At 71.7% G+C, this 57,671-nt stretch carries 42 protein-coding genes (1 of these 42 running past the window's edge); 29 read left to right on the top strand and 13 right to left on the bottom strand.

Features of this window, described 5'->3' with window-relative positions; translation table 11 throughout:
- The 13 genes from IF09_RS0134195 to IF09_RS0134135 form a co-directional block, all read left to right on the top strand.
- Window positions 1-1,401: the 3' portion of a CTP synthase gene (locus IF09_RS0134195; protein WP_030302549.1), read on the top strand. Its footprint begins 237 nt before the window's first position; 1,401 of the gene's 1,638 nt are visible here — the last part of the coding sequence; its start codon lies off the left edge, out of view; it ends in the stop codon at window positions 1,399-1,401.
- 89 nt (window positions 1,402-1,490) lie between these two features.
- Entirely contained in the window at window positions 1,491-2,120 is a 630-nt protein-coding gene (locus IF09_RS0134190; RefSeq protein ID WP_030302547.1) for an NUDIX domain-containing protein, read from the top strand.
- 466 nt (window positions 2,121-2,586) lie between these two features.
- Window positions 2,587-4,656: an AAA family ATPase gene (locus IF09_RS0134185; protein ID WP_078613630.1), complete on the top strand. Its 2,070-nt coding sequence runs from the start codon at window positions 2,587-2,589 to the stop codon at window positions 4,654-4,656.
- Window positions 4,657-4,807: 151 nt separating this feature from the next.
- Window positions 4,808-5,923: an alanine dehydrogenase gene (ald, locus tag IF09_RS0134180; RefSeq protein WP_030302544.1), complete on the top strand. Its 1,116-nt coding sequence runs from the start codon at window positions 4,808-4,810 to the stop codon at window positions 5,921-5,923.
- Window positions 5,924-6,415: 492 nt separating this feature from the next.
- Window positions 6,416-7,453, top strand: a complete 1,038-nt coding sequence (locus tag IF09_RS46565; protein WP_234321255.1) for a ParA family protein — start codon at window positions 6,416-6,418, stop codon at window positions 7,451-7,453.
- The gene (locus tag IF09_RS0134170; RefSeq protein WP_078613628.1) at window positions 7,438-7,929 is read left to right on the top strand and encodes a hypothetical protein; all 492 of its coding nucleotides are present in this window, start codon (window positions 7,438-7,440) and stop codon (window positions 7,927-7,929) included. Before IF09_RS46565 ends, IF09_RS0134170 begins: the two co-directional genes overlap by 16 nt.
- 924 nt (window positions 7,930-8,853) lie before the next feature.
- On the top strand, window positions 8,854-9,870 hold the full coding sequence (locus IF09_RS41080) for a segregation and condensation protein A (protein ID WP_030302539.1): 1,017 nt from the start codon (window positions 8,854-8,856) through the stop codon (window positions 9,868-9,870).
- Complete coding sequence (scpB, locus tag IF09_RS0134160; RefSeq protein ID WP_037636803.1) at window positions 9,867-10,499, top strand: SMC-Scp complex subunit ScpB; 633 nt, start codon at window positions 9,867-9,869, stop codon at window positions 10,497-10,499. Before IF09_RS41080 ends, scpB begins: the two co-directional genes overlap by 4 nt.
- Complete coding sequence (locus IF09_RS0134155; protein ID WP_030302535.1) at window positions 10,499-11,839, top strand: pseudouridine synthase; 1,341 nt, start codon at window positions 10,499-10,501, stop codon at window positions 11,837-11,839. Before scpB ends, IF09_RS0134155 begins: the two co-directional genes overlap by 1 nt.
- Window positions 11,840-11,966: 127 nt before the next feature.
- On the top strand, window positions 11,967-12,563 hold the full coding sequence (gene pnuC / locus IF09_RS0134150; RefSeq protein WP_418953091.1) for a nicotinamide riboside transporter PnuC: 597 nt from the start codon (window positions 11,967-11,969) through the stop codon (window positions 12,561-12,563).
- Window positions 12,560-13,648, top strand: a complete 1,089-nt coding sequence (locus IF09_RS0134145) for an AAA family ATPase (protein ID WP_030302531.1) — start codon at window positions 12,560-12,562, stop codon at window positions 13,646-13,648. Before pnuC ends, IF09_RS0134145 begins: the two co-directional genes overlap by 4 nt.
- Complete coding sequence (locus tag IF09_RS0134140; protein ID WP_030302529.1) at window positions 13,648-14,400, top strand: NUDIX hydrolase; 753 nt, start codon at window positions 13,648-13,650, stop codon at window positions 14,398-14,400. Before IF09_RS0134145 ends, IF09_RS0134140 begins: the two co-directional genes overlap by 1 nt.
- Window positions 14,397-15,419: an ADP-ribosylglycohydrolase family protein gene (locus IF09_RS0134135; protein WP_030302527.1), complete on the top strand. Its 1,023-nt coding sequence runs from the start codon at window positions 14,397-14,399 to the stop codon at window positions 15,417-15,419. Before IF09_RS0134140 ends, IF09_RS0134135 begins: the two co-directional genes overlap by 4 nt.
- Before the next feature lie 136 nt (window positions 15,420-15,555).
- Here the strand turns inward: IF09_RS0134135 and IF09_RS0134130 are convergent, their stop codons facing one another.
- Entirely contained in the window at window positions 15,556-15,849 is a 294-nt protein-coding gene (locus tag IF09_RS0134130; RefSeq protein WP_158710131.1) for a hypothetical protein, read from the bottom strand.
- Window positions 15,850-16,009: 160 nt separating this feature from the next.
- Window positions 16,010-22,609 (bottom strand): polymorphic toxin-type HINT domain-containing protein, encoded by a 6,600-nt coding sequence (locus IF09_RS0134125; RefSeq protein WP_234321254.1) that lies wholly within the window; start codon window positions 22,607-22,609, stop codon window positions 16,010-16,012.
- 552 nt (window positions 22,610-23,161) lie between these two features.
- Between IF09_RS0134125 and IF09_RS42190 the strand changes: the two genes are divergently transcribed.
- Window positions 23,162-27,688, top strand: coding sequence for an FG-GAP-like repeat-containing protein (locus IF09_RS42190; protein WP_051833392.1), 4,527 nt, complete (start codon window positions 23,162-23,164; stop codon window positions 27,686-27,688).
- Between the two features lie 65 nt (window positions 27,689-27,753).
- Here IF09_RS42190 and IF09_RS0134115 read toward each other — a convergent pair whose 3' ends face one another.
- From IF09_RS0134115 to IF09_RS48110, 3 genes are all read right to left on the bottom strand, one after another.
- Window positions 27,754-28,464: a DNA polymerase beta superfamily protein gene (locus IF09_RS0134115; RefSeq protein ID WP_030302522.1), complete on the bottom strand. Its 711-nt coding sequence runs from the start codon at window positions 28,462-28,464 to the stop codon at window positions 27,754-27,756.
- A gap of 28 nt (window positions 28,465-28,492) precedes the next feature.
- Window positions 28,493-28,963 carry a Rieske (2Fe-2S) protein gene (locus IF09_RS0134110; protein WP_030302520.1) on the bottom strand — a complete coding sequence of 157 codons (471 nt, stop codon included), beginning with the start codon at window positions 28,961-28,963 and terminating at the stop codon, window positions 28,493-28,495.
- Between the two features lie 95 nt (window positions 28,964-29,058).
- On the bottom strand, window positions 29,059-29,490 hold the full coding sequence (locus IF09_RS48110) for a DUF952 domain-containing protein (RefSeq protein ID WP_267882194.1): 432 nt from the start codon (window positions 29,488-29,490) through the stop codon (window positions 29,059-29,061).
- Between the two features lie 116 nt (window positions 29,491-29,606).
- Between IF09_RS48110 and IF09_RS0134100 the strand changes: the two genes are divergently transcribed.
- The 4 genes from IF09_RS0134100 to der all read left to right on the top strand — a co-directional run bounded on the left by IF09_RS0134100 (window position 29,607) and on the right by der (window position 33,717).
- Window positions 29,607-30,695: a prephenate dehydrogenase gene (locus IF09_RS0134100; protein ID WP_030302517.1), complete on the top strand. Its 1,089-nt coding sequence runs from the start codon at window positions 29,607-29,609 to the stop codon at window positions 30,693-30,695.
- A 116-nt stretch (window positions 30,696-30,811) separates the two neighbouring features.
- On the top strand, window positions 30,812-31,537 hold the full coding sequence (cmk, locus tag IF09_RS0134095) for a (d)CMP kinase (RefSeq protein WP_030302516.1): 726 nt from the start codon (window positions 30,812-30,814) through the stop codon (window positions 31,535-31,537).
- Window positions 31,465-32,181 carry a lysophospholipid acyltransferase family protein gene (locus tag IF09_RS0134090; RefSeq protein WP_078613624.1) on the top strand — a complete coding sequence of 239 codons (717 nt, stop codon included), beginning with the start codon at window positions 31,465-31,467 and terminating at the stop codon, window positions 32,179-32,181. Before cmk ends, IF09_RS0134090 begins: the two co-directional genes overlap by 73 nt.
- Window positions 32,182-32,256: 75 nt before the next feature.
- Window positions 32,257-33,717: a ribosome biogenesis GTPase Der gene (der, locus tag IF09_RS0134085; protein WP_030302512.1), complete on the top strand. Its 1,461-nt coding sequence runs from the start codon at window positions 32,257-32,259 to the stop codon at window positions 33,715-33,717.
- 19 nt (window positions 33,718-33,736) lie between these two features.
- Here der and IF09_RS0134080 read toward each other — a convergent pair whose 3' ends face one another.
- Window positions 33,737-34,210 carry a hypothetical protein gene (locus IF09_RS0134080; protein ID WP_234321252.1) on the bottom strand — a complete coding sequence of 158 codons (474 nt, stop codon included), beginning with the start codon at window positions 34,208-34,210 and terminating at the stop codon, window positions 33,737-33,739.
- Between the two features lie 196 nt (window positions 34,211-34,406).
- Entirely contained in the window at window positions 34,407-35,216 is an 810-nt protein-coding gene (locus IF09_RS0134075; RefSeq protein ID WP_030302508.1) for a hypothetical protein, read from the bottom strand.
- Between the two features lie 298 nt (window positions 35,217-35,514).
- On the opposite strand from IF09_RS0134075, the gene IF09_RS47600 reads away from it, so the two are divergent.
- Together IF09_RS47600 and IF09_RS0134065 are read left to right on the top strand one after the other, a co-directional pair.
- Window positions 35,515-36,333, top strand: a complete 819-nt coding sequence (locus IF09_RS47600) for a transglycosylase family protein (RefSeq protein ID WP_078613622.1) — start codon at window positions 35,515-35,517, stop codon at window positions 36,331-36,333.
- Window positions 36,334-36,395: 62 nt separating this feature from the next.
- Complete coding sequence (locus IF09_RS0134065) at window positions 36,396-37,361, top strand: helix-turn-helix transcriptional regulator (RefSeq protein ID WP_030302504.1); 966 nt, start codon at window positions 36,396-36,398, stop codon at window positions 37,359-37,361.
- Window positions 37,362-37,739: 378 nt separating this feature from the next.
- Here the strand turns inward: IF09_RS0134065 and IF09_RS0134060 are convergent, their stop codons facing one another.
- Window positions 37,740-38,828, bottom strand: a complete 1,089-nt coding sequence (locus tag IF09_RS0134060) for a phosphatase PAP2 family protein (RefSeq protein ID WP_030302503.1) — start codon at window positions 38,826-38,828, stop codon at window positions 37,740-37,742.
- Between the two features lie 261 nt (window positions 38,829-39,089).
- Window positions 39,090-40,205: a glycosyltransferase family 39 protein gene (locus IF09_RS0134055; RefSeq protein ID WP_030302501.1), complete on the bottom strand. Its 1,116-nt coding sequence runs from the start codon at window positions 40,203-40,205 to the stop codon at window positions 39,090-39,092.
- 317 nt (window positions 40,206-40,522) lie between these two features.
- On the opposite strand from IF09_RS0134055, the gene IF09_RS0134050 reads away from it, so the two are divergent.
- Together IF09_RS0134050 and IF09_RS0134045 are read left to right on the top strand one after the other, a co-directional pair.
- Complete coding sequence (locus tag IF09_RS0134050; RefSeq protein ID WP_030302499.1) at window positions 40,523-42,178, top strand: MFS transporter; 1,656 nt, start codon at window positions 40,523-40,525, stop codon at window positions 42,176-42,178.
- A 182-nt stretch (window positions 42,179-42,360) separates the two neighbouring features.
- The gene (locus IF09_RS0134045) at window positions 42,361-43,530 is read left to right on the top strand and encodes an acyl-CoA dehydrogenase family protein (protein ID WP_030302497.1); all 1,170 of its coding nucleotides are present in this window, start codon (window positions 42,361-42,363) and stop codon (window positions 43,528-43,530) included.
- Between the two features lie 9 nt (window positions 43,531-43,539).
- On the opposite strand, the gene IF09_RS0134040 is transcribed toward IF09_RS0134045, so the two are convergent.
- Window positions 43,540-43,989, bottom strand: a complete 450-nt coding sequence (locus IF09_RS0134040) for a cell division protein SepF (protein WP_030302495.1) — start codon at window positions 43,987-43,989, stop codon at window positions 43,540-43,542.
- A 282-nt stretch (window positions 43,990-44,271) separates the two neighbouring features.
- Between IF09_RS0134040 and IF09_RS0134035 the strand changes: the two genes are divergently transcribed.
- From IF09_RS0134035 to IF09_RS0134020, 4 genes are all read left to right on the top strand, one after another.
- On the top strand, window positions 44,272-45,594 hold the full coding sequence (locus IF09_RS0134035) for a DUF5685 family protein (protein WP_030302494.1): 1,323 nt from the start codon (window positions 44,272-44,274) through the stop codon (window positions 45,592-45,594).
- A 94-nt stretch (window positions 45,595-45,688) separates the two neighbouring features.
- A complete protein-coding gene (locus IF09_RS0134030; RefSeq protein WP_030302492.1) occupies window positions 45,689-46,510 on the top strand; it encodes a DUF1684 domain-containing protein in 822 nt (273 codons plus the stop codon).
- 148 nt (window positions 46,511-46,658) lie between these two features.
- Window positions 46,659-47,534, top strand: a complete 876-nt coding sequence (locus IF09_RS0134025; protein ID WP_030302491.1) for a S1 family peptidase — start codon at window positions 46,659-46,661, stop codon at window positions 47,532-47,534.
- A gap of 101 nt (window positions 47,535-47,635) precedes the next feature.
- Window positions 47,636-48,409 carry a hypothetical protein gene (locus IF09_RS0134020; protein WP_051833388.1) on the top strand — a complete coding sequence of 258 codons (774 nt, stop codon included), beginning with the start codon at window positions 47,636-47,638 and terminating at the stop codon, window positions 48,407-48,409.
- Between the two features lie 2 nt (window positions 48,410-48,411).
- Here IF09_RS0134020 and IF09_RS0134015 read toward each other — a convergent pair whose 3' ends face one another.
- Window positions 48,412-49,275 (bottom strand): alpha/beta fold hydrolase, encoded by an 864-nt coding sequence (locus IF09_RS0134015; RefSeq protein ID WP_030302487.1) that lies wholly within the window; start codon window positions 49,273-49,275, stop codon window positions 48,412-48,414.
- 258 nt (window positions 49,276-49,533) lie between these two features.
- Here IF09_RS0134015 and IF09_RS0134010 point away from each other — a divergent pair, with 258 nt between their 5' ends.
- Window positions 49,534-53,094, top strand: a complete 3,561-nt coding sequence (locus IF09_RS0134010; protein ID WP_199920525.1) for a DNA polymerase III subunit alpha — start codon at window positions 49,534-49,536, stop codon at window positions 53,092-53,094.
- On the top strand, window positions 53,091-54,080 hold the full coding sequence (locus IF09_RS0134005) for a DNA polymerase Y family protein (RefSeq protein ID WP_030302484.1): 990 nt from the start codon (window positions 53,091-53,093) through the stop codon (window positions 54,078-54,080). Before IF09_RS0134010 ends, IF09_RS0134005 begins: the two co-directional genes overlap by 4 nt.
- 61 nt (window positions 54,081-54,141) lie before the next feature.
- Here the strand turns inward: IF09_RS0134005 and IF09_RS46035 are convergent, their stop codons facing one another.
- Window positions 54,142-55,281, bottom strand: a complete 1,140-nt coding sequence (locus IF09_RS46035) for an acyl-CoA dehydrogenase family protein (RefSeq protein WP_051833386.1) — start codon at window positions 55,279-55,281, stop codon at window positions 54,142-54,144.
- A gap of 202 nt (window positions 55,282-55,483) precedes the next feature.
- Between IF09_RS46035 and IF09_RS0133995 the strand changes: the two genes are divergently transcribed.
- Entirely contained in the window at window positions 55,484-56,350 is an 867-nt protein-coding gene (locus tag IF09_RS0133995) for an esterase/lipase family protein (RefSeq protein WP_030302480.1), read from the top strand.
- Window positions 56,351-56,399: 49 nt separating this feature from the next.
- Here IF09_RS0133995 and IF09_RS0133990 read toward each other — a convergent pair whose 3' ends face one another.
- Window positions 56,400-57,443: a lytic polysaccharide monooxygenase gene (locus IF09_RS0133990; protein WP_030302478.1), complete on the bottom strand. Its 1,044-nt coding sequence runs from the start codon at window positions 57,441-57,443 to the stop codon at window positions 56,400-56,402.
- Between the last annotated feature and the right edge of the window lie 228 nt (window positions 57,444-57,671).

Genomic DNA, 57,671 nt, shown 5'->3' with positions numbered 1-57,671 from the left:
CTCGACGTCGACCTCGACGGCTCGGCCAACGTCACCACCGGCCAGGTCTACTCCCAGGTCATCGCCAAGGAGCGGCGCGGCGAGTACCTCGGTGACACCGTGCAGGTCATCCCGCACATCACCAACGAGATCAAGCACCGCATCCGGCGCATGGCGACCGAGGACGTCGACGTCGTCATCACCGAAGTCGGCGGGACCGTCGGCGACATCGAGTCGCTGCCCTTCCTGGAGACCGTCCGCCAGGTCCGCCACGAGGTCGGCCGCGACAACGTCTTCGTCGTGCACATCTCGCTGCTGCCCTACATCGGCCCCTCCGGTGAGCTGAAGACCAAGCCGACCCAGCACTCGGTCGCGGCCCTGCGCAACATCGGCATCCAGCCCGACGCGATCGTGCTGCGCGCCGACCGCGACGTCCCCACCTCCATCAAGCGCAAGATCTCGCTGATGTGCGACGTGGACGAGGCGGCCGTCGTCGCGGCGATCGACGCCAAGTCGATCTACGACATCCCGAAGGTCCTGCACACCGAGGGCCTCGACGCGTACGTCGTGCGCAAGCTCGACCTGCCGTTCCGCGACGTGGACTGGACGGTCTGGGAGGACCTGCTGGACCGCGTCCACAACCCCGACCACGAGGTCAAGGTCGCGCTCGTCGGCAAGTACATCGACCTGCCCGACGCGTACCTGTCGGTGACCGAGGCGCTGCGCGCCGGCGGTTTCGCCAACAAGGCCCGCGTCCAGATCAAGTGGGTCGCCTCCGACGACTGCAAGACCCCGGCCGGTGCCGCGGCGCAGCTCGGCGACGTGGACGCGATCTGCGTGCCCGGCGGCTTTGGCGACCGCGGTGTCAACGGCAAGGTCGGTGCCATCACCTACGCCCGCGAGAACAAGATCCCGCTGCTCGGCCTGTGCCTGGGTCTGCAGTGCGTGGTCATCGAGGCCGCGCGCAACCTCGCGGGCATCGAGGACGCGAACTCCACCGAGTTCGACGCCTCCACCCCGCACCCGGTGATCTCCACGATGGAGGAGCAGCTGGCCTTCGTCGAGGGCGCGGGCGACCTGGGCGGAACGATGCGCCTGGGCATGTACCCGGCGAAGCTCGCCGAGGGTTCGATCGTGCGCGAGGTCTACGGCGACCAGGCGTACGTCGACGAGCGCCACCGCCACCGCTACGAGGTCAACAACGCGTACCGCGGCGAGCTGGAGAAGAAGGCGGGCATCGTCTTCTCCGGCACCTCCCCGGACAACAAGCTCGTCGAGTACGTGGAGTACCCGCGCGAGGTGCACCCCTACCTGGTGGCCACCCAGGCCCACCCGGAGCTGCGCTCGCGCCCGACGCGGCCGCACCCGCTGTTCGCGGGCCTGGTCAAGGCGGCGGTGGAGCGCCAGCAGGCGGCCAAGTGACGGCCTGACCGCATAACGTAGACAGCCGGGGCAAGGCTCTTGCCCCGGCTGTCGCGTTTTCGGAAAGGCACGGGGTACGGATCATGGCCATGGATATCGCGGACAACGGGGAGACGTGGCAGGTCATCGCCTCACGGACCCCGTTCGAGGGCGCGAAGACGTCGGTCCGCTCGGAGCAGGTGAGCATGCCGGACGGGTCGGTGGTGCGCCGGGACTACCAGGTGCACCCCGGATCGGTGTGCGTGCTGGCACTGGACGACGAGGGCGGCGTACTGGTCCTGCGCCAGTACCGGCACCCCGTACGGCACAAGCTGTGGGAGCTCCCGGCCGGGCTGCTCGACGTACCCGGTGAGAACCCGCTGCACGCGGCCCAGCGGGAGCTGTACGAGGAGGCCCACGTCAAGGCGGAGGACTGGCGGGTGCTCGCGGACTTCTTCGCGTCCCCCGGCGGGTCGGACGAGGCGATCCGGATCTTCCTGGCGCGGGGCCTCTCCGAGGCGGAGGGGGAGCGGCACCAGGTCTCGGAGGAGGAGGCGGACATGGAGATCGCCCGCGTCCCGCTGGCGGATCTGGTGCAGGGGATCCTGTCGGGCCGGCTGGGCAACCCCGGCCTGGTGACGGGGGCCCTGGCCCTGTCCGCCGCGCTCGCCGCCCCGGGCGGCCTGGACGCCCTCCGCCCGCCCCAGACCCCCTGGCCGGCCCGCCCCTACGAGGCGTAACCCGCGCGGGACCGCTGTCCCTACGCGGCTGCCGCAGCCGGGGGCTGGGCGGGGCCCGGTCTCGCGCGGCTCCGGCCCGGACCCGGCTGAATATCGACGGGGCTGAGTGGTCGCCGGGGCTGGATGGTGCCGCGCAGCGGCATTTCCAGCCCGTCCGCGTTTGAGGACCGGGTCCGGGGCGGAGCCCGGGTGGGGGTCCCCCCGGACGGAGTCTGGGGGAGGTGGAAGGGCGGGTAGGGGACAGCCCCCGCGCAGCGGAAACCGTAACGCCGCGTACGGGCGTAGCCCGGCGCCGCTCGCGATGCCGGGCAGCCGCCGGGGTACGAGCGCAAGCGCAGCAGCGGTTGCGACGCCGGGCAGACGGCCGGGTGGCGGTGCAGGCGAGCGGGTGGTGTGACGGCGGGCCCGTGTGAGCGGGGCGGTCGGTCGGCGGCGTGGTGTGACCATCTGTTGATCCGATTGGGCGATGTGTCCGCCGCGCTCCACACGGGTCGTCGCTCTGCGTGAACTACGCTCGCAACCCGAAGGCAGGGAGAGGAGCGGATCCGTGACGGATTTCGTCGGGCGGCGGCGTGAGCTCAAGGAGCTGCGCGAGGACATCGCACGGACCGGGCTCGACACCCTCTCGGGCCGCAAGGCCAAGGCACCCAGGGCGCGCGTGCTGCTCATCGCCGGCCGGCCGGGGTCAGGTCGCACCGCCCTCGCCGAGGCGTTCGTCCGCGAGGTCGCCCAGGACTACCCCGACGGGGTGATCAAGGTGCGCCTCACCGCCCCCGGCGGGGAGACCGTCGCCACCGAGCGGGCGATCCGGACCCTGTTGGAGGGGCTGGGCGAGGCCACACCCCCCGGCGCCGCCGAGGACGAGCTCAGCTCCGCCCTGCGCGCTGCCCTCACCCACCGCAAGGCGATCCTGCTCGTCGACGACGCCGCCGACCCGTACCAAGTCGACGCCCTGCTGCCGGACACCCCCGAGTGTCTCGTCGTCATCACCGCCGAAGGGCCCCTCACCGGCATTCCGGATGTCCGCCCCTGCACCCTCGGCGGGCTGGACACCCCCTCCGGCGTCCAGATGCTCGCGCAGCGCATCGGGGACACCCGGATCACCGTCGACCCCTGCGCCGCCGAGGCCCTCGCCGAGGAGTGCGGGGGCCAGCCCGCAGCGCTGGCGCTGGTCGGCGGCTGGCTCGCCGCGCACCCCAAGGCCGCCGTCGCCGACGTGGCCAAGCAGCTCCACGACATGCCCCCCGGCACCAGCGGCCCGCTCGGACGCGGCTTCCGCCTCGTCTACGAGTCCCTGCCGCAGCCCGCCCAGCGCACCCTCCGGTTGCTGCCGCTCGCCCCCGCCGGCATCGTCGACTCGCACACCGCCTCCGCCCTCGCCGGCTGCTCCGTGGCCGCCGCCCAGTCCACCCTGGAGGACTTCGCCGGGCTGGGCCTCGTCCGTCATGCGGCCAACGGGCTGTTCCTCCTGCCCGGCTGCCTGGCCCCGCTGCTCCAGGCCCTGCTGGAGACCAAGGAGCGGGCGGCCGAGGTCCAGCTGGCCCGGGCCCGGATGCTGGAGCGCACCGTACGCCTGCTGCACTCCTGCCGCGTCATGGCCGAACCCGATGAGGACGGGGCGGACGGGGCGGGCGGCGCGGACGTGCGCGAGAAGCTGGACGGGCTGCCGCGCGCCCTGCGGTTCCCCGACCGGCGGGCCGCCGCCACCTGGCTCGACACCCGGCTGCCCGCGCTGTCCGCGGCCGCCTCCCTCGCGGTGGCCGACGGCGGGCTGGACACCCTGGCGCGCCGGCTGGTCGCAGCCCTCGTACGAGCCCTCGCGGAGCACCGCGGCACGGCCGCGGCCGCCCCCGAGCTGTACGGGCTGCACCGGCTGGTCCTGGACGTGGCCGAGCGCCGCAACCTGCACCGGGAGCAGGCCGCGGCCCTGCTGAACCTGGCCGATCTGGACGCCGAGACCGGCCGCACCCACGAGGCGCTCGAGCGGTACCGGGCCGCGCTGGGCGCGGGACGGGCGGCGAACGACCCGTACGCGACCGGCCGCGCGATGGAATCCGTAGGCGGTGCCTACCAGGAGCTCGCGGACTGGCACCGGGCCGCCGACTGGTTCGGCCGGGCCCTCGCCCAGGCGCTCGCGCGCGGGGAGCGGGCGGACGAGGCCCGGCTGTACGGACGGCTCGGCAACGTGCACACGTACGCGGGCCGCTACGGCGACGCGCTGCGCAGTTGGCGGACCGCCGCCGCGGGGTACCGGAAACTGGCCGATGTGCCGGGCCAGGCAAAGGCGTTGAGCGAGATGGCGCGAATCCAGGAGTACGCCGGACGGCCCGAGGAATCGCTGCACACCTGCCGCGAGGCGGTGGAGCTCGCGCGCCGGGCCGGAGACCTGCGGCTTCAGGCCGCGCTCCAGGTGCGCCTCGCCGACACCCTCGACCGGCTGGGCGACCCGGCCGCTGCAAGGCTGCACCGCTCCGCGGCCGACAGATTGCTGGGTGACGACCCCGCAGCCTGCGAAATCCGTAGTGGTTCCGACTGAGATTAATGGTTTGCAAGGCTAGACAGCGCGTCGTCCTTCATTAGACTGGCTTCACCACGACATCCCGTGGTGCATCCCGTTGCGCGTTCTTGTGGGCGGGTATGTATGGAAGTGCCCCGAAAATCCCCTGAGCCAAGGACCGTGATCGACGATGAAGGTCGGCATCCCCCGCGAGGTCAAGAACAACGAGTTCCGGGTCGCCATCACGCCCGCCGGCGTGCATGAGCTGGTCCGTAACGGCCACCAGGTCTTCATCGAGCAGAACGCCGGTGTCGGCTCCTCGATCACGGACGCGGAGTACGTCGCCGCCGGCGCCGAGATCCTCGGCACCGCCGACGAGGTCTGGGCCACCGCCGACCTGCTGCTGAAGGTCAAGGAGCCCATCGCCGAGGAGTACCACCGCCTCCGCAAGGACCAGACCCTCTTCACCTACCTGCACCTCGCGGCCTCCCGCGAGTGCACGGACGCCCTCCTGGAGTCCGGCACCACCGCCATCGCGTACGAGACGGTCGAGCTCGCCAACCGCGCGCTGCCGCTGCTCGCCCCGATGTCCGAGGTCGCGGGCCGCCTGGCCCCGCAGGTCGGCGCCTACCACCTGATGCGCTCGGCCGGCGGCCGCGGCGTGCTCCCCGGTGGTGTCCCCGGCACCCACGCCGGCGAGTGCGTGGTCATCGGCGGCGGCGTCTCCGGCTGGAACGCCGCGCAGATCGCCATCGGCATGGGCTTCCACGTGACCCTGCTGGACCGCGACATCAACAAGCTGCGCGAGGCCGACAAGATCTTCGGCACGAAGATCAAGACGATCGTCTCCAACGCCTACGAGCTGGAGAAGGCCGTCATCGAGGCCGACCTCGTCATCGGTGCGGTGTTGATCCCGGGTGCGAAGGCCCCGAAGCTGGTCACCAACGAGCTCGTCGCCAAGATGAAGCCCGGAAGTGTCCTTGTCGACATTGCGATCGACCAGGGCGGCTGCTTCGAGGACTCCCGTCCGACCACCCACGCCGAGCCGACCTTCCAGGTCCACAACTCGGTCTTCTACTGCGTCGCCAACATGCCGGGCGCGGTGCCGAACACCTCCACCTACGCGCTGACCAACGCCACGCTGCCCTACATCGTGCAACTCGCGAACCTCGGCTGGGTCGAGGCGCTGCGTCGTGACCCCGCCCTCGCGCTGGGCCTCAACACCCATGACGGCCAGGTCGTTTACGGTCCGGTCGCCGAGGCCCACGGCCTGCCGACCCTCGAGCTGAGCACGCTGCTCGGCTGATCGGTCGGACCCCGTCAACGACTGACGTCAATCTCACGTATCCGGCCGGACCTTGCCCGCAAGGTCCGGCCGGACGCGTTTGCGAGGGGCGAACGGGCCCGGTTCAACTCGCCTCGAACGTAACCCTTTAACCCTTTCGCGCACCCGCGAAACTTCGCAGCGACAGCCCGGACGCCCTTGACAGAGTGGTGTTCGGTTGCCGACACATCGTTGCCGGTCCGACGGATTGTGTTGCCGCTGAGTGGTGACACGCCATAGAGTCGCCAACCGTCGGCATGGTGCCACGCTGACCTATCGATAAGTGTCCTGGTCACGTCCGAGGAGGTAAGACGACTTGTGAATGAGTCGACATTTGCTCCCGGAGGTGGTCGAGCAGGGACGCGCCCCCAGCGTCCTGCAGGCGCGGAGGTACCCCCGGACCGGGGCCAAGGACCCGCCGGACTCGAAGAGGTCGGCTCCGTCGCGGTCCGCACCTTCGCAAACCACCAGCACATGACGACGCCCCAAAAGAGCATGGACGGCCTAGACGTGAACTCCAGGGCCGGCGACCCGAGCGGCGAAAAGCCCGCGGGTTTCGCCGACTACGAAAATGTGCCCGAGGGGCACTTCTACGACCCGGACGCGGAGTACGAGCCCGACCCCGAGTACGCGGCCACCCTCGCCCCCGACGCTGCCCGCCAGCGCCGTGAGCGGATCGGCCCGACCGGACGGCCGCTGCCGTACTTCCCGATCCCGGGTCCGCTGACCGACCACGGTCCGGCGAAGATCATCGCGATGTGCAACCAGAAGGGCGGCGTGGGCAAGACCACGTCGACCATCAACCTGGGCGCCGCACTCGCCGAGTACGGGCGCCGCGTGCTGCTCGTGGACTTCGACCCGCAGGGCGCGCTGTCCGTGGGCCTCGGCGTGAACCCGATGGAACTCGACCTGACGGTCTACAACCTGCTCATGGAGCGGGGCATGTCGGCCGACGAGGTGCTGCTCAAGACGGCGGTCCCCAACATGGACCTGCTGCCGAGCAACATCGACCTGTCCGCTGCCGAGGTGCAGCTGGTCAGCGAGGTCGCGAGAGAGTCGACGCTGCAGCGGGCGCTGAAGCCCCTGATGGCCGACTACGACTACATCGTGATCGACTGTCAGCCCTCGCTCGGCCTGCTGACCGTGAACGCCCTGACGGCGGCTCACAAGGTCATCGTGCCGCTGGAGTGCGAGTTCTTCGCGCTGCGCGGCGTGGCGCTGCTGACCGAGACCATCGAGAAGGTGCAGGAGCGGCTCAACCCCGAGCTGGAGCTCGACGGCATCCTCGCCACGATGTACGACTCCCGTACGGTGCACAGCCGTGAGGTGCTGGCGCGCGTCGTCGAGGCCTTCGACGACCACGTCTACCACACGGTGATCGGCCGGACGGTGCGCTTCCCGGAGACCACGGTCGCCGGCGAGCCGATCACCACGTACGCCTCCAACTCCGTCGGGGCCGCCGCCTATCGCCAACTGGCCAGGGAGGTGCTCGCCCGGTGTCACGCCGAGTGAGTCTGCCCGGAGCCGACGAACTGTTCCGTACGACCGGGGGGATGGCGCTGCAGTCGTCCTCTCCGAGGCGGGGCCCGGAGGAGACGCCCGCCGGGGAGCACGCGGCGGCTTCGGCGGAGGGCACGGCGGGGGAGGGCCGCAGCCGGGAGGCCGCGGCCGGTACGGAGCCGGTGGTGGCTGCACCCCGGCGCCCGCAGGAAGGTTCTGTCAGTCCGGAACCCCGGCGGGGCAAGGGCCAGGGCCGCGGGGCGAACCGTCGGCCCAGCGGGCGTGAACGGCACGACGAGAAGATCACGGTCTACGTCTCCGCCGAGGAGCTCATGGACCTGGAGCACGCGCGGCTGGTGCTCCGCGGGGAGCACGGCCTGGCGGTGGACCGCGGCCGCATCGTCCGCGAGGCGGTGGCGGTCGTCCTGGCGGACCTGGAGTCCCGCGGCGACGCGAGCATCCTGGTCCGCAGACTCCGCGGGCGCTGAGCGGTTGAGCGGTGGGCCGGTGGGCCGACTGCCGTCTGCCGTCTGCCGTCTGCCGTCTGACGCCTGCCAGCTGCCGCCTGTCGTCCGACCGTCCGGTGGACTGCCTGCCGCCTGCGCCTGCCGCCTGCCGGCTGCCGCGTGCCGTCTGACCGTCCGGTGGACCGCCTGCCGCCTGCCGCCTGCGCCTGCCGGCTGACCGGTGGGCCGGCCGGGCGCCGGGCGTTGCCGGGGCGGCGGCCGGCGATGTTGCCCGGTGGTGATCGCGGTGTTTTCTGCGGGGCCGTGCCGGTGGGGTGCGGGGTATCCCCCGCAAGCAGGCCCGCAGCCGCCCCCGCCCGCCGGGCCTGATGTCTGATGCGGCCTGCGGCCCGTCTTTCCCGCACCTCAGGACGCCCCCACCGTCGTCCCGTCCCACGTACCCGCACCATCCCGAGCCCTGGGTGCCGTCCGTCGGTCGTGACCGTGGCCGACGTCTCTTCCCTCCTCCCTCCCGCCGTGACCGGTGCTCCGGTCGGCATGCGGTTCCGCGTACGGGCCGGCCGCACCTCCGGCTCGTCGTGACCGTGATTGATGTCGACGTACGGTGCTCTGGCAGCCGCAGGGCCCACTCAGCCGTGGTGACCGGTGCCCCAGTCGGCAGGAGGGCCCGTGACGAGCGGTCGGAAGGCGGGGAGGGCGGGCCGCCGGGCCTGCTTTCACTGCATCCCGGTGGGGATTTCGTGCTCCCGCCCCCGTGGCTTCCACCCGTACTCGCGCCCGATTCCGTGCCCCGGCCGCCCAGCCGCCGCCCCGTCCTCCCCGACGCGGTGCGCGTCCCGCCCCCGCGGCTTCCGCTCCCCGGGCGGGTCCGGGGGAGGGGGGGTGGGGGGAGCGTGGCAGCCTTGGGGGTGGCCGCAGACCCCCTCCGTACCGCCTTGGACCGTGATGCCCCTTCCCGCCGATCCCGGCCGCCCCACCCGCCGCAGTCTGGGTCGCGGGCCGGGTGCCCGGGCCGAGCCCGAGCCGCGAGACGCCCCTGTGGCCCCTGAGGGGTCCGTGGCCGACGGGCCGGGCGAGGAGCCCGTCCGGCCCCCTGCGACCGCTGACGCGCCCGCAGGGGCCCCGCAGGAGCCCGTGGAGGGCGGAGCGGGAGCGTCCGTGGGCACCGACGGGCGGTTCACGCTGCGGCTCGCCAACTTCGAGGGGCCCTTCGATCTGCTGCTCCAGCTGATCTCCCGGCACAAGCTCGACGTCACCGAGGTCGCCCTGTCCAAGGTCACCGACGAGTTCATGGCGCACATCCGCGCCATGGGCCCCGACTGGGACCTCGACCAGACCACCGAGTTCCTCGTGGTCGCCGCCACCCTGCTCGACCTGAAGGCCGCACGCCTGCTGCCCGCCGCCGAGGTCGAGGACGAGGCCGACCTCGCCCTGCTCGAAGCCCGCGACCTGCTCTTCGCCCGCCTGCTCCAGTACCGCGCGTACAAGCAGATCGCAGAGATCTTCGAGCAGCGGGCCGGGGCCGAGGGCCGCCGCTACCCCCGTACCGTCGGCCTCGAGGACCACCACGCGGAGCTCCTCCCCGAGGTCGTCATCAGCATCGGCGCCGAGGGGTTCGCCCGGCTGGCGGTCAAGGCCATGCAGCCCAGGGCCGAGCCCCAGGTCTACGTCGACCACATCCACGCCCCGCTCGTCAGCGTGCGCGAGCAGGCCGCGGTCGTGGTCGCGCTGCTCAAGGCGCGCGGCGAGGCCACCTTCCAGGAGCTCACCGAGGACGCCGACGACACGCTCACCGTGGTCGCGCGCTTCCTGGCCCTCCTCGAGCTCTACCGCGAGAAGGCAGTGGTCCTCGACCAGGAGGAGGCCCTGCGGACGCTCACCGTCCGCTGGAGCGGCGGGGACGGCGACGGGATGCCGACGGTCACCGACGAGTTCGATCAGATCGTGGAGGTCAAGGAATGAGCGACGTGGCCGGGCCCGCCCTGAAGCCCGCCCTGAAGCCCGCCCTGGAGGCCGTCCTCATGGTCGTGGACGAGCCCGCGACCGAGGCGCACCTCGCCAAGGTGCTGGACCGCACCCCGCGCGAGGTCGCTGAAGCCCTGCGCGAGCTGGCCGACGAGTACACCGTCCAGGGGCGCGGCTTCGAGCTGCGGCTCGTCGCCGGCGGCTGGCGTTTCTACACCCGGGCGGAGTACTCCGACGCCGTCGAGCGCTTCGTACTGGACGGCCAGCAGGCCCGGCTGACCCAGGCCGCGCTGGAGACCCTGGCGGTCGTCGCGTACCGCCAGCCGGTGAGCCGTTCGCGGGTCTCGGCGGTCCGCGGAGTGAACTGCGACGGGGTCATGCGGACCCTGCTCCAGCGCGGTCTGGTGGCCGAGGCGGGCACGGAACCCGAAACAGGTGCGATCCTGTACAGGACGACGAACTACTTTCTGGAGCGGATGGGCCTGCGCGGCCTGGACGAGCTCCCGGAGCTCGCGCCCTTCCTCCCCGAGGCGGACGCGATCGAAGCCGAGACGCAAGAGGGTGTTCCGTCGTTCGATCCGGATGCACCGGATACCGATGAAGACGACAAGACGACGGAACTTTGATGCGAAGCAGCGGCAACGGCAACGGTGGCGGCAACAGGAACAGCGGCGGCGGCGGTGGTGGCGGGCGCGGTAACTCCCGCGGCGGCTCCTCCTCCGGCGGCGGTGGCTACCGCGGAGGCAGTTCCTCCGGTGGGGGCGGCTACCGCGGCGGCTCCGGCGGCGGCTCCGGCGGCGGTGGCTACCGCGGCGGGAGCTCCGGCGGTGGCGGCTACGGCGGCGGCTCCGGCTCCGGCTCGGGCGCCCCGCGCGACCGGGACCGCGACCAGGCCCCGCAGCGGCCCCGCAACCCCCGCCCCGAGGAGCGCCGCTACGACGTGGGCCCCGAGGGCGAGCGCAGCCGCGGCGGCGCCAAGGCCGGCGGTGGCGGTGCCCGCGGCGCAGGCGACGGCAACCGCGGTGGCGGTGCCCGCGGCGACGCGGCGCGCGGCGGCGCCAAGGGCGGACCCCGCACCTCCAGGACCCCCGGCATCGGCGGGGCCGGCGGCCCGCGCCGCGGCCCCGGCAGCCGCAGCGGGCAGTCCCGCCCCCGCGAGCTGGACGCGCGGATCGAGGAGCGCGTGCGCGACCGGTACGCCGACAAGCCCGAGATCAAGACCCCCAAGACCTTCCCGGGCGCCGAGCAGGAAGGCGAGCGCCTGCAGAAGGTGCTCGCCCGCGCCGGCATGGGCTCGCGCCGCGCGTGCGAGGAACTCATCGAGCAGGCGCGCGTCGAGGTCAACGGCGAGATCGTGCTGGAGCAGGGCAAGAGGGTCCAGCCGAAGGACGAGATCAAGGTGGACGGCCTGACCGTCGCCACCCAGTCGTACCTGTTCTTCGCGCTGAACAAGCCCGCCGGTGTCGTCTCCACGATGGAGGACCCGGACGGCCGCCAGTGCCTCGGCGACTACGTCACCAACCGCGAGACCCGCCTCTTCCACGTCGGCCGGCTCGACACGGAGACCGAGGGCATCATCCTCCTCACCAACCACGGTGAGCTGGCCCACCGCCTCACGCACCCCAAGTACGGCGTGAAGAAGACGTACGTCGCCGCCATCACCGGCTCGCTGCCGCGCGACATCGGCAAGCGGCTCAAGGACGGCATCGAGCTGGAGGACGGGTACGCCCGCGCCGACAACTTCCGCGTCCTGGACCAGGTCGGCAAGAACTACATGGTCGAGGTGACCCTCCACGAGGGCCGCAAGCACATCGTCCGTCGCATGCTGGCCGAGGCGGGCTTCCCCGTGGACAAGCTCGTCCGGACCTCCTTCGGTCCCATCGAGCTGGGCGACCAGAAGTCCGGCTGGCTGCGCCGCCTGACGAACACCGAGGTCGGCATGCTCATGCGCGAGGTCGGTCTGTAGCCCCTCCGCGTCCCGGCGACGAAAGCCCGCAGTGCCCCCGTGGCACTGCGGGCTTTTCGCTTGTCAGAGACCCGCCTCCTTGTTTATAGTCACTATGACTATAAAAGAACGGGAGGGGTCGGCCGACATGAGCTGGACCGAAATCCTGGGGTTCGCCACCGGGGCCCTGTGCGTCTGGCTCGTCGCCCGGCAGCACGTCGCGAACTGGCCCATCGGCATCGCCAACAACGTCTTCTTCATCGTGCTCTTCGCCCAGTCCGGCCTGTACGCCGACGCCGGGCTCCAGATCGTCTTCATCGCCCTCGCCGCGTACGGCTGGTGGTCCTGGACCCACGGGGGTGGACCAGGATCCGCAGAAGCCCTGCCGGTGCGCCGCACCACGCGCACCGAATGGGCCGTACTGGCCGCGGCGGGGGCGGTGGGGGTGCTCGGGCTGACGCTCCTGCTGAGCCACGTCACCGACTCCACCGTCCCGTTCTGGGACGCGCTGACCACCGGGCTCTCGCTCATGGCCACGTACGGCCAGTGCCGCAAGCTCGTCGAGTCGTGGTGGCTGTGGATCGCCGCCGACCTCGTGTACATCCCGCTCTACGCCTACAAGGGGCTGTACCTGACCTCGGCCCTGTACGTCGGCTTCCTCGCGCTCTGCGTGGTCGGCCTGCTCGGCTGGCGGCGCACGCTGCCGGCGCGGGGCGGCCGTACGGCGGCGGAGGCGGCGGCATGAGCGGCGCGAGGCGCTTCGGTCACGGTCTCGTCCTCGGCAAGTTCTACCCGCCGCACGCCGGACACCACCACCTCGTGCGCACCGCCCAGGAGCAGTGCGAGCGGCTGACCGTGCTGGTGTGCGCGGCCTCGGTGGAGTCGGTCCCGCTCGCCGACCGGGTGGCCTGGATGCGCGAGGCGCACCCGGGGGCGGATGTCGTCGGGGCGGTCGACGACATCCCGGTCGACCTGCACGATCCGGCGGTCTGGGAGGCGCACATGGCGGTCTTCCGGGGCGCGGTGCCCGGGCCGGTCGACGCGGTCTTCACCTCGGAGGAGTACGGGACCGAGCTCGCCCGGCGGTTCGGGGCCGAGGAGGTCTGCGTGGACCCGGGGCGGACGCGGTTCCCCGTCTCCGGCACGGCGGTACGGGCCGACCCGGTCGGGAACTGGGAGTTCCTGGGGCCGGGCGTACGGGCCGCCCTGACCCGGCGGATCGTCGTACTCGGCGCCGAGTCGACCGGTACGACGACCCTGTCGCGGGCGCTCGCGGCCCACTACCGGGCGCGCGGCGGGGTGTGGGCCGGGACGGGCTGGGTCGCGGAGTACGGGCGTGCGTACAGCGAGGAGAAGCTGGCGGCGGCGCGTACGGCGGACCCGGCGGCGACCTGGGAGGACGTGGCGTTCACCTCCGAGGAGTTCCCGGTGATCGCGCGGCGGCAGGACGCGGAGGAGGAGCGGGCGGCCCGGACGGGTTCGCCGGTGCTGATCTGCGACACCGACTCCTTCGCGACCGGCATCTGGCACGAGCGGTACACGGGAGGGCGCAGCGAGGAGGTCGAGAAGATCGCCGCGCTGACGCACCGGGACCTGTACCTGCTGACCGACCACGCGGACGTGCCGTTCGAGGACGACGGCCTGCGCGACGGCGAGCACCTGAGGCCGTGGATGACGGACCGCTTCCGCGAGGAACTCGAGCGGACCGGCAGGCGTTTCCTGACCGTGCGCGGGGACCGCGAGGTGCGGCTGGCGACGGCCGTGGCGGCGGTCGACGAACTGCTGGCCGGGGGATGGCAGTTCGCGGACCCCTTGCCGGAGCACCGGTGATGACGACGGCCTACGACCCGCACGCGTTCGAACCCTTCGCGGTGACGGTCGACCTGGCGGTGTTCACCGTGCGGGGCGGGGCGCTGCACGTCCTGCTGATCCGGCGCGGGCAGGAGCCGTACGCGGGGGCCTGGGCGCTGCCCGGCGGCTTCCTGCTGCCCAGGGAGTCCGCGGAGACGGCGGCCCGCCGGGAACTGGCCGAGGAGACCGGCCTGCCGGAGGCGGTCGTCGGCGCGCTCCACCTGGAGCAGCTGCGTACGTACAGTGAACCGGACCGCGATCCCCGGATGCGGGTCGTCTCGGTGGCCTTCACCGCCCTGGTCCCGGACATGCCGGAGCCGGCGGCGGACGGCGGCGGCGACGCGGACCGGGCGCGCTGGGTACCGGTGGGGGAGGCCGGGGAGGCCGGGGAGGCTGCGGAGGACCTGGCCTTCGACCACGCGCTGATCCTGGCGGACGCCCGGTCCCGGGTCGGCGCGAAGCTCGAGTACACCTGCCTGGCGACGGGGTTCTGCCCGCCCGAATTCACCCTCGGGGAGCTCCAGTCCGTCTACGAGACCGTCTGGGGCACCGCCCTGGACCGCCCCAACTTCCGCCGCAAGGTCCTGGCGACGCCCGGCTTCGTCGAGGCCGTGCCGGGGGCCGCCCGGCTGACCGGCGGCCGCGGCAAACCGGCCGCGTTGTACCGGGCGGGCCCGGCGACCGCCCTGCACCCGCCCCTGCTCCGTCCCACGGAAGGAAACGCGAAATGACCCTGGTCCCGAGGAAGCGGCCGGCGACGGGGGCCCTGATCGGCCTCGCCCTCGGCGACGCGCTGGGCTTCCCGACGGAGTTCAACGACGTCCCGTCGATCCTGGCGAAGACGGGCCCGTGGCGGCAGATGGAGCTGCCCCGCCCGGCGATCGTCACGGACGACACCCAGATGACGCTGGCCCTGGCGCGAGGCATCCGGACGGCGGCGGGAGGCGGGCGCCCGGCCCCCGGTCCGCTCACGGGCCCGGTCCGGGAGGAATTCGTCGCCTGGTACCACTCCCCGGAGAACAACAGGGCGCCCGGCAACACGTGCCTGCGGGCGTGCAACCTGCTGAACGACCCCTCCCGGGACTGGCGGGATGCGAGCCAGATCGGCTCGAAGGGCTGCGGGGCGAACATGCGGGTGGTCCCGTTGGGCCTGGTCCCCGGCTGGACGGAGGAGGAACGCGCCGGCGCGGCCCAGCTCCAGTCGGCCCTGACCCACGGCCACCCGACGGCGCTCGCGGCCTCCGACCTGACGGCCCGGGCGGTGTACCTCCTCGCGCAGGGCACGGAGGTGACGGGTCTGGTCGGCCAACTCCGCTCGTACGCCCTGCACCACCGCACGCACTACCACGAGCGCTGGCTGGGCGACTTGTGGACGCGCACGGCCTCGGACGCGAGCCCGGAGTCCTTCATTGCGAGGGGCTGGGACGAATGCCTGTCAGCCCTGGACCGCCTGACGGCGGCCCTGCGGACCCCCTCCCCGGAGACGGACCCGTGCCTGACGACGGGCGACGGCTGGATCGCGGAGGAGGCCCTGGCCACTGCCCTCCAGTGCTTCCTCCTCTTCCCGGAGGACCCCCTGACGGCCCTGCGCCGCGCGGCCTGCACGAAGGGCGACTCGGACTCGATCGCCTGCCTGGCCGGCGCCTTCGCCGGCGCCCACCTGGGCCCGGACGTCTGGCCCCGCGACTGGGAGGGCCGCATCGAGTACCGCGAGGAGCTCCTGGCCTTCGGCACCCTCTGGGACGCGTGACATCCGCCAGGCTGATGAATCAGAAGCCCCACCAGCGCATGCCGGTGGGGCTTCGTTGAGAGTTGTGCAACGCCTCCGGGTTTTCTGTAGGTCCGCGCCGTCGGGCGGGGTCCGTTCCATCAGCGTGGCTAAGACGTCAGACGGCCATCCGGTTCTTCAGCTCTTCAAATTTCGCCAAGTCGACTGAGCCTGACCGCGCCGATACGACCCACTCTCCGCCATCGAGCGCTTGAATCGCCAGCGGATACCGACGCAAGTCATCGAGGTCCATTGCGGCGGCATCGAATTCCGTTACGTCGTTCTCCAGTGCAATCAGCAAGAGATCGTATGTGTGCTGGACGCCGCTTGCGAACCCTACCACTCCCTCCCAGTCGAGAAGCACACCGCCGGGGGTGGAGTTGGCGATCTGCTCAAATTCTTCGACGGACATCCCGTTCGGCATCACGCCAGTTCCGAAGAATTCCAAGATTCGCCATGCCCACGTGCCCCCTTCGCTACGGACTAGCTCGTCGGCGCATCGGAGCATCTCGGGGAGGGTTACGGTGTGGCCAAGGCGACTACGCATGGGGATTTTAATCGTCACAGGCACTCTAGGGCCATTCTAGGGGTTCGGCATGACCGTGTTGCGGTGTGCCACCTGTCGGGTTGGGAGTGTAAGGGTGTTGATGCGGGTTTTCGTGATTCTGTGGCCTCCCGTGGTCGGTGAAGTCGATAAGTCGAACCGGCTGCCCTTCAGCATCCCATTCTATCGCTTGACCGTAGCTACTGCGTCGACCAGTTCGGGTTCCCAGCGTAGAGTGGGGCGCCCCTTCTGCTCGCGGGTCTGGAATGGGGTTTCCATGCTTGTCCCGGGGTAGCGGCGTCTTTGGGAATCCGCTTCCGAGGACGCAGTTCGAGTTGTGGACGAGCAGTGCCGTCTTACCGGCTAGTACGTAGTACGTGTGGACGTCGTCGACCGTGAGGTTGTACGTCGTGGCGTGCCGAGTGAATGGCTCATTCGCGGTGACGACAGCGGTGTCGCCCATGCTCGTGAGCAGGGTCATTTCAGGACGGAGGTCGGCTGCTTCAAGCCATGCTTTCTGGGACGGTGACCAGAAAGGATGTTCGTGAGTGGCAGTGAGTTCCTCTACGCCGCTTTCTGTCATGATGGACAGCTTGTTGAAATGCTTGTCGTCGTTGGTGGCGATCAGGCGGGTGACCGGGCGCATAACGGTTTCACCGGAGCGTGGATCGGTCGCCAGGACTTCGTCACCGAGCTCTATGTCCTCGATGTTCTTGGAGTTGCCACTAGCGAGCAGGACCTTTGTTCCGGCGAGGAAGCACTGGCAGCCGGTCGGCTTGCTCGTCGGAATCCTCCGGGCCTTGCCCGCGGCGCCACCGAGGCCCGCCATGCCGACGAGGTTTGCTCCCTCGCCGTATCCGAGACCGTAGATGGCCGACACAGCATTCCCGTGCTGAGTCACATACCAGCCGAGCTCGTCGCATCCGATCTGCTCGCAGGCGGTGATCATTGCCTGCGTCTTGTTGATCCAGTCGTCCTCCTCGGAGAATCCGAGTCCGAAGTCGCTTGTCTCCTTTATGTATTGCTGTGCGTAGAGCTTGATGAAGACTTCTTGCTTCTTCTTCGGGAGGCGAATCGTCAGACCGTGGTCGTCCTCCAGAAGAGTTGGCGCACGGTATTCGTTGTGGCTGTTGTAGTCCCCGGTTATGGCCTTCTTGCGGGTCGGGTCGTCGACGTCCTTCTTGTCGTCGCGGGGGTTGTAGTGGCCGTCGCAGTGGCCGTGGTAGCAGTCGGCCTCGATGAGGCCTGACGGGTCGCTCAGGGAGACCGGGTTGTTGCTGGAGTAGACGTACCCGTGCAGCTGCTGGGAGTTCGTCAGGTCCATGATCGGGTCGACCGAGATGAAGCGGCCCGTGGACGGGTCGTATTCGCGGGCGCCGAGGTGGGTGAGGCCCGTGTCGGTGTCCTTGGTGCCGCCTACGAAGCCCTTGTCGCCTGCCCACGCAGCGGGCTTGGGGCCGCGGTCGTCGCCGAAGATGCCGGTCTTGCGGCGGGTGACTGCCTGCGTGGCGTCCGCCGTGATCTGGGTGGTGCCGGTGCCCTGGTAGTTGGCCAGGAGGAACGTCAGCTTGCCGTTCTCCCGCATCGCCACGCCGCCGTAGTAGCGGGTGCCCTTGACCGCACCGGTTTTGTCGAGGCGGAGTTCGTTGCCGCCCGGCAGGTAGAGGGTGGTGCCTGTGGAGTCCTTCCGGAGCAGGCGCTGGCCGGAGGCGTCATAGGTGAAGTTGTCGCTCGAGGTGCCCTGGTTGAGGGCCTTGAGGTGGCCTTCGGCGTCCCAGTCCAGGTACTGGGTCTCGTTGGTGCCGCTCTTGCGGGTCTTGGTGTTGCCCGAGGCGTCGTAGGTGAAGGTCTCGTCGTGCGGGTCGGTGCCGGTCTGGGTGACCTTGGGCAGGTCGTGCTTGCCCGCAGTCGGCGCCGTGTAGGTGCGGACGGTGTCGGCGGTCGGGCCCGAGGCCGTCTTGTGCTTGGTCTCGGTCTTGCGGTTGCCGACCGCGTCGTACGTGTACGTCGTCCAGTACGGGTCTTCGCCGCCGATGACCGAGGTTGACGGGGTGGCGGCGCAGGCCTCGCCCGCGTTCGTCCAGGCCTGGGTGATGCGGTTCAGGGCGTCGAGGTTGACGCACTGGGTGTCGGTGGTGCGGGTGGCGTCCTGGCCGTAGGCCGTGGCGATCGAGGTGATGCCACCGGCGGGGTTGTAGCCGTACTTGGTGTCCTCGATGCGCTGTGGTGCGACATCGCGGTCGGTGTAGGCGCGGGCGAGGGCACCCGTGTGCTCGTCGTATTCGGTCGAGCGGTACAGACGCTGGCCGAGCGCGCCCATTTCCTCGCGGATGCTGCGGCCATAGTGGTCGTAGGTCATGGCCGAGACGAGGCGGCTGCTGCCCGCGCCCATGCTGTTGAGCAGGCCGGAGATGCTCTTGTACGTGCTGCCGACCGTCTCGGCGGGCAGGTCGCCCATGGCGGGCTGCTTCGTCGTGAGGATCTGGCCCGCGATGTTGTAGGTGTTCGTCCAGTTGTAGGTGCCGGCCAGGGCGCCCGTGTCAGGGGTGGCCGGGATGGTCACCTTCGAGGTGAGCGGTTGGTAGAGGTCGCTGTAGCCGGTGACCTCGGACTCGAACGCCTTACCGTCCACGAAGCGGGTCGACTTCGTCAGCTGGCCCGTGGCGACCGTGTCGTAGACGGACGCGGTGAGGGTGGTCGCGCCCTGCTTGGTGGCAACCACCCGGCCGAGCTCGTCGTAGTCGGTGTGCAGGGTGACGTTGCGGGCGTCGGTCACATCGGTGACCCTGCCGCCGGCGTCGTAGGCGGTCTTGGTGATGCCCTTGTCGGGGTCGTTCGACTCCGTCTGCAGACCGCGGACGTCGTAGGTGTACGTCCACTTCGCGTTGCCCGGGTCCGTGACCTGGGACAGCTGCCCGAGCTTGTTGTAGGTGTACTGCGTGGACTGGGATGCCGTACGGCCCGCGTTCGTGTACTGCTTCAGCTCGACCGCGCGGCCCAACGCGTCGACGACCGTCGTGGACGCAGTCCCGCCCGTCGGCGGGACCACCGTCGTGGTGTCACCCGTGTAGGTCGTCAGGCTGCGCTTCGTCTCGGTGCCGAACTTCTTGGCGATGACCGCGGTGACGCGTCCCGCCCCGTCGTACTCCGTGTCGGCGGAGGCCGGATAGGCCGTCTGCTGACCGGTGACCAGCTGCGCGTCGGGTGCACCTGTGGCGTAGTAGGTGCCGGAATTGCGCCAGGGCAGACCCCGGGTGTCGTAGAACACCTCGGTGATCAGACGGCCGGTCAGATCGGGGGACTGGGTTTGAGTCTGCCGTTCACGCAGCAGACCGTCCTGGATGGAGTAGCTGACGGCGTACTTGTAGTCATGCGTGAGCGACTTCGACGTCACGACGCTCGGGGCGTCGTTGCGGATCAGATATTCGAAGACTCGGCTCGGCGCCGCCGGATATGTGGCCGCAGGGCGGTTCGGCAGCCACACCTTGGTGAGGCGGCCGAGGGCGTCGTACTCCGTCGTGGTCACCTTGCCGTTGGTGTCGGTGACCTGAAGCGGCTGGGACCGGAGCGGGTCCACCGACGAGGAGGTGACGTGGCCCTTGGGGTTGGTCCCAGCCATCGCGGTCGGTACCTCGCCGGTGGCCGGCGTGTACACGGTGGTCGATACCTTGCCGTACGCGTCGGCAGACGCGAGCTGTCGGCCGTAGATGTCGTAGCAGAGCTGGTCCTTGGCGGGACCGCAGGTGCTGGGGACCGAGGACACGGGGTCGTAGCCGTCGCCCTTGCCGTTGATCTTCTCGATCTTCGTCATCAGGCCGAGGCCGGGGAGGGTGCCGAGGGTGCCGTTGTCGAAGTACGTCCGGACGTCATTGACGACATCGGCGGGGCGCGAGACCGGCGCCCCGCAGGGGACCGCTACCGTCTCGACGCGGCTGACCTTGCCCAGGATCCAGCTGGCAGTGTTGCGGGCGTAAGTGGTCTTCGTGCACTGCTCGTCGCCGGTCTTGGCCGTGTCACCGCTCAGGGAGACCGAGTCGACCATGCCGTATTCGTCGAAGCCCATGGTCTTGTCGACGGTGCGGGTACCGCCGGTGACCGTGGTGCGGGTCGACTCCTTCTCCGTGCCCGTCTTGTACGAGACGAGGTCCGGGAGACCGGGGCGGGTTCGCGTTGCGACGGCCGACGAACGCCACGGGGTGTACGACGTGGCGGAGACGAGCTTGGTGGTGTCGTCACCGTTGTACGTCGCGTTCTCGCGGGGGTTGCCGGCGAACTCCTCCTGGTCGGTCACGCCGACACCGGCCGAGTCCTTGACCTCCTTGCCGGCCAGTCCGCGGAAGTAGCGCGTCTCGGACAGGGTCTTGGGGTCGCTCGCAGCCCCGGTGCGGGTCTGGACCCGCTCGTAGCCGCGGGCCACGGAGTGGACCCGGTCCTCGGCCTTGGTGAGCTCGTCCGTGCTCTTCGCCCAGGCGGCTCCGCCGAGGTAGTCGTACGAGGTCACCTTGTCCGGCGAGTCCGCCAGGTTGTCGCCCTCGACGATCTGGGTCACCACGTAGGTGTTGAACCAGTCCAGCTTGGCCGTGTCGCCTTCGAACACCCACTTGACCGGGTAACAGCGAGTCGTGTTCGTCTCGTCCGGCTTGGGCAGCGTGGCAGCCGTGCAGTCGGGCTTGGAGTAGGTGACACCGATGGTGCCCCCGGTCTCCGTGGTCACCTGGTACATGCGCAGCCGGTAGAACGCTGCGAGGCCGTCGCCCGTCGTGTCGACGCGGTTGGGCTTCTGCTCGCCGGCGAAGGTGACCGGCTTGAGGGGGATGTCCTCGGCGTCGCCGGCCTTGGCCGTGCGCATGATGGACTTCAGCCACAGCGGAGTGGACAGGCCGTCACCGGACGGAGGGAAGCTCTGGTCCAGCGTCCAGGAGTCCACGTCCTTGTACGCGCCGCCGGTCAGGATCTTCGTGTTGATCCCGGTGAGGCGTATGCGTGACCAGAAGGTGGGCGAGTTCTGGTCCTTGCACTCGGTCGAGCCGTCCTTGCAGAACAGGTCGAACGGGGAGTCCTTCCAGTTCGGCGCGTTCGTCTCGTCGAAGGTGGCGCAGCCGGTCAGGCAGCGCTCGGACACGTCGAACGTTACCTGGCCCATCGCCTTGGCCGTGTACACCGAGTCCGCGCGCAGCCCGTAGTCGATGTGGTCGAGCCAGCCGCCGCGGATGTACGGCGTGACCGTGCCCTTGCCCGTCGTCGCCGACACGTTGCGGGTGTAGTTGTTGGTCTCGGTCTTCCAGTAGTACGCCATCGCGTCACCGCCGGGGGCGACCACGTAGTCGAGCTGCCAGCGCCAGGCCTGCTGGCACCAGCCGCTCGCGAACGAGGCGTTGTAGCACGGCTCGCCGGCCTGGTTGCCGAAGACCGGGACGGTCCAGGTGGAGTTCGTCGTCGGTGTGGACGCGTCCTTCCAGCCCGGCAGACGGTTCAGACCGAAGAAGTACTGCGTGCCGTCGGCCGTCGTGACCTTCCAGTGCTCGCCCACACCGTCGACACCCGCGGTGCCCTGGTCACCGTTCGATGCCCCGGTGAGCTTCTCCACCTTCTCGTTCGAGTCGGATGCCGGGTGCCAGCCCTTGCCCTGCTGGTACACCAGCTCCGTGGACTTGCCGTTCAGCGACAGCGTGGCGTTGTCGTTGAACCAGCACTGGTCGCCGACCCTGGTGGTGTTCGTACCGCCGGTCTTGTCGTCCTCGCAGGACTTGTACTTGCGCTCGATGAAACCGGGCTCCCAGGACCAGCCGTCACCGATCCAGGAGGCCTGCGTGTTCGACGCGGCGGTCTTCCCGTCCACCGACTGGGAGCTGTAACCCAGGCTGATCTTCGGGTCCAGTCCGCCCGGTACGGTCGGCACGTCGACGTTGTACGACCAGGAGAACGCGCCGGTGGAACCGCCTGCGTTCCAGGAGCCGGAGGGCTGGAGCGAGGTCGCCTTGTAGTCACCCGTCGGGCCGGACGTGTCCGCCGTGGCTGCGAGGACCATGGAACTCGGCGCGGCGGCTGCCGCCGCGGACATCGATTTCTGGACCGGCTTACCTGCGGTCTCCGTCGTGCCCGGGGTGCTGATCTGCGCCGAGAGCTTGGCCGTGCGGGTGTCGTTCTTCGTCTTCAGCGGCTTCTGCGTACGGCACTCCGCGCGCTCGGGAGTGGTCAGCGCACAGGCCGGGAGCTCCACCAGGTGCAGGCGGGCGGCATAGTCGCCGCCGTACGCGCCGCGGAACGAGTCGTAGTCCACCTCGACCTTGGCCGGGAGGGAGTTGGGCGCGCCGTCCGAACGGCCGACCGACAGCAGTACGCCGTCGACGCCCGCCTTGCGGGCGGCGTTCTTGTCGGCCACGGAGACCTTGACCCGACCGGGATTGATGACGCCGGCTGCCGGAGCGTTCTGCGACAGGGCCGACTTGGCCAGCCCCGCATCGGCAGGGGAGACCGTGACCGGCAGCTTGCCGGCGCGCCCGCCCGTGGCCAGGGAGACCTCGGCCGAGCCAGGAGCCGGCCACGTTGCCTTCGGTTTCTGTTTCTTCGATGCATCGGCGGCCGCCGCGTCCGGGCGCTTCGTACCGCCTGCGGCGACCTTCGTCACCGGAACTGCCTTCGGCTGCTTCAGGCTCGGCAATGGCGGGCCGTTCTTGGCCTCTGCCGCTACTGCTGCACCCGGCAGCACGCCGGCGAGGACCGCGGCAGCCAATGCTGCAGAAAGTCCTCGCATGCGAAATCGTCTCACACCCCACCCCAACTGCTGTATTGAAATTATCGGAGCGCAGACTAACAGGGGTGATTTGGACTATCGGACGGACCGTCAGATCGCATGAATTGCCGCTGTTTGCTCCTAATGAATGCAAAGATGTCCTTGTTGTGAAAAAGCGGACACGTGTGTGCTGGTGCGGTGAAGTCGCAGGTGGGGTGCGTGGCGTGGTTGGTGTGCCGGTAGAGTCGCGCCCGGTATCAGGCAAGTGTCAAATGGTGGGGAGTTTGCGTGTTGGAGGGGAGACCTCTTTGGGGTCGACGAGATATGCGTTTTATTTTGGCCGGTATCTCTCTTTCTCTTGTGGGGGGAATGGCTGCGACGGGATTGGTTGTCCTGGCTCCGACTGCAGCTGTCGCAGCGTCGGCCGATCCCGTCGCCGATGGTTCGATGAGTGCCGAGGACTTCGCTCTGAAGAAGGCGAAGGAGACCGGGCAGCCCTACGAACTGGTGAAGGCGCGGACGCAGTCTTCGGACACGTGGGCCATGCCCACCGGCAAGTGGTCCGTGAAGCGGTACGGAACTCCGGTGCGCGTGCGGCGCGGCGGTGCCTGGGTGGCGACCGACCCGACGCTGCAGTTCACGGCTAACGGGACCGTCGCCTCGAAGGCGGTCGCCGGTTCGGTGACGTTCTCGGGCGGCGGTACCGGGCCGTTCCTGTCGGGCGTGAAGGACGGCCGGACGTTCTCGCTGACGTGGCCGAAGGCCTTGCCGAAGCCCACGCTGGCCGGGAACGTGGCCACGTACGCGAACGTGCTGCCGGATGTGGACCTCCAGCTGAAGGCCGAGGTCGAGGGGTTCTCACAGCTGCTGATCGTGAAGACGGCCGCTGCCGCCAAGCACCCGGATCTCGCGACGCTGAAGTTCAAGCTCGACACGGTGGGCCTCAACGTCTCCACGGACGGGACGACCGGGCTGATCAAGGCGGTCAACCCTGCCGGACAGGACGTGTTCACCGCGTCCACGCCGATGATGTGGGACTCCACGACCACCGCCGGTTCGGCCTCCGTGGCCAAGACCACGGCGTCGCGTGCGCTGGTGGCCGCGGAGGGTACCCCGCCGGCGCCGTCGGATGTGTTCGTGCCGCCGTCCGGGGCCAAGGACGCCCAGATGCCCACGACGGTGTCGGGCGGGACCCTGGAGATCAAGCCGGACCAGGCGCTGCTGACCGGTGCGGCCACCAAGTACCCGGTGTTCATCGACCCCTCGGTCGCCTGGAGCGAGCACCACAACTGGGCCTGGGCCTACCGCAGCTGGCCGAACAACTCCTACTGGAACACCAAGCAGGACGTCCGAGTCGGCTACGAGAGCGAGACGAACGGGCTGTCGCGCTCGTTCTTCGAGCTCGACACCGCCAACCTCAAGGGCGCGAAGGTCACCAAGTCCACGTTCCGGATCAAGGAGACGTGGTCCTGGTCGTGCACGCCGACACCTGTGGAGCTGTGGAGCACCGACCCCATCTCCTCCTCGACCACGTGGAACAACCAGCCCAAGCAGGGCCGCAAGCTCGACACCGTGAACGCGGCCAAGGGCCGCAACGAATGTGGGGCCGGAAACCTCGAGTTCGACGCGACCAGCCTCGTTCAGGAGTCCGCGGCCAACGGCTGGCCCGCTGTCACGCTCGGCCTGTACGCGCCGGACGAGCGTGACGTGTACCAGTGGAAGCGGTTCGACCCCAAGACGATCACGCTGGAGACGGTCTACAACAACCCTCCCGGCACACCGTCGGGTCTGGGAACGTCTCCCGGGACCTCATGCACCGACGGGGGCGTCGTCGGCAATGCACGGATGAGCCTGTACGCGAAGGTCGACGATGCGGACGGAGGCAACCTCGAGGCGGAGTTCCAGCTCTTCAAGGAGGGCCAGGCAGCCCCGGTGGTGACCCAGTCCCTGGCGGCGAACAAGGGACAGGTCGTGACCTGGTCCGTTGTCGATGGTGCCCTGCCCACGGGCAGCTACACCTGGAAGGTGCGTGCCAAGGACCAGGACGGAGCGTCCTCCGGCTGGTCCGCCACTTGTAAGTTCGAGGTGGACCGAGACCGGCCGAGTCAGCCGCCGACAGTCAGTTCCGTGCAGTTCCCCGACGGCAGGGCGGGCTGGCCCGCCACGACCGGCAAGGCGCGCAGCGAGGGTACCTTCACCTTCGGCGCCAACGGCGTGAAGGATGCGAAGGAGATCTGGTACTACACCGACTCCGAGCCGCGACTGAAGTCGGTGGCACCCGGTGCGAATGCGTCCATCACCCCACCTGGGGCCGGACCCCACTTCGTCTACGCCTACACCGTGGACAAGGCGGGTAACCGCTCCGATACCGCCACGTACCAGTACTACGCGTCTCGTTCCGCCATTTCAGACGGTCCGAGTGACCTCAACGGTGACGGATTCCGCGACATCTGGTCCATTGATACAAAGGGCCAGCTGTCCACCTATGCGGGGCAAGGCAACGGCAAGTTCACCGCGGAGCCTGGCGGCAAGACGGACCTCTCGGGCGCCCAGATCGCCTCTCAGGGGGACTGGGACGGTGACGGCTACAACGACCTCGTCGCTCTCCAGTACGTCGCTTCCGAGAGCCGGAAGGTGCTCTCGACCTTCCACAACACGGGCCAGGGCGTGCTCGGCGATGGCTCCGGCGTGACACTCAACGCCGTGGAGAGCCGTAACGATCACTGGTACAACGCCGAGCAGATCGCCGCTCCAGGTGACATCGACGGTGACGGCAGTCCCGACCTCTTGATCCGGCAGGGCAATCAGCTCTGGGCCCACTACGGCACTGTCTACAGCACGCTTGACGGCGAGAAGGATCCCGTACTCGTGGGCAACGGTGACTGGGACAAGTTCACCGTCATCACCCCCGGTGACCTCAACGGAGACACCGTTCCCGACTTGTGGTTGCGTGACAACACCACCGGCGAAGTGTTCCGAGCCTACGGAAGCAAGGGTCCCGACGGGAACCTCGACCCCACTGCCTGGGGCAATGCAGCAAGTCGCGTGAAGATCGCCTCTGGATTCACCGAGGCTGCCTACCCGACCCTCGGGTCGGTCGGCGACGTCACCGGCGACCGCCTGCCCGACCTCTGGGCGCGCAAGCCCGACAACAAGGTCGTGGCCTGGTCTGCCAAGCAGCCCGGAGCCGACGGGCAGTCCTTCGGCGCCGAGATCATCGTCGACAACCGGTTGGCGCACGTGCCGACGGCCGCCAACGAGGTCGGCAACAGCGTCGACCGGGTCCGCTGGGCGGACTTCGACGGCGACGGGAAGCTGGACTACACGGTCATCGCCGACAACGGCGACGTGTCCGTGCAGGTCAACAACGGCGGCGAGAACGCGGGCGGCTGGAAGTTGCTGGGCCTGGTCATGCTCGGGAAGACCAACGACCGCTCGCGGGTCCGCCTCGCCGACTTCGACGGCGACGGCAAGGCCGATTACCAGCTCATCAACCCCAACGGATCGCTCACCGTCCACCTCAACAAGGGCGGCAGCGCTGACGGCCGAAGCGGCTGGAAGGACCTCGGCCAGGTCTTCGCCGGCCAGACCACGGATCCCACCAAGGTCCGCCTTGCCGACTTCGACGGTGACGGCAAGTCCGACTACCTCCTCTACGACGCTGTCGGCGCGGTCTTCGTCCACCTCAACAGGGGTGGCGACGCAACGGGCGGCTGGCAGAACCTGGGCAAGGTCACGGGCGGAGCCACCATCGACCGTGCCCACGTGCGCTGGGCGGACTTCGACGGCGACGGCAAGGCTGACTACCACTTGATCCAGGACAACGGGGCCGTCGAGGTCTCCCTCAACAAGGGCGGTGACGGAGCCGGCGGCTGGCAGAACCTCGGTCAGGTCAGCACCGGCTTCACCGCCAACCACCAGCTCGTCCAGTTCGGTGCCTTCAACGGAGACGCCAACGCCGACTACATCCTTGCCGGGCCCAACGACAGCGCCAACGTCCACGCTTGGAACGGCGGCGACAAGGCCAGCGCCAACGGCTGGATCCCTCTCGGCAACGTGATGGCGGGTATCGACGCCCACCCGGCTCCCAGTGGTGCGTTCTTCCATTCGATCAGGGCGGCGAGCGGCGGCTGGGCCCCCTTCAGCCCGCTGAACGGAGTGGGCGGGGCCGGCTACTTCCAGGGACGGGAGCAGGCCATCACCTCGACTCCGGACGGTTCGGTGCAGGTACTGGGCACCGGCCTCGACGGAAAGCTCTACCACCGTGCCCGCTTCACCAATGGCTTCTGGAGTAGCTGGGAGGCCCTCCGGGGGACTGGCGGCAGTTCCACCTGGGGTTCGCAAGCCGAGGCCATCGCGGGTATGCCGAACGGTGACGCACAGATCATGTCTGTCGGAACTGACGGACGGATCTATCACAACGCCCGTTTCAACGACGGGAGGTGGCAGGGCTGGAACGTCGCCTCGACCTGGAGCGCCAAGGCGATCGCCGCGACAGCCATGCCGAACGGCGACATGCAGGTCGTGATCATCGGACTCGACGGCAAGCTCTATCACAACGCCCGCTATGCCAACGGAAACTGGCAGGGCTGGAACGGGCTCGGCGGCCCCCAGGGTGGTCCCTACTTCGCTGCCTCATCGGTGGCGATCGCGGGCATGCCGAACGGCTCCGCCCAGTTCGTAGCGGTCCGCAGCGACGGTGTCCTCTACCACGACATCCGTCACGTGGACGGCAACTGGCAAGGTTGGAGCCCGATCGGAGAGGTGAACAACGCCACCAGTGTGGCCATCACCGGTATGTCCACGGGTGATGCGCAACTGGTCGCTGTGGCCCCCGATGGCATCACGTACCACAATGCCCGATACTCCAGTGGGTATTGGCAGGGTTGGGTGGTACCCGGATACATCGCTCAGAGGGCAGGGATCGCCGGCACCGGCAACGGGGATGCGCACGTCCTCGTCAGCCACCGCTGACCTCTCTCCATCACCCGACCGGCCCGGACTGCTCGCAGTCCGGGCCGGTCGGTCGTTGCGGTCGGCTACGCAGAGGCGCCGGCCCGGCGGGTGCGGACGAGGAAGTCCTCCACCCGGGCCAGGTCCGGGGCTTCGGGGAGAGGGGTCGTGGCAAGGGCCGTCTCCGACTCCGCCGTCAGGCGGGTCATCCAGGTGTCGACCTCGGGCCAGGTGAGTTCGCCGCGTTTGACCGCCAGGAGGCGGTCGCGGTGCTCGGTGGCGTCGATCGTCAGGCGGCCCGTGCGCAGGAGGTCGCGGCAGGACAGGAGCAGGCGCAGCAGGTGCATGGCGTGCTTCCAGCGCGGGGCGCCGTGGATGCGGACGTCCGCGACGAGTTTGGCGTGCTGGGACGCCGCGTACCGGGTGAAGGTGGTGTGGGCCCGGCGGGAGAGGAAGGCCTCCCGGAGGGAGAGGAGTTCCTCGCCCACCGCGGTCAGCCGTTCCACCAGCGGGGAGTGCAGGCACTCCAGGATGTTCGGGTTGGCGCGCAGGGCGAGTTCGCAGAAGCGTTCCAGCTCCCAGGAGAACTCCTCCTCCCGCGGTCCCTCCACATGCGTCGGCGGCTTCTCGAAGCGCCAGAAGAGGGGGGTCGGGGCCAGGTAGACGCCGCGCCGGTCGGTGTCGCTCGCCTCCGTGGCCAGGCCGAACGCCCGGGAGCCCATGACGCACGCGTAGACCGTGTGGTCGCGCACCAGGGTGAGGTCCGGGGTTTCCGCGGGCGTCGACTGCTCGTTCATCCGGGGAGCGTAGGCGGGCGTGGCTGCGCTACGCGAGCGAGATATTGCCGTCCGGGGCCACCGTGATCTTCTTCTCCGCCAGGGGGCGGGTGGCCGGGCCGTGGGCCACGGCGCCGTTCGTGATCTCGAACTTGCTGCCGTGGCAGGGGCAGTCGATGGTGCCGGCCTCCACCTTGTTCACGAGGCAGCCCTGGTGCGTGCACACCGCCGTGAAGCAGCGGAAGGACCCGGCCGAGGGCTGGGTGACGACCAGCTTCTCCTCCTTGAGGACCGTGCCGCCGCCCACCGGTACGGCCGAGGACTTGAGCAGGGGCTTGCCGCCGGCCGTTTCCGACGAGGGGGAGGGGGACTGCGCCGCCTGCGGAGTGGAGGCGGCGCCCGGCTCGCTCTTCGGGTTCTTGTCCTCGCCGCCGCACGCGGTGAGCGTGCCGCCGGCCAGCGCGGCGACGGCACCTGCCGCCAGTACGGTGCGGCGGGTGGTCGGCGTGGGGTCGCTCATGGGGTTGCTCCTCGATCCGTCCGGGATGGGGGGATGGCGAGCAGCATCCTGGCGCCTCCCGGGCCGCAGGAGAAGCCCCCGCGCCGACGACCCCCCTAGGGCCCCCACGGGGTCAGTTCCGCCGGGCCGCCCGGCGTGCGGACGACCTCCCAGACGCGGACCACGGCCGCCCGGTCCAGGGGGCCGTGGACGTGCGGGTAGCGGCCGCCGGATTCACCCTCGCGGCGGACCTCCGACGTCAGGGCCCGTTCGTCGAGCTCGACGGCCAGCAGCGGGCCCGGTACCTCGCGGTAGTGCGCGTCCGCGATCTCGAGCACCGTCGGGCGGTCCGCCGAGCAGTGCACGAAGCCCTCAGCCGCAGCCGCAGCCGCAGCCGCAGCCGCAGCCGCAGCCGCAGCCGCAGCCGCAGCCGCAGCCGCAGCCGCAGCCGCAGCCGCAGCCGCAGCCGCCGCTCCCCGTACCAAGTGGCGGCTCGCAGCGGAGTGGGCGACATTGATCGTGCACCGAGGGCCCGGCCGCCGTCCCACATGACGGGCTGCCGGGCCCTCGTGCCGCGTGCGCTGGCTACCCTGGCCCTGACGTGCCGTTAGGCACCCCTACTCGGTACCCGCCCGTATCCGTATCCCATTTCTGGAGCGCCCCCGTGAGAACCGCCGTCGTCATCGGAACCGGACTGATCGGCACCTCCGCGGCGCTCGCCCTGGCCGCCCGCGGCATCACCGTCCACCTCGCCGACCATGATCCGGCCCAGGCCCGTACGGCCGCCGCGCTCGGCGCCGGCAGCGACGAGGCCCCCGACGGCCAGGTCGACCTCGCGATCGTCGCCGTACCGCCGGCCCACGTGGCCGCGACCCTGGCCGAGGCGATCGGCCGCGGCGTGGCCCGCGCGTACGTGGACGTGGCCAGCGTCAAGGGCGGGCCGCGCCGGGAGCTGGCGGCCCTCGGCGTGGACGTCACCGCGTACATCGGGACCCACCCGATGGCCGGCAAGGAGCAGTCGGGGCCTCTGGCCGCGACGGCCGACCTCTTCGAGGGCCGGCCCTGGGTGCTGACCCCGACCCGGGACACCGACCACGAGGTGCTCAACCTGGCCCTCGAGCTGGTGGCCCTGTGCAAGGCCGTACCGGTGGTCATGGACGCCGACGCGCACGACCGGGCGGTGGCGCTGGTCTCGCACACCCCGCAGCTGGTGTCCAGCATGGTCGCGGCGCGCCTCGAGGAGGCCGACGAGACGGCGGTACGGCTGTGCGGGCAGGGGATCCGGGACGTGACGCGGATCGCCGCGTCGGATCCGCGGATGTGGGTGGAGATCCTCTCGGCGAACCCGGGGCCGGTGGCCGACGTCCTCGCCGGGATCGCGTCCGACCTGGAGGCGACGGTCGACGCGCTGCGCGGGCTCCAGTCCGCGGACGTCGAGAAGCGCCGCGGCGGCGCGGCCGGCATCGAGGACGTGCTGAAGCGGGGCAACGCGGGCCGGGTCCGGGTGCCGGGCAAGCACGGCGCGGCGCCCATCGCGTACGAGACGGTCGCCGTCCTGATCAGCGACCAGCCGGGTGAGCTCGCGCGGATCTTCGCCGACGCCGGGCGGGCCGGGGTCAACATCGAGGACGTTCGGATCGAGCACGCCACGGGCCAGCAGGCCGGTCTCGTACAGCTGATGGTCGACCCGAGGGCGGCCGCCACCCTGACCGCGGAGCTGCGCGAACGGGGCTGGGCCCTGCGCCAGCAGTAGTCCCGTGGGCCTCCTCCCCGGTACTGGGCGGCGCCGGTGCCGGGGGCCGGTAACCTTGGTGAGGGGCGCTTTGGCGCGCCCGGACACGTACGCGCAACCAGGAAGGTGCCCGCACCGTGGAAACCGCAGCTCCGTCCGCCGTGATCGTCGCCATCGACGGTCCCTCCGGCACGGGCAAGTCCAGCACCTCCAAGGCCGTGGCCGCCAAGCTCGGGCTGCGCTACCTGGACACCGGTGCCCAGTACCGGGCCATCACCTGGTGGATGATCACCAACGGGATCGACACCGACGACCCGCACGCCATCGCCGTGGCCGCCGGCAAGCCCGGCATCGTCTCCGGTACGGACCCGGCCGCGCCGACCATCACGGTCGACGGCCTGGACGCCTCCGGCCCGATCCGCACGCAGGAGGTCACCTCCAAGGTCAGCGCCGTCAGCGCCGTCCCCGAGGTGCGCATCCTGATCACCGAGCTCCAGCGCTCCATCGCGGCCTCGGCCGAGGGCGGGATCGTCGTCGAGGGGCGGGACATCGGCACCACCGTCCTGCCCGACGCCGACCTCAAGATCTTCCTGACCGCCTCCCCCGAGGCCCGCGCCGCACGCCGCAGCGGTGAGCTGCGCGGCAAGGACGCCACGGACCTCGCGGCCACCAGGGAAGCCCTGATCAAGCGCGACGCCGCCGACTCGGGCCGCAAGACCTCTCCGCTGGCCAAGGCCGACGACGCCGTCGAGGTCGACACCACCGAGCTCACGCTCGACCAGGTGATCGAATGCGTCGTGACCCTCGTCGTAGAGCGGCAGAGCCGAGACGCAGACACAGAGAAGCGGGCGGGGCGCAAGTGAGCGAAACGCCCTCCCCCAAGGGTGCGGCGCTCGGCCGGCGGATCGGCATCGGCCTCATGTACGGGCTGTGGAAGCCGCGCGTACTGGGCGCCTGGCGCGTGCCGGCCTCGGGCCCCGTCATCCTTGCCGTGAACCACGCGCACAACATCGACGGGCCCATGGTCATGGGCACCGCCCCGCGGCCGCTGCACTTCCTCATCAAGAAGGAGGCGTACGTCGGCCCGCTCGGCCCGTTCCTGGACGGGATCGGCCAGGTCAAGGTCGACCGTACGGGCGCGGACCGGGGCGCGATCAGCAAGGCGCTCGCGGTGCTCGACAACGGCGGGGCCCTGGGGATCTTCCCCGAGGGCACCCGCGGCGAGGGCGACTTCGCCTCGCTGCGCGCCGGGCTCGCGTACTTCGCGGTCCGCAGCGGCGCGCCCGTCGTGCCCGTGGCCGTGCTGGGGAGCACCGAGCGCCAAGGGCGGCTGGTCCGCGGACTGCCGCCGTTCAAGAGCCGGGTCGACGTCGTCTTCGGCTCCGCCTTCGACGCGGGCGACGGCACCGGCCGCCGCACCAGAACGGCCCTGGACGAGGCCACCGCACGCATCCAGAGCAGGCTGACCACCCACCTGGCCGACGCCAAGCGCCTCACCGGGCGCTGAGCGAGACTTGACCCAGTAGTGGTCCCGCGCTGCGCGGGCACCACCGACCACCACGAACGACGAGGAACGGACTTCATGAACGACCAGCACGACCACGGAGCGCTCGGCGATGCCGAGTACGCGGAGTTCATGGAGCTCGCCGCGGAGGAAGGCTTCGACGTAGACGACGTCGAGGGCGCGATCGCGGAGGCCGGCCACGGGCCGCTGCCCGTGCTCGCCGTCGTCGGCCGCCCGAACGTCGGCAAGTCGACCCTGGTGAACCGCATCATCGGCCGCCGCGAGGCCGTCGTCGAGGACAAGCCGGGCGTCACCCGCGACCGCGTCACGTACGAGGCCGAGTGGGCCGGCCGCCGGTTCAAGGTCGTCGACACCGGCGGCTGGGAGCAGGACGTCCTCGGTATCGACGCCGCCGTCGCCGCCCAGGCCGAGTACGCCATCGAGACCGCCGACGCGGTCGTCTTCGTCGTCGACGCCAAGGTCGGCGCCACCGACAGCGACGAGGCCGTCGTCAAGCTGCTGCGCCGGGCCGGCAAGCCCGTCGTCCTGTGCGCGAACAAGGTCGACGGCCAGAGCGGCGAGTCCGACGCGGCCTCCCTGTGGTCCCTGGGCCTCGGCCAGCCGCACCCGGTCTCCTCGCTGCACGGCCGCGGTACGGGCGACATGCTCGACGCCGTCCTCGAGGCCCTGCCCGAGGCGCCCGAGCAGACCTTCGGCGGCGCCCCGGTGGGCGGGCCCCGGCGCATCGCGCTCATCGGGCGCCCGAACGTCGGCAAGTCCTCGCTGCTCAACAAGGTTGCGAAGGAGGATCGGGTCGTCGTCAACGAGCTGGCCGGCACCACCCGCGACCCGGTCGACGAGCTGATCGAGCTCGGCGGCGTCACCTGGAAGTTCGTGGACACCGCGGGCATCCGCAAGAAGGTGCACCTCCAGCAGGGCGCCGACTACTACGCCTCCCTGCGCACGGCCGCCGCCGTCGAGAAGGCGGAGGTCGCGGTCATCCTGATCGACACCACCGAGACGATCAGCGTCCAGGACCAGCGCATCATCACGATGGCCGTCGACGCCGGCCGCGCGATCGTCATCGCGTACAACAAGTGGGACGAGCTCGACGAGGAGCGCCGCTACTACCTCGAGCGCGAGATCGAGACCGAGATGCAGCAGGTCGCCTGGGCGCCCCGCGTCAACGTCTCGGCGCTCACCGGCCGTCACATGGAGAAGCTGGTCCCGGCGATCGAGACGGCCCTCGCGGGCTGGGAGACGCGCGTCCCGACCGGCCGGCTGAACGCCTTCCTCGGCGAGGTCGTCGCGGCCCACCCGCACCCGATCCGCGGCGGCAAGCAGCCCCGCATCCTGTTCGGCACCCAGGCGGGGAGCAAGCCGCCGCGGTTCGTCCTCTTCGCCTCCGGCTTCCTGGAGCACGGCTACCGGCGCTTCATCGAGCGCCGCCTGCGCGAGGAGTTCGGCTTCGAGGGGACGCCGATCCACATCTCCGTGCGCGTGCGCGAGAAGCGCGGCGCGCAGTACAAGAAGAAGTAGCAGCGGCAGTGGTCCGGGGTCAGTAGCCCCGGCGCGGAGCGGGCGGCAGGGCCGCCGGGATGTGGTGCATCCCGGTCTGGTGCTGCCGCCCGCCGCCGTATGCGGAGCCGGTGCCGGAGGAGCCGGCGTGGTCGCCGCCGTCGGCCGCGGAGGACCCGGCGTACGCGTACGAGGGCTGTGGCGCCGGGGCGTACGCGGCCGGCCACGGGTCCGTCTGCCATGCGGAACCGTACGAGCCGCTCCCGTACGCGGAGCCGCTGCCGCTCCCGCCGGAGGTGGCGCCGTACGTGCCGCTGCCGGCGCCGTAGGCCGAGCTGCCTCCCCCCGCGTACGCGCCGCCGTACGAGAACGCCGTGAACCCGAGGTCCTCCTCGCCCGTGCGGTCGCCCGGCAGGGCCCGGAAGGCACGCAGGTACTCCGAGTACAGCGTGTCGTAGATCGGGGTGTGCGAGAGGGCGGCCGGAGCGCTGTCCCGGCCCCTTGCGTGGCGCATCGGGGAGACGGTGCTCGCGGGGGCAGGGGCGCGGGAGGGGTCGTATGAATGCACGTATCAGCCAACGAACCCGGGGCCCTGCGGATGCGGGGGAGGGGACAGAAAACGCAGATGGCCGGTGGGGCGTCCCCACCGGCACACGGCTGCGCCGCCCCTGGTGGGAGGGGCGGCGCAGCCGTTGGATCCCTGCCGGGCGTCAGGCGCCGGGGGTGCCTGCCAGCGGCATCGAGGCCGCCACGAGCTTGCCGCCGGCGGCGGCCTTGTCGAGCGCGTCGCGGAGCAGGTCCTCGCGGGGCTGCTGGCCGATGGAGCCGACCGGGGCGGCGTAGATGAGGACGCGCTGGGTCTTGTTGACGGCGGCCCGCCAGCCGTCGGTGACCGACAGCGGCTGGTGCGCCTGCCACCAGGCGACCTGGCCGCCGCCCTCGGCGCCGGGCTGGAGCACGGCGTGCAGCAGGCCCGCGGCGAGCAGCACCGACCAGCCGGCGAGCGGGGAGGGCAGCTCGGCGGTGTCGGTGACCGGGATGAACCCCTGCTCGATGAGCAGCGGCAGGAAGTCGTCGCCGGGGCCGGTGGTGCCGGGGCGGGCGATCGGCGCGGTCGGCTCGACGACGAGGGCGGGGTGCAGTTCGCCGCCGATCAGGACGAGGCCGCTGGTGATGCCGAGGACGGCCTGGCCGCCGGGCACGTTCTGCGGTGCGGCCTCGGCGGATCCGCCGCCGGCGGGGCTGTCGCCGGTGATGCTGCGGACCGCGCCCTGCAGTTGTTCCTCGGAGACGGTGACCACCTGCGAGGGGATGCAGCCGGCGTGGGCGAACGCGAGGACGGCCGTCTCCTCGCCGACGAACAGCACCGTGCTGGTGCGGTCGGTCTCGGGGTCCCCGGGAGTGCGGCAGGAGGTGCAGTCGTAGCTGCGCGGTGCGTCGTCGCCGGTGAGCAGCCTCTCGGCTTCTTCGTCACCGATCTCGGCACGTACCTCATCACTGACGTCGAGCATGCGGGGCACGGGCTGGCTCCTCGGACTAGGCGAGCGGGGGCCGGGCGGTTCCCGGCTCGCCGGGCTCAACGGCCGAGCGGCGGCCGGGGTCACGCCGTTGGAGGGAACGGAATCGAACCTGGCCCCCGGAGGGGTGAACGGTCGGACCGGGGCTTTGTTTACATGCCAACTGTTGTCTGGGTGTGCGCAGTTGATGGCCGCTCCTGGCCGTTTCGGGAGGGGCGGCGGATCGGCCGTCCGGGTGGGGTGCGAGACGGGCCGCGTGGCGGGCCCGGGCGGGCGGCGCGGTGCTGCGTAGCGTGACGCGATGCCCGACCTCCGGATCCGGCGGGCCGCTTCCGCGGCCGCTGCCGCCGCCGCGCTGGCTCTCGTCCTCGTACTCCCGTCGAGGGCCGGCGCGGCCCCGCCGCCCCCCGCACCCGGGCCTGCGGGGGCGGCTCACCCCGGCTCGCCAGGGACCATCGGGAACGGGCCGGGGGACTGCGGGCCGGGCGGGCAATGGCCCTGGGACTGCGTGGCCGACTGCGAGAGCAGCGGGCGCTGGGCGGTCAACACCGGCAACGGCTTCTACGGGGGCCTGCAGTTCTGGCAGCCGACGTGGGAGGAGTACGGGGGGCTGGTGTTCGCGGCGCGGGCCGATCTGGCGAGCCGGGAGCAGCAGATCCGGGTCGCGGAGGACGTGCTGGGGGACCAGGGGTGGGACGCGTGGCCGGTGTGCTCGAAGCGGTACGGGCTGGCGGGCCGGATGCACGTGGTCCGCACCGGGGACACGCTGGACGGGATCGCCCGGCGGTACCGGGTGAAGGGTGGGTGGAAGGCGCTGTACGAGGCGAACCGGGCGGTGATCGGGCCCAAGCCCAAGGCGCTGGTGGTCGGCACGCTGCTGGCGTTGCCGCCATCGCCCCCGGCGGCTCCGGTCCCGGTCCCGGTCCCGGTCCCGGCCCCGACGCCGGCCCCGACGCCGGTTCCGACGGCTCCGGCCGCTCCGGTCCCGGCTTCGGTCGCGAAGCCGTCGGCGGCACCGAAGCCACCGGCCGCTGCGGCGGCCGAGCCCGCCGCCCCCACTCCGGCACCGGCCCCCGTCCCGACGCGTACGCCGGCTCCCGCGGCCGTCCCCGCTCCCTGACGGGGTTTCGGCCCGCGGGGGGCGATTCGGAAGGCGGCCGGGCTTTCGGCAGACTGCTCGGCATGCTGGAGACCTCCGCACGACTGCTGCGCCTGCTGTCCCTGTTGCAGGCCCACCGCGAATGGACCGGCGCCGATCTCGCGGAGCGCCTCGGCGTGACCCCGAGGACGGTGCGGCGCGATGTGGACCGGCTCCGGGAGCTCGGCTACCCGGTGAACGCCAGCCCCGGCACCGGCGGCGGCTACCAGCTGGGCGCCGGTGCCGAGCTGCCGCCGCTGCTGCTCGACGACGACGAGGCCGTCGCCGTCGCGGTGGGCCTGCGGACGGCCGCGGGGAACGGCGTCGAGGGGATCGGGGAGGCCTCCGTACGGGCGCTCGCCAAGCTCGAGCAGGTGCTGCCGGGGCGGCTGCGGCGGCGGGTGTCGGCGCTCAACGAGTTCACCGTGCCGATGCTCCGCGGGCCGGCCAGGGCCACCGTCGACCCGGCCGTGCTGACCGAGCTCGCCGCCGCGTGCCGGGACAGCGAGCGGCTGCGCTTCGGGTACCGCGACCACGAGGGCAACGTCAGCCGGCGCGTGGTGGAGCCGCACCGGCTGGTGTGCACCGAGCGGCGCTGGTACCTGGTCGCCTGGGACGTGGACCGGGAGGACTGGCGGACCTTCCGCGCCGACCGGATCGAGCCCAGACCGCCGCACGGACCGCGCTTCACCCCGCGCCCGGCACCCGCCGAGGACCTCGCCGCGTACGTGTCGCGCGGTGTGTCGCAGGCTGCGTACGCGGCCCGGGCGGTGCTGCGGCTGAAGATGCCGGCGGAGGCGGCGGCCCGGATCGTGGGGCCGAGCGACGGAGCGCTGGAGCCGGTCGACGCCGAGAGCTGCCTGCTGCGCACCGGGGCCGTCAACCTCGACGTACTCGTCATTCACGTCATGCTGCTCGGCTGTGAGTTCGAGGTGCTCGAGCCGCCGGAGCTGACGGACCGGATCAGAGCGGCCCGGGACCTTCTCGGGCGAGCCGTGGAGAAGATGTAAGGAAACCGAGGGGTGTTCACGTGGCCGCGCAGGGTGGACCTCGGCAATCCACGGGGAAATTCCGGGACACTCGGGCGAAATGCGAATCGGGATGTGCGGAGGACATCCCGCGTGCCGGAAAAAGAATGGCCCGCGCTCACTTCCGCGGTTGTCCGGATGAAGCCGGCCGCGTCAAAGAACTGTCGACATTCCGTGACACAAGCGTGACCCGGTACGGACGAACGTCCGGGCGCGGCGCTGACGTTCCGGTCATGTGTACGGCGCGGACCACCGGAATGGCCGAGGCGGGCCGGGTGATGACCCGGCCCGCCTCGGGCCCGTCGGGGCTGCGGGGTGAGGTGGTGCGTACCGTCCCGCGAAGTCCCTTGCGGGGGTGGCTCAGCCGCCGGCGGCCGGACGGGCCGCGGCCCGTGCCGCGGCGGCGGGCCGCTCGGTGTGCGCCGGGCGGCGGCTGCCGGCCGGCGTGACCGGGGTCCGCTCGGACCGGATCAGGTGCGGCCGGCCGGAGACGTGTGCGGCGGGCCGGGGCACCGGGGCGTGCGCCTGGCCGGAGGTCGCCTGCACGGTCGCGGGGGCGGTCGCCGGTGCGGCCGCGGCGGGCTCCGGCCGGCCGGTGGCCCCGGGGGTGAGCCGGAGCTGCCACTTGCCGCCCGCGGAGAGCATCGGGGTGAGCACGGTGGCGACCGGTACGGGCACGCTTCCGGTCTCCAGCCGGCGGCGCAGCCGCTCCCGCAGCGCGAAGACGCGGGCCTCGGCCCCGGCGATCAGCGGCTCGAACCAGGGCAGCGCCAGCATGATCAGCAGACCTGCGGACCAGCCGAGCAGCACGTCGCTGACCCAGTGGGTGCCCAGGTACACGGTGGTGGCGCCGACGCTCAGCGAGACGACCGCGGACACCACGGACAGCACCCGCCGGGTGACCGTCGTCGAGGCCAGGTAGGCCAGGATTCCCCAGGTCACAACGGCGTTGGCGGTGTGGCCGGAAGGAAATATATCGCCGCCGGCGAAGAGCTCGGCGGAGCCGATCTGCGTGGCGTAGTGCGGGCCGAGCCGGCCGAGGCCGAGCTTGACGGCGCCGACGGTGACGTTGAGCAGGAGCAGTGCCACGCCGAGGGTGATCAGCGGGCGGAGGGTGTGCTGCCGCCAGGAGCGCCAGCCGAGCCATGCGGCGACCATGACCGCGGTGGGTCCGCGCTGGCCCAGGACCACGAGGTAGTCGAGGAAGGCGTGCAGCTGCGGCCACTGCTCGTAGGGCCGGAAGAACATGACCTGCCAGTCGAGGCGGACGAGCCAGGACGTGGTCAGGACGGCCACCACGATCGCGAGGTAGAACGCGAGGGTCGATCCGAGGAGCACGACGCGGTGCCGGCTCATCTGCGGTGTCTGCAGATGAGCCGGTCGCTCTGGTTCCCGGTCCAGCCGGGCGAACACCCGCTCCAGACGGGTCAGGATTTGGTCGGTACGCACTCAATCGACGTTACCGCGCGCCGATGGGCGGCCCGGTCGAATCACGGGCTTTGTGATGACCATGTGATGTGGAGTTGGTCTCACGCGCGCCTTAATTCCTCGGATTTAGGCATTAGTTGGAGCCGCGTTGATCCATTGGCCTGGCCATTGTTTCGCACACTTAGCCGGGCTTTATCGGTGCCGCTCAATTACTTTGCTCAAAGATGGATCGGAATGATCCATTCCGTGATGCGGGACCTCCGGGAGCCCGCGCGCGGGCCCCTAGGGAGGTCCCGACCCGTTCAGCCAGAAGGCCCCGTACACCGCCGAGCCCAGCGCCACGGCGCCGAGCACCGCGAGCGCCCGCCCGGTCCGCCACCGGGCCAGCGCCACCGCCGCCGGCAGCAGCAGCGGGAACGCGGGCAGCAGCAGCCGGGGTTTGGAGCCGAAGTACCCCGACGCGCACAGCGCCAGCGCGACGACGATCCCGCAGTAGACGAGGAGCGGGGCCGGCTGGCGCTGCCGCAGGCACAGGGCGTACAGCCACAGCACGAGCACGACGCCCGCGATCAGCCCGGCCCCGGCGGGGAACGCGGGCGAGGCCAGCTTCGCCCCGATGAACCGGGCGAAGGCCCAGCCGCCGTCGAAGCCGTTGCCCCAGCCGCCCTGCACGTCCAGGTAGCCGAGCAGCCCGCCGCCGGTGCGCGCCCCGACCCACAGCACGTACGCGGCGGCCCCCATCGGGGCCAGCAGCATCCCGGCCGCCATCCGCCGGGACCGCTCTCCACGCCGATGGGCCAGTAGGGCCGCCACCCACACCGCCGCCACCACCGCGGCGCCGACCGGGCGGGTCAGCCCGGCCGCGGCCGCGAGCAGGCCGGCGGTCAGCCACCGGCCGCGCAGGGCCCCGTACAGCGCCCAGGCGGCCAGCGCCGTGAACAGCGACTCGCTGTACGCCATCGACTGGACGACGCCGACGGGCAGCGCGGCCCAGGCTCCGGCGGCGAACACCCCGGCCCGGCGGCCGTGCAGGAGGTCCGCGACCGCGAAGATCCCCCAGGCCGCCGCGAGCCCGGCCACCACCGAGACCACCAGGCCCGCGGAGCCGTACGACAGCCCGGTCGGCGCCGCGACCAGCCGCTCCAGCCAGGGCAGCAGCGGGAAGAACGCCAGGTTCGAGTGCACGTCCCCGTTCGGGAGGACCACCTCGTACCCGTACCCCTCGGCAGCGATGCGGGCGTACCAGAGCGAGTCCCAGCGCGCCGACAGCAGCGTGTGCGGACTGCTGCCGACGGCCGCGCCCCAGACCGCGAGCACGGCCAGCCCGAGGAGCCGGACCCCCGCGAAGGCGGCCAGGGCGGGCGCGGCCCGGCGAAATCCAAGATCTTCCACAGGCATGATTATCGGTGGCGCCGGCGCCTGCCGTCGGCGCAGAACCACAGGTCGTGACCGCGCGTGTACGCGGTGGGGGCACCTCCCGGCGGTGGACCCGGGGAGGAGGGGAGGGCAGGGTGATCCGAGTGGCGCACACCACACCGCGGGCTCCTCCGCTATGAGAGCTTGACCACGTGTCGGGCAAGCGAACTCGCGTACGCTGACCCTTCACTCGCCTGTCGATGCCGGACCCCGTAGGACGCCGCACAGTGCCCACCACGACCGTGGCTCCGCAAAGCGCTGGTCCGCCGAGTGCGAGCGACCATCTGGGAGGTACATCCATGTCGGGGACGAACGCGGCCGCCTTCCGGCTGCGGCTGCAGGCCGCCTCCGGCGGGACCAACCGCTGGCTCGTCCTCGCGGTCCTCTGCGTCAGCCTGGTCCTCGTCGCGCTCGACGCGACGATCCTGCACGTGGCCGTCCCCTCCGTCACCGAGGACCTGCGCCCGGGCTCGATCGAGCTCCTGTGGATCGTCGACGCCTACCCCCTGGTGTGCGCCGCCCTTCTGATCCTCTTCGGCACCCTCGGCGACCGGGTGGGCCGCCGCCGGATACTCCTGCTCGGATACGGGCTCTTCGGCGCGGCCTCCGCCCTGGCGGCCCTCGCCGACAACGCCCAGGTCCTGATCGCCGCCCGCGCCCTGCTCGGCGTCGGCGGCGCGATGATCATGCCCGCCACCCTGTCGATCCTGCGGCAGGTCTTCCCCGACCGGCGCGAGCGGGCCCTCGCCATCGGCATCTGGACCGCCGTCGCCGCCATCGGCGCGGCCAGCGGGCCCGTGCTCGGCGGCTTCCTCGTCCAGCACTTCTGGTGGGGCTCGGTCTTCCTGATCAACATCCCGCTGATGGCGCTCATCCTGCCGCTCGGGCGCTGGCTGCTGCCCGAGTCGAAGGGGTCCTGCGACGGGCCCTGGGACGTGCTCGGCGCGCTGATGGCCGCCGGCGGTGTGCTCGGCGTGGTCCTCGGGGTCAAGCGGATCGGCGCGGAGCGCCGGCTCCTCGACGCCGAGGCGCTGGTGCCGCTGGTGCTGGGCGCGCTGCTGCTGATCCTCTTCGTCCGGCGGCAGAAGCGGCGTACGCACCCGCTCATCGACATGCGGATGTTCTCGCGCGCCGCCTTCTCGACATCCGTCGGGTGCATCGTGCTCGCCATGCTGGCGCTGGTCGGTCTGGAGCTGATCGCGGTCCAGTACCTCCAGCTGGTGCTGCACCTCAGCCCGCTGGAGACCGGACTGCGGCTGCTGCCGCTCACCTTCGCCGCGATGGCCGCAGGCGCCACCGGGTCGTACACGCTGGCCCGGATCGGGCCGCGCACGATGGTGTCGCTCGGCTTCGTGCTGACGGCGTTCGCCGTGCTGCTGCTGACGTTCATGGGACAGCACGACCGGCCGGTGCTCCTCACCGTCGGGTTCGTCCTGCTCGGCTTCGGTCTGCAGACCACGCTGTTCGCGGCGTACGAGTCGATGCTGAGCGAGGCGCCCGCCGACAGGGCCGGCGGTGCGGCCTCCATAGGCGAGACCTCGTACCAGCTGGGCGCCGGTATGGGCATCGCGCTGCTCGGCAGTGTCATGAACGCGGCCTATGCGCCGGGGCTGGTGCACGTGCCGGGGGTCTCGGCCTCCGATGCGGCGGGGGCGGCGAATTCTCTGGGCGAGGCGTATCAGATCGCGGGGGCCCTCGGGGGCGCTGCGGGTGATGCGCTGTACGCGGCGGCGCGGCACTCGTTCGTGCACGGGCTGCACGTCACGCTCATGGTGAGTGCGGGGTTGCTGCTCGCGGGGGCCTTGATGGCGCTGAAGCTGCCGCGGGCCATGGAATGTGCGGAGCCGGCCGAGCCCGGCGCCGAGCCCGTACGGCTTCCATCCCAGGCGGGGCACGATGCCCAGCGCGTCTCCGCCCCGGCGGCGGACCGCGACCGGGCCGTCCGCCCGGCCTGACGCCGCCCCCTCCGCTGCGCGGGGCTCCTCCCCCCGTCCCGCCCCTTCCCGAAACCGGGGCTCCGCCCCAGACCTCGCGCTCACACGCCGGCGGGGCTGAAAGGCGGGGGTGGACCGCGGGCGAGTGCGGGGACAAACTTGCACCGCTAGGTTTTGAAACGCAGGTCCCATCAGGAGGCGCCGTGCCCTTCGTACCCACCGATCCGCTCGGGCTCGACGAGCTCCTCGCGCCCGAGGACCTCGCCATCCGCGACACCGTCCGCGGCTGGGCCGCCGACCGCGTGCTCCCGCACATCGCCGGCTGGTACGAGAGCGGCGAGCTGCCCGGCATCCGGGAGCTGGCCAGGGAGCTCGGCGGGCTCGGGGCCCTCGGGATGTCGCTGGAGGGGTACGGCTGCGCCGGGGCCTCCGCCGTCCAGTACGGGCTCGCCTGCCTCGAGCTGGAAGCCGCCGACTCCGGGATCCGGTCCCTCGTCTCGGTGCAGGGCTCGCTCGCCATGTACGCGATCTGGAAGTACGGCTCCGAGGAGCAGAAGCAGCGCTGGCTCCCCGGCATGGCCGCCGGCGAGCTGATCGGCTGCTTCGGGCTGACCGAGCCCGACATCGGCTCCGACCCGGCCTCCATGCGCACGTACGCCAAGCGCGACGGCACCGACTGGGTGCTGCGCGGGCGCAAGATGTGGATCACCAACGGCAGCGTCGCGGCCGTGGCCGTCGTGTGGGCGCAGACCGACGAGGGGATCCGAGGGTTCGCCGTCCCCACCGACTCGGCCGGGTTCTCCGCGCCCGAGATCAAGCACAAGTGGTCGCTCCGGGCGTCCGTGACGAGCGAACTCGTGATGGACGACGTGCGGCTGCCCGCCGATGCGGTGCTTCCGGGGGTCACCGGGATCAAGGGGCCGCTGGGCTGCCTCAGCCACGCGCGGTACGGGATCGTCTGGGGGGCCATGGGCGCGGCGCGCGCCAGCTTCGAGGCCGCGCTCGACTACGCGCGGACGCGGGAGCAGTTCGGCAGGCCCATCGGCGGTTTTCAGCTCACCCAGGCGAAGCTCGCCGACATGGCGCTGGAACTCCACAAGGGCATCCTGCTCGCCCACCACCTGGGGCGGCGGATGGATGCGGGCACCCTGCGGCCGGAGCAGATCAGTTTCGGGAAGCTCAACAACGTCCGCGAGGCCATCGACATCTGCCGCACCGCGCGGACCATCCTCGGCGCCAACGGGATCTCGCTCGAATACCCCGTCATGCGGCACGCCACGAACCTCGAGTCGGTGCTCACCTACGAGGGCACCGTCGAGATGCACCAGTTGGTGCTGGGCAAGGCGCTCACCGGGCTCGACGCCTTCCGGTGAGGGCCCTGCTCAGCTCTGGTTGAAGAAGTCGCGTGAACGGCCGGCGGGCTCGCCGTTCACGATCTGGGTGTCGGCCGGGGTCAGCAGGAAGACCCTGGTCGCCACCCGCTCGATCGAGCCGCGCAGGCCGAAGGTCAGGCCGGCCGCGAAGTCGACCACGCGCTTGGCGTCGGCCGGGTCCATCGACGACAGGTTCACGATCACCGGGACGCCCTCGCGGAACAGTTCGCCGATGCCGCGCGCGTCGCGGAAGCCGTCCGGGGTGACCGTCGCGATGCGCCGGCCCTGCTCGACGGCCGACTCCGACGCGACCTTGACCCGGGGGTCGGTGACCCACTGGTCGCCGGGGCCCGAGACGGAACCCTGCGCGGCCTCCGCGTAGTCGTCGTCGTAGTAACGCTCGTCGTCGCTGTCCTCCACGAGACCCAACCAGGCACTCGCCTTGCGTACCGAACCCATGGACGCCTCCTTTCACCGCAGTCAGTTGTCTTCTCTCCGCTGCCCCTATGGTCGTCCATGATGCTGACAACGCGCCAAGTGGATAGCCGCCGCGCAGGGGTTTCGTGACGGTACTGGTGCAGAACATCCGTTGCACCGTCAAGGATCCTGACGGCTACCACTGCTGTCTGAGTGAAAATACGACTGCTGCTGCCGTGTGGGTGACCGACAGGGGCGTACGAGTGAACGATCCGGCTCGATACGATGCGCATCACGCACGCGCATGACACACGGGGGACCGGTTTGTTCGGCATCGTCAGACCCTGCACGCACCGGCTGGGGGAGCGGTTCAAGACGGAGTGGATGGCCCATCTCTGTGGGCTGTGCCTGGCACTTCGCGGGGACCACGGGCAGTTCGCCCGCATCGTCACCAACTACGACGGGCTGCTCGTCTCCGTTCTGACGGAGGCTCAGTCAGGGCCGGCACCCGGCTCGCGGCGCACCGCCGGCCCCTGCCCGCTGCGCGGGATGCGCACCGCCGCGGTGGCCAAGGGCGAGGGTGCGCGGCTCGCGGCCGCCGTCTCGCTCGTGCTCGCCTCGGCGAAGGTACGGGACCACGTGGCGGACCGGGACGGGCTGTTGGCCCGCGCGCCCATAGCCGCCGCCGCGCGCAAGGTGGCCCGCGGCTGGGACCGGGCCGGCGCCCGCACCGGGGCCTCGCTCGGCTTCGACACGGCGGTCCTCGTCGACGCCGTGGACCGGCAGGCCGGCATCGAGATGCTGGCCGGCCCCGGCACGCCGGTGCTCGTCGTGACCGAGCCCACGGAGACCGCGACGGCCGCCGCCTTCGCCCATACCGCGCAGCTGGCGGGACGTCCAGGCAACGCGCCCGCGCTCGCCGAGGCCGGCCGCTACTTCGGGCGCCTCGCGCACCTGCTGGACGCCGTCGAGGACCAGGCCGCGGACGCCGCCGCAGGTGCCTGGAACCCCCTGACGGCCACCGGGACCCCGCTCACCGAGGCCCGGAGGCTGGCCGACGACGCCCTGCACGGCATCAGGCTGGCGCTGCGCGAGGTCGAGTTCGCCGACGCCGGGCTGGCCCACCGGCTGCTCGTGCACGAGCTGAAGACCTCCGTGGACCGGGCCTTCGGGGTCACGGGCTGCGGACACGCGGGCATGAACGCCGCGGGGCAGGGCGGGTACGGGGCGCCGCCGCAGGGGTACGGCCCGGGCCAGGCGGGCCCGTACGGCAGCGGCCCGTACGCGGGCACCCCGTACGACGGTCAGGGCGCCCAGGGCGGGAACCCGTACGGCGGGAATCCGTACGGGGGCGGCGCGGGCGGGCCCGGCGGCCCCTGGACACCCGGGCCGCCCATGGGGCCCGGCGGCGGCCTTCCCCCGCAGAAGCCGCGCCGCGGGCTGCTCGCCGGCTGCGCCGTGTCCATCGGGCTGTTCTGCACCTGCCAGCTGTGCTGCGCCGAGCACGAGGGCCCGTGGTCCCGGCAGAAGCGGGACCCGTGGTGCGATGCCTGCGAGTGCGGCAACGGCTGCCCGGACTGCAGCGGCTGCTGCGACTGCTGCAACTGTGACGGGTGCTGCTGCGACGGCTGTGGCTGCGACTGCTGATTCCGCAGGGGCTTGAAGGCCCGTCAGATGCGCACGGGGCCGGACGGCGTACAGGGAGATTCCCGTCCGGGCCCGTGTGGAAGGGTTGAGCGGCATGAGCGATGACGCAGATGATCCGAAGACAGCCTGGCGGAAATGGCACGAGCATCGGGTGGCTTCCGTGTCCGTCCCCTACGGCCCCCTCTCCCTCATCGGCACCCACTGGCTCTCCGACCACCCAGAAGGTCGAATTCCGGCCGTTCCGGGGCGCTGGCGCGCCACCGAGGGCGGGGTGGCGCTGACCGCCTCCGCCGAGGACGGTCTCAGCCTCGACGGCGAGCCCTTCGCCGGTGACGCCGTCCTGGCCGCCGACCAGGCCCCGCCCGCGCGCTCCCGGATCGCCGCCGCGCAAGACGTCCGGATCACGGTGATCCGGCGCGAGGGGGAGTGGGCGGTACGGGTCTTCGACCCCGCCTCCGCGGCGCGCCGGGCCTTCGCCGGCATCGAGGCCGCCCCGTACGATCCGGACTTCGTGCTGCCGGGGCGCTTCCGGCCGTACGGCGAGGACCGGATCGTCCAGGTGGCGAACGCCGACGGGCGGGAGCGCGGGTTCGGCCTCGGCGGTGAGCTGAGCTTCGCGTACCGGGGCGCCGAACACACCCTCCAGGTCGCCGTCGACGAGGACGACGGCAGCCTCTGGGCCGTGATGGGCGATGCCACCGGAGGGGGTTCCAGCTACCGCTTCCGCTTCCTCAGGCCGGGAGTTCCCGACCCGGTGGACGGCTCGATCACCGTCGACCTCAACCGGACCGTGCTGCCGCCCTGCGCGTTCGCGGACCACTTCATCTGCCCGTTCCCGCCCCCTGGGAACACCCTGCCCTTCGAGGTCGCGGCGGGCGAGCGGAGGCTGAAAGATGCCCTTGCCGCCCGAATCTGACGCCGAGACACTCCCGACAGCGCCTTCCGGGGGCTTGTCAGGGGCACGACGAAATCCTGTGCGCCCGCCGTACCCCCGGCTGCGCCTCACGGGCTCCGGCGCCCCCCACTGTCCGCCGGGCCCCCGATCCCTCCCGGGAGGACGAGAAGTGAGGATCAAGAGCATCACCCGTACCCGGCTGCTCGCCGTGGCCGCCGGCCTGGCAGCCGTCGCCGGGCTGGCCGCCCCCACCGCGGCGAGCGCGGACAGCGGCTTCAGCGCAGCACGGCTCGCTGCGGCCGGCGCCTCCGTCCAGCGTGCCGACGTCGCCGGCACCGCCTGGTACACCGACCCCGCCAGCGGGACCCTCGTGGTCACCGCCGACTCCACCGTCACCGCCGCGGACCTCGCCAGGATCCGTACCGAGGCCGGAGCCGACGCCGCGGCGCTGCGCATCGAACGGACCCCCGGCAAACTGCGCAAGCTGACCTCCGGCGGCGACGCCATCTACACCTCCGGCTGGCGCTGCTCGCTCGGCTTCAACGTGCGCAGCGGGAGCACGTACTACGTGCTGACCGCCGGGCACTGCACCGACGGCGCCGGCACCTGGTGGACCAACTCCTCGCACACCACCACGGTCGGCGCGACCGTGGGCTCGAGCTTCCCGAACAACGACTACGGTCTCGTCCGCTACGACAACACCACCCTGGCCCACTCGGGCACCGTCGGCAGCCAGGACATCACCAGCGCCGCCAACGCCACCGTCGGGATGTCCGTGACCCGGCGCGGCTCCACCACCGGCACCCACAGCGGCTCGGTGACCGGCCTCAACGCCACCGTCAACTACGGCGGCGGCGACATCGTCTACGGCATGATCCGCACCAACGTCTGCGCCGAGCCCGGCGACAGCGGCGGCCCGCTCTACTCCGGCACCCGCGCGATCGGCCTCACCTCGGGCGGCAGCGGCGACTGCTCGTCGGGTGGAACGACCTTCTTCCAGCCCGTCGTCGAGGCCCTCAACGCCTATGGCGTGAGCGTCTACTGACGGGGCGGGCGGGCGCGATCCCGCCCGGACCCGGCACAATCATGAGCCCCCGCCCGAACTCCCGGGCGGGGGCCCGTGATTGAGGGAGTGAGGCGGCGCTCATGAGCAGTGCACCATCCGGCCGGGGCGGCTCCGTTTCCGATGCGCAGCGACGCATCCGGCGCAATCCCTGGCTGTTCACCGCGCCCCTGGTGCTGCTGTGCCTGCTCGTCGCCGTCCTCGTCTGGGAGGTCGTCCGCGGCAACCTGTCCGAGGCGACGCGCGCCCACTGGCCCTGGCGGCTGCGGCTGATGCCCGAGGAACCCCTGGCCAGCCTGCTGGCCGTGGCGGCCGGCGCCGTGCTCGCCCGCGCCCAGTACGCCCGTACGGTGCGGCCGGTGCTGGGGTGGCGCTCCGAGTACGTGGCGGGGGAGCTGCCGGGCGAGGCGAAGGCCTGGGTCACGGGCATCCTCAACGGTGGCCAGCACAATGCGGGGCTGCACCGCGCCGACTACTTCCTGGTGATGGACGGCGATCCGCACGACGGGCCGATTCCCGAGCAGGCGTGGATGAGCCTGCGCGAGGCCGGCGAGCGACTCGGCGCGGTGGGGCTGCGGCCCGCGGCGGACTTCCGCCTCGTCACGCTCGGGGCGGGATTTCCGCTGGTGGCGACCGGTACGTACGAGACCATACGGGTGGGGGTGTTCTCGAAGCGGTTCATCGACGAGGTGCGGGCGTTCCACCTGCGCATCCAGGTCGTGGACAGCGTCGGGGACATGCACGAGCGGATCATCGACTGCCTCAAGGGGGCCCGGGAAGCGGTGGCCGCGCCCGTGGAGCAGCCCCGGGCGACCCCGCCCGTGCCCGTGCCGCGGACCGGGGCGCCCGCCGAATGAACCTAGGCCGGCAGCCAGTCCAGCGCGTCCGAGAGGGCGTACTGGGCCGCGAAATGGCCGGCTCCGGGCGCGAGCACCGCCGTGCTGTGCCCGATGTGCTGCGCCAGCCAGTGGAAATGGCCCACCGGTGAGAACACGTCCGCGGCGCCGTGCCAGAGCATGACCCGGCCGGTGATCCCACCCGGCTCGAACCCCCAGGGCCGGCAGAACGCGAGGGAGTCGTCCAGCCAGCCGTACGCGGAAGTCCGCAGCGCCTCGCGGAAGTTGTCCAGGACGGACCGGCGTACCCGGTCGTCGGCCAGGACCGCCAGGTCCACGGCGGGGAGGTCCCCGCGCAGGTCCTCGATCAGCCGGCCCGGATCGCGGCGGATCTCCGCCGCCCGGGGTGTGAGGTGCAGCTCCAGAGCCACCGGGTCGCGGTCCGCGAGGGCGTAGTGCTCCACGTTGTACGGGGTCATGCCGGCGTACCAGTCGAGTCCGGTGCCGTCGCGCGGCGCGAGACCGACCAGGCAGGCCGTCGCCGTCACCCGGTCGGGGAGCAGGGCCGCGCAGGCGAGGGCGTGCGGACCGCCCCCGGACCGGCCGACGACCGCGAAGCGGCCGATGCCCAGGGCATCCGCGACGGCGGCGGAGTCGGCGGCCGCGTCGGCCACGCGCCGCCCCGGTGCCCGGCCGGACTCCCCGTAGCCGGGCCGGTCGTAGGCGAAGAAGCGTACGTGGGGATGGCGCTCGGCGGCGTCGCCGAGCGCGACGCCGAGGCGGCTGCCCGGCATGCCGTGGTGCAGCAGGACCGGTGAGCCGTCGGGAGCCCCCCACTCCTGCGCGATCAGCTTCCGCCCGTCGCCCCGGCTCACCTCGATGCGCATCCCGGTCCCCTCCCGCTCCGACGCCCCGCTCCTGCGATGGAAGCACGGGTCGCGCGGAGGGGAGAGGGAAACGAGGGAACGACGCGGCGAGCGCGCGTGCCGGACCCCGCCGGCCGAGGCCGCCGCCTGGGCGGGCCCGGACACCGAGCGGATCGACGCGGGCTGACGTGTGGATCATGCCGGCTCGGCCTGATCCACACCCTCGTGCGGAGGCTGGACCATCGAACGAATGTTTCGCACGGATATTCGAATTGCTCTATGGTGGAGACGGGGGTGGTGTTCACGTTCGAGCGAAGCAGGAGGCCGCGGGTGCCTGGTTTTACGCATCTGCACACCGTTTCGGGGTTCTCCATGCGCTACGGAGGCTCCCACCCCGAACGGCTGGCGGAGCGAGCCGTCGAGCGGGGCATGGACGCCCTCGCCCTGACCGACCGCGACACCCTCGCGGGGGCGGTGCGGTTCGCGAAGGCCTGCGCGAAGGCCGGGATCCGGCCCCTGTTCGGGGCCGACCTGGCCGTGTCGCACGCCCCTGCACCCGCGGCGGGCCGTGCCCGCCCGGGCGGATCCGGGCACGGCGGCACCGGAGAGGCGTCCTCCCGGCGGCGGACCCCCGTCGCGGGCGGCGCCTTCGTCGACGAGTCCGCACCCCGGGCCACCTTCCTGGCCCGCGACGGCGCCACCGGCTGGGCCGAACTGTGCAGGATGGTCACGGCGGCCCACGCGGGCACCGGCGGCGCGGCCCAGGCCCAGCCCGTCGTCCCCTGGGCGGAACTGCGCGGCCTCGGGGTCTGCGTACTGCTCGGGCCCGGGTCCGAGGTGGGGCGGGCGCTCGCCGCCGGCCGTCCGGACCGGGCCGCCCGGCTCCTCGCGCCCTGGCGGGAGGTCTACGGGGACTCGCTGCGCCTGGAGGCCGTCCACCACGGCCGCACCGGCACCGGCCCCGGCTCGCTGCGCCTGGCCGCCCGTACGGTCGGCTTCGCCGCCGAGCAGGGCGTCCCGGCCGTGCTCACCAACGCCGTCCGGTATGCCGACCCCGGCCAGGGTCCGGTCGCCGACATCCTCGACTCGGCCCGCCGCCTCGTCCCCGTCGACCCCCGTGGCCCCCTCGACGGCGGCGAGCGCTGGCTCAAGGACCCCGCCGCCATGGCCGAGACCGCCGACCGGATCGCGCGGGCCGCCGGCCTGCACCCCGCCGACGCGCGCCGGCTGCTCGCGGAGACCCGGCGTACCGCCGAGGCCTGCTCGGTGGACCCCGAGGACGACCTCGGCATCGGCTCCGTGCACTTCCCCGAGGCCCACCTCGTCGGCGCGGCCCACCGCACCGCGCAGCGGGTCCTGGCCTCCCGGGCCTCCGCCGGCATGGTGCTGCGCGGCTACGCCGACGACCGCGCGTACTGGGAGCGGATGCACCACGAGCTGGACATCATCGCCTACCACGGCTACGCCTCGTACTTCCTGACGGTCGCTCAAGTCGTGGACGACGTACGCGCCATGGGCATCCGGGTGGCTGCCCGGGGCTCCGGCGCCGGCTCCCTCGTCAACCACCTCCTCGGCATCGCCCACGCCGACCCCGTCGAGCAGGGCCTGCTGATGGAGCGCTTCCTGTCCAAGCGCCGCCGGGTCCTGCCCGACATCGACATCGACGTGGAGTCCGCCCGCCGGCTGGAGGTCTACCGGCGGATCATCGACCGCTTCGGCACCGAGCGCGTCGCCACCGTCTCCATGCCCGAGACCTACCGGGTCCGGCACGCGATCCGCGACGTCGGCGCCGCCCTGTCCATGGACCCGGCCACCGTCGACCGGCTCGCCAAGGCCTTCCCGCACATCCGGGCCCGCGACGCCCGCGCGGCCCTGGCCGAACTGCCCGAACTGCGCGATGTGCGCGGCGAGGAGCACGGGCGGCTGTGGGAGCTCGTCGAGGCGCTGGACGGGCTGCCGCGCGGGATCGCCATGCACCCGTGCGGGGTGCTGCTCTCCGACGCCTCGCTGCTGGAGCGTACCCCCGTGGTGCCGACCAGCGGCGAGGGGTTCCCGATGTCCCAGTTCGACAAGGACGACGTGGAGGACCTCGGGCTGCTCAAGCTCGACGTGCTGGGCGTGCGGATGCAGTCCGCGATGGCACATGCCGTCGCGGAGATCCGGCGCGGTACGGGGGAAGAGCTCGACCTGGACGACCCGGCGCAGGTCCCGCCGGGCGACGGGCCCACGTACGAGCTGATCCGCTCGGCCGAGACGCTGGGCTGCTTCCAGATCGAGTCGCCGGGCCAGCGCGACCTGGTGGGGCGGCTCCAGCCGTCGACCTTCCACGACCTGGTCGTCGACATCTCGCTGTTCCGGCCCGGCCCGGTCGCCGCCGACATGGTGCGGCCGTTCATCGAGGCGCGGCACGGGCGGGCCCCGGTCCGTTTCCCGCACGAGCACCTGGCGGAGGCGCTGCGCGAGACGTACGGGGTGGTGGTCTTCCACGAGCAGATCATCGAGATCGTCCACGTCATGACGGGCTGCGGGCGCGACGAGGCGGACCGGGTGCGGCGCGGGCTCTCCGACCCGGAGTCGCAGGCGCGGATCAAGGTATGGTTCGCGGTGAAGGCGGGCGAACGGGGCTACTCGGCCGAGGTGATCGGCCGGACCTGGGAGATCGTCGAGGCGTTCGGCTCGTACGGCTTCTGCAAGGCGCACGCGGTGGCCTTCGCCGTGCCGACGTACCAGTCGGCATGGCTGAAGGCGCACCACCCGGCCGCTTTCTATGCCGGGCTGCTCACGCACGACCCGGGGATGTACCCGAAGCGGCTGCTGCTGGCGGACGCGCGGCGCCGGGGCGTGCCGGTGCTGCCGCTGGACGTGAACCGGTCGGCGGTCGCCCACCGGATCGAACTGGTGTCCGAAGCTGGGGCTCCTGCGGTGTGGGGGCTCCGGCTGGCCCTGGCCGACGTCCACGGCATCAGCGAGGCCCAGGCGCTCCGGATCGAGGAAGGGCAGCCGTACGGATCGCTGCGCGACTTCTGGGACCGGGCGCACCCGGGCCGGCCCGTCGCCCAGAGGCTCGCCCAGGTCGGGGCGTTGGACGCCTTCGGCGCCAACCGGCGCGACCTGCTGCTGCACGTGGCCGAGCTGCACGGCACGCAGCGCTCGGCGGGTGCCCGGCCGGGCAGCGTCCAGCTCCCGCTGGGCGGCGGGCGGTCGACGGCCCCGGTCGGCCTGCCCGACCTGAACGAGGCGGAGCGGCTCAGCGCGGAGCTGGGCGTGCTCGGCATGGACGCCTCGCGGCACCTGATGGAGGACCACCACGCCTTCCTGGCGGAACTGGGTGCCGTCCCCGCCAGCAGGCTCCGCGAGGTCGAGCACGGCCGGACGGTACTGGTCGCAGGGGCCAAGGCGGCCACCCAGACCCCGCCGATCCGGTCCGGGAAGCGGGTCGTCTTCACCACGCTGGACGACGGGACGGGCCTGGTCGACCTGGCCTTCTTCGACGACAGCCACGAGGCGTGCGCGCACACCGTCTTCCACTCGTTCCTGCTGCTGGTGCGGGGCGTCGTCCAGCGGCGCGGACCGCAGAGCCTGAGCGTGGTCGGCGCGGCGGCCTGGGACTTGGCCGAGCTGGTGGAACTGCGGGCGGCGGGCGGGCTGGACGCGGTCGCGGCCCGCCTGGCGGAGCCGCTGCCGGGTGCCGGGGACACATCCGGCCCCGCCGGCTCGGGGCGCCGCATCCACCTGCCCACCGGGTACGAGATGAACCCGTGGGCCGACCTCCAGCCGGCCGGCGACCGCGCCGCGACCGGCCGCAAGCTGTGGCACTCCAGCCCGGGGAGCGCGGGATGACCCCGGCCAACGGCGTCCTGCACGTACGGTGCGCTCCGGCGCTGACCGAGGAGGGGTACCGCGAAGTCCTGGAACTCCTGCGGGAGTTCTCCCCGACGGTGCAGGCCCTGCCGCCCCGGGCCGCGCTGGTGCACGTACGCGGCGCCCGGCGGTACTTCGGGGCGGACGCCTGCCGGATCGCCGAGCTGGTACGGCTGCGCGCGGTCGCCCGGCTGGGCACGGACGTACGGATCGGGGTCGCCGGGACCTGGGCGGTGGCGGCGACGGCCTCCGCCCGGGTGCCCGGACCCGGCGGCGTCCTGGCCGTGCCGGAGGGCGGGGTCGGCGCCTTCCTCGGGCCGCTGCCGGTGGAGGCCCTGCACGGCATCGGCCCCAAGCAGGCGGAGGCACTGCGCGGGTACGGGCTGCACACGGTCGGCGCGGTCGCGGCCGTCTCCCCGGGCACCGTCGAACGGATCCTGGGCCGGCGGGCGGGCCGGCTGGCCGCGGAGCGCGCCCGCGGGATCGACCCGCGCCCCGTCACCCCGAAGGACCTGCCCGCGTCGGCCGCCGTCCGCAGCGGCTTCACCCGGCACGAGCTCGACGGCCCGCACGCCCGGGCCGTGCTCCTCGGCCTGGTGGTCCGGCTGGGTGCGGTACTGCGCGGCCGCCGTCAGGCCGCCCGGTCCCTGTCGCTGACCCTGCAGTTCGCCGGTGGCACCCGCTGGGAGCGGACCCGGCGGCTCACGGAGGCGTCCGCGCACGACGAGGACCTGAGGGCGGCGGCGTACCGCCTGCTGGACGCGGCCGGGCTGCAACGGGCCCGGCTGACCGGCATGGTGCTGCGCGCCGAGGACCTCACGGACGCCGAGCGGGTGCCCCGGCAGATCTCGCTGGACCCGGTCCGCGAGGCCCGCCTGACGGTGGAGGCGGCCGTCGACCGCGCGAACGCCCGCTTCGGCCCGGGCACGGTCCGCCCGGCCGCCACCTTCCACAGGGCCGCTTAGGGGGTGTCTGACGGATCAGGGTCGGACAGCCCGGGTCCGACCCTGATCCGTCAGACACCCCCTAGCGGTCGCCCTGCAGCCCGACCAGCAGGCGCCGGGCCATTTCGGTGCGGAGCCGGGAGGTCTGGGCCTGGATCAGGTGGAACTGGGCCTCGCGGGCGAGGCGGCCGGCGGTGTTCCCGTACGAGATCGCCCGGCCACCCGTCGCGGCGACGCAGGCGGTGGCCGCCCGTACACCGAGCTCCAGGGCGGCCGCCCGGAGCGCCAGCCGGTCCTCGACCCGCTCCTCCGGCGGGAGTTCGTCGCGCAGGGCGTAGGCCTCCGAGCGCAGCCGGGCCGCCTCGTGCGCCACCCGGTGGCCGAGCTCCTCGTACGCGCTGCCTGCGGCGGGGGCCGACCGCAGAAGGAAGTCGGCCGCGGCGCGCACATGGCCGAACACGGCGGGGTGGGCGTTCGCGTTCTCGAGGTCGTATGCACGGGCCCACTCCGCCCGGGGCCGTACGGAGACCACCGCGCTCCGCGGGACGAGGACGTCGCGTACCTCCACCGCCACCGTGCGGGTGCCGTTCATCGCCCACAGCGGCGCGGATCCGCCCGCGACCAGCCCGGGGTCGCCGTCCGGCCCGCAGGCCACGGCAGCGAACAGCACCCGGTCGTCCGGGGCGAGGGCCCCCAGGTACACCACGTCGGTGAGGCCCCAGCCGGTCATCCAGGGCACCCGGCCGCGCAGCCGCCACCCGTCGGCGACCGGTTCGGCGGTGACGGGCGGCCGGGCGTGCCGCAAGAAGGCGAAACCGGCCGTGCCCCGCCTGGCACCCGAGGCGAGCGCGGGCGCCCACTGCTCGCGCAGCGCGGCCGCCTCCGCCCCGGTGGCCGCGTCAAGTGCCTTCACGAGGGCGAAGTGCTGGGTGTGCACGAACCACGTGGACGGGTCCGCCGCCGACAGCAACTCGTTCACCTCGCGGACCACTTGACGCGTGGTCAGCCCGCTCTCGGGGCGGGGTGTGTGGCCGAGCGCCCCGTACGCGCCGCAGCGGGCGAGGGCGTCGAGGTGCGAACGCGGCACGCCCTCCTGGGCGGTCTCCTCCGCGACGGGCCCCAGCGTGCCCACGGCGACCTCGGCGACCGCGGAAACGAGCGGGTCGGCCGCCAGATCGGGCGGGGTGGCCAGGGCCGTGCCCGCACCGGGAGCCCACTGCATCCGATCACTCACCTCGCGCGGAGTAGGGGTCTCCATTGTCCCGGGGGCGTGCGGGGGCAGGGGGCGACACGCATTTTTTACTGACGCGTAACTTCCAAGTTTTACTACTCGCCCGTAATTTGGCCGAAGCAGCACCCCCTTGTGATCCGGATCACGGGACGAACCCCCACGTCTTTCCCTGACCCATCAAGGAGATCACTCGATGCTGCCCTGGCGACGCCTGCTCCGCCCGCTGGCCGTCCTCACCCTCGCCGCTGCCGCCCTCGTCGCCCCCACCGGCGCCGCGCAGGCCGCGTCCGCACCCAGCAGCGGCTGGAACAACTGGTCCTGCAAGCCCTCCGCCGCCCATCCCCGCCCCGTCGTCCTCGTCCACGGCACGTTCGGGAACTCCGTCGACAACTGGCTCGGATTCGCCCCCTACCTCGTCCACCGCGGCTACTGCGTCTACTCGCTCGACTACGGGCAGCTGCCCGGCGTGCCCTTCTTCAACGGGCTCGGCCCCATCGACAAGTCCGCCGGGCAGCTCGACGTCTTCGTGGACAAGGTGCTGGCCTCCACCGGAGCCGCGAAGACCGACATCGTCGGCCACTCGCAGGGCGGCATGATGCCGAACTACTACCTCAAGTTCCTCGGCGGTGCCCCCAAGGTCAACGCCCTGGTCGGGCTCGCCCCCGACAACCACGGCACCACCCTGAGCGGACTCACCCAGCTGCTCCCCTACTTCCCCGGCGCCGAGGACCTGATCAGCTCCGCGACCCCGGGGCTGGCCGACCAGATCGCCGGATCCCCCTTCGTCACCAAGCTGAACGCCGGCGGGGACACCGTCCCCGGGGTCCAGTACACCGTCATCGCGACCAAGTACGACGAGGTCGTCACGCCCTACCGGAGCGCTTTCCTCGAGGGGACCGGCTCCAACGTACGGAACGTCGTGCTCCAGGACCTGTGCCCCCTGGACCTCTCCGAGCACGTCGCCATCGGACTCACCGACCGGATCGCCTGGCACGAGGCGGTCAACGCCCTCGACCCGGCGCACGCCTCCCGCACCACCTGCGCGTCGGTCTTCGAGTGACGATGCCGACGCACAGGCAGTCCCGCCGGACCAGCCGGTCCGACACCCCCTAGCGGCCGTGCCGGCCCGGCGTCGTCGCACGGCGTCGGGCCACGCCGAACAGCACGGCCGCACCGAGGGCCAGCACGCCGGCCCCGGCGATCGCGATCGCCGGGGTGGCGCTGCCGCCACCGGTCTCGGCCAGGTTGGTGGTGCCCGCGGAGGACTCCGACGGGACCGGGGCGAGGGCGGTGCTGCCGTTCGTCCTCGGGTCGTTGTCGCCGTGGCCGTTGTGCTCCACCGTGGACTTGCCCTCGCCGTCGGCGATCTGCTGGTCCGTCGGGGCCTTGGGCACGTCCGAGGGGCGGTCGGCGGAAGGCTTGGCGCTCGGCTTCGTACTCGGCTTCGTACTCGGCGTGGTGCCGGTGCCGCCACCGTTGCCGCCCGTGCCTGCGCTCGCGCCGCTCCCGCCGTTGTCCTTGCCGAACACCACGTCGGAGCAGGTGTAGAAGGCCTCCGGGCTGTCCGAGCGCTGCCAGATGCTGTAGATCAGGTGCCGCCCGGACTTGTTCGGCACGCTGCCGGAGAAGACGTAGTCCCCGTTCTGCATGCCCGGGTCGGTGGCCTGCGCGAACGGTGCCGGCTCCAGGTCGGACCACTTCAGCGGCTTCGCCGGGTCGTAGCCGTCCTTCGTGATGTACAGCTCGAAGGAGCCCTTGTGGGGGGCGGTCCCCTTGTACCGGAACGTGTGCTCGCCCGCGGACATCGGGCCGGCCGGCCAGTCGGCGCGGGCCAGGTCCAGACCCCGGTACTTGTCGTTGCCCGCGGAGCAGAGCTGGCCGTTCGGGATCAACGCCCGGTGGTTGCCGGCCGCGTTGGCGATGTTGACCGCGTTCCAGTCGTAGAACGCCTGCGCGCCGCTCGCCGCCACCGCGGCCTTGCAGGCCGCCGACTTCGGCGACTCCGGCCCCTCCGCGTAGCAGGCCGCCACCCGGCTGACCGGGTCCGTCATCGAGCCGTGGGCGGCCGCCGGCCCTGCTGCGTACGCGGCCACCGCGAGCGGGGCCAGGCCGGCTGCGGCGATACGGGTCACGGTGCGGCGGCGTGCGGGCATGGGTGGATCTCCTTCGGAGCGGCGGTGCGGGCACCACGGTCGTGGGTGCGCCGGGAGCGCCGGGAACCGGGCTGGGCGGCGCCGCCCCCCGTCGGGTCCGGCGCCGCCTCAGGCCTCCCTGGCCCCGCCAAGCTAACCCTCCGCACCAGCGGTTCCACCCCTTTCGGGGCCGTCCCGAAGATCCTTAGGGTCCGCTTAAGGCAGCGGTAAGCAGGGCCTCAGGAAGGG

Source organism: Streptomyces katrae, from assembly GCF_000717655.1.
Classification (GTDB): Bacteria; Actinomycetota; Actinomycetes; order Streptomycetales; family Streptomycetaceae; genus Streptomyces; species Streptomyces katrae_B.
This window is presented reverse-complemented; position numbering and strand designations above follow the sequence as displayed.

Coding starts and splice junctions, on each gene's coding strand:
- IF09_RS0134190 (WP_030302547.1), top strand. CDS start 1,491: ATGGATATCGCGGACAACGGGGAGACGTGGCAGGTCATCGCCTCACGG.
- IF09_RS0134185 (WP_078613630.1), top strand. CDS start 2,587: ATGTGTCCGCCGCGCTCCACACGGGTCGTCGCTCTGCGTGAACTACGC.
- ald (WP_030302544.1), top strand. CDS start 4,808: ATGAAGGTCGGCATCCCCCGCGAGGTCAAGAACAACGAGTTCCGGGTC.
- IF09_RS46565 (WP_234321255.1), top strand. CDS start 6,416: ATGACGACGCCCCAAAAGAGCATGGACGGCCTAGACGTGAACTCCAGG.
- IF09_RS41080 (WP_030302539.1), top strand. CDS start 8,854: ATGCCCCTTCCCGCCGATCCCGGCCGCCCCACCCGCCGCAGTCTGGGT.
- scpB (WP_037636803.1), top strand. CDS start 9,867: ATGAGCGACGTGGCCGGGCCCGCCCTGAAGCCCGCCCTGAAGCCCGCC.
- IF09_RS0134155 (WP_030302535.1), top strand. CDS start 10,499: ATGCGAAGCAGCGGCAACGGCAACGGTGGCGGCAACAGGAACAGCGGC.
- pnuC (WP_418953091.1), top strand. CDS start 11,967: ATGAGCTGGACCGAAATCCTGGGGTTCGCCACCGGGGCCCTGTGCGTC.
- IF09_RS0134145 (WP_030302531.1), top strand. CDS start 12,560: ATGAGCGGCGCGAGGCGCTTCGGTCACGGTCTCGTCCTCGGCAAGTTC.
- IF09_RS0134140 (WP_030302529.1), top strand. CDS start 13,648: ATGACGACGGCCTACGACCCGCACGCGTTCGAACCCTTCGCGGTGACG.
- IF09_RS0134135 (WP_030302527.1), top strand. CDS start 14,397: ATGACCCTGGTCCCGAGGAAGCGGCCGGCGACGGGGGCCCTGATCGGC.
- IF09_RS0134130 (WP_158710131.1), bottom strand. CDS start 15,849: ATGTCCGTCGAAGAATTTGAGCAGATCGCCAACTCCACCCCCGGCGGT.
- IF09_RS42190 (WP_051833392.1), top strand. CDS start 23,162: ATGAGTGCCGAGGACTTCGCTCTGAAGAAGGCGAAGGAGACCGGGCAG.
- IF09_RS0134115 (WP_030302522.1), bottom strand. CDS start 28,464: ATGAACGAGCAGTCGACGCCCGCGGAAACCCCGGACCTCACCCTGGTG.
- IF09_RS0134110 (WP_030302520.1), bottom strand. CDS start 28,963: ATGAGCGACCCCACGCCGACCACCCGCCGCACCGTACTGGCGGCAGGT.
- IF09_RS0134090 (WP_078613624.1), top strand. CDS start 31,465: ATGCGTCGTGACCCTCGTCGTAGAGCGGCAGAGCCGAGACGCAGACAC.
- der (WP_030302512.1), top strand. CDS start 32,257: ATGAACGACCAGCACGACCACGGAGCGCTCGGCGATGCCGAGTACGCG.
- IF09_RS0134080 (WP_234321252.1), bottom strand. CDS start 34,210: ATGCGCCACGCAAGGGGCCGGGACAGCGCTCCGGCCGCCCTCTCGCAC.
- IF09_RS47600 (WP_078613622.1), top strand. CDS start 35,515: ATGCCCGACCTCCGGATCCGGCGGGCCGCTTCCGCGGCCGCTGCCGCC.
- IF09_RS0134065 (WP_030302504.1), top strand. CDS start 36,396: ATGCTGGAGACCTCCGCACGACTGCTGCGCCTGCTGTCCCTGTTGCAG.
- IF09_RS0134055 (WP_030302501.1), bottom strand. CDS start 40,205: ATGCCTGTGGAAGATCTTGGATTTCGCCGGGCCGCGCCCGCCCTGGCC.
- IF09_RS0134050 (WP_030302499.1), top strand. CDS start 40,523: ATGTCGGGGACGAACGCGGCCGCCTTCCGGCTGCGGCTGCAGGCCGCC.
- IF09_RS0134040 (WP_030302495.1), bottom strand. CDS start 43,989: ATGGGTTCGGTACGCAAGGCGAGTGCCTGGTTGGGTCTCGTGGAGGAC.
- IF09_RS0134030 (WP_030302492.1), top strand. CDS start 45,689: ATGAGCGATGACGCAGATGATCCGAAGACAGCCTGGCGGAAATGGCAC.
- IF09_RS0134020 (WP_051833388.1), top strand. CDS start 47,636: ATGAGCAGTGCACCATCCGGCCGGGGCGGCTCCGTTTCCGATGCGCAG.
- IF09_RS0134015 (WP_030302487.1), bottom strand. CDS start 49,275: ATGCGCATCGAGGTGAGCCGGGGCGACGGGCGGAAGCTGATCGCGCAG.
- IF09_RS0134010 (WP_199920525.1), top strand. CDS start 49,534: ATGGTGGAGACGGGGGTGGTGTTCACGTTCGAGCGAAGCAGGAGGCCG.
- IF09_RS0134005 (WP_030302484.1), top strand. CDS start 53,091: ATGACCCCGGCCAACGGCGTCCTGCACGTACGGTGCGCTCCGGCGCTG.
- IF09_RS46035 (WP_051833386.1), bottom strand. CDS start 55,281: ATGCAGTGGGCTCCCGGTGCGGGCACGGCCCTGGCCACCCCGCCCGAT.
- IF09_RS0133995 (WP_030302480.1), top strand. CDS start 55,484: ATGCTGCCCTGGCGACGCCTGCTCCGCCCGCTGGCCGTCCTCACCCTC.
- IF09_RS0133990 (WP_030302478.1), bottom strand. CDS start 57,443: ATGCCCGCACGCCGCCGCACCGTGACCCGTATCGCCGCAGCCGGCCTG.